Here is a 56405-nt window from a genome sequence, read left to right on the forward strand (position 1 = left end):
GGCCCGGCTGCGCCCGGCCCGGCGGCGCCCGGACCGGCGGCCTTCGGACCGGCGGTGCTCGGGTCGGACGGGTCGGAACGGGTGTGGCCGGCGCGGCTGTGGGCGTGTTTGTAGGCGGTCAGCAGCTCGACGGCCTGGAGCGGGTTGGCGAGCAGCAGCATCGCCTTGACCCGCAGCTCGTCCGCGTTCTCGGTCTCGCCGAGCGCCCGCAGCGCCTGGCACAGGTAGTCCAAGGTGGCGTCGATCCTCGTGATCACCGCCGCGGTGGACCTCACGTACAGCGTCTTCTGGCCGTGCTCGTTGGACCGGCCGACCTTCGCGAACTGCTCCGCCGCGGCCGCCGCCTCCCGCGCCGCCGCCGCCTCCGGGTCCGCCTCCACGACCCGGGCCTCCAGCACCGTCTCGAACCTCGACCAGGACAACCGGCCGTCGGCGTACTCCGCCACCCCGGCATCGACGAACAACGCCTGCTCGAGTGTCAGGTCCCGGGTCGCCACCGCGACCTTCCGCGCCACCCACGTCGCCACCTCACACGCCATCACGCGGGCCCACAGCCGGGGCAGCCGGTGCCGCACATCGAGGACGTCGGCCAGCAGCGCCCGCGCGGCGTAGGTGGAGATCTCCAGCTCCCCGGCCACCTCCGAGGCGGCGAACTCCCGCACCAGCGGCGTCCCCACCCCACCCAGGGACACGACCCGCTCCATCCCGGTGAACACCCCACCCGCCCCACCCGCCCGGCCCGCCTGGGCCGCGGACCTCTGCCGGGAGTCGGCGTGGCACAGGTCCGCGAAGTGCGCCACGAGCAAGAACACGTCCCGCTCCGCCTCCACCCGGACCCGACGCAACCGAGCCAGCGACGCCAGCGTCCCCGCCGCGTCCTGGTCCTCGATCACCGCCTCCATCACCCCAACCTACGACCGACCACCGACACTTTCCGGCCACCGGGAAGGTCGAAGATCGTCCGACCTCCGCTGTCCGAAGAGCCCGATTCGACCCCCGACGGGCAGATGGGGAGAACCGCGCGGCGCGAGACCTCGAGGCGCCACACGGAGCGGTCGACGGCATGACGGACGGGACGAGGGGTACCTGCGGTGCGACCCGTACCTGCACCAGGAGTGTCCATGCACCTGCCCGCACCCCGTGGCCCGTTGAGCGCCCACCTCGTCGACGTACTCGCCGGCGAGGTCGTGCTCGACGCCACGTCCGTGGCTGCCGCACGCGCGGCAGCCGGCACGTCCGCGCCGCTGACCGACGACGACCTGCACCTGTCGCTGTGGATGCTCTACGAGCTGCACTACCGCGGGTTCGACGGGGTCGACGACGGCTGGGAGTGGGAGCCGCAGCTGCTCGCCGTCCGCCGCGAGCTCGAGACGGTCTACGAGAGAGCGCTCCGCACCGCGTGCCGCAAGGCCGTGGACGCCGGTGTCGCCGCGGCGGGTCCCGACGCCGACCTCCCGGAGCAGCTGTTCGGACTGGTCTCCTCGTTCGACGGGCCCTCGCTCGCCAAGCACCTGCACCGCGAGGCCACGGCCGAGCAGTTCAAGGAGGTGCTGGTCCACCGCAGCATCTACCAGCTCAAGGAGGCCGACCCGCACACCTGGACGATCCCGCGGCTGCCCGACGGTCCCAAAGTCGCCCTGGTGGAGCTGCAGTACGACGAGTACGGCGCCGGCCGCGCGCACCGGCAGCACGCTCACCTCTTCGCCGAGGGCATGGCCACCTGCGGTCTCGACCGGACCTACGGCGCCTACGTGGACGCCGTACCCGGCCTGACCCTCGCCCTGAGCAACGCGATGAGCCTCTTCGGCCTGCACCGCCGCCTGCGTGGCGCGTCCGTCGGCCACCTCGCGGCACTGGAGGCGACCAGCTCGCTGCCGTGCAAGAAGTACGTCGGGGGCATCCGCCGGCTCGACCTGCCCGAGGAGATCGCGGAGTACTTCGACGAGCACGTCGAGGCCGACGCGGTGCACGAGCAGGTCGCGGTCCGGGACATCTGCGGGGCCCTCGTCGAGCAGCAGCCGGAGCTCCGCACGGAGGTCTTGTTCGGCGCCGCGGCGTGCCTGCTCACCGACTCCCTGCTGGCCGAGCACGTGCTCACGAGCTGGCAGCTCGGCCTCGGGTCCCTGCGGCAGCCCCAGCAGACCGAGGCCGTCGCGTGAGTGCGACCGCCCGCAGCATCGCGGTCGGTGAGGGCGAGGTGACGCTCGAGTCCGCGACCGCGGAGGTCACGACGCGCGTGTGTCCGAACGGGCCGGTGCTGGTGCGGGGCGCGGACGCCGTACGCGACGAGGACGGCACGCTGCACCCGGCGACCCGGCCGGTGGTCGCGGTGTGCGCCTGCGCGAAGTCGCAGCGGATGCCCTGGTGCGACGGCACCCACAAGGTGGTTCGGCGCGGCTGACCCGCCGAACGAGTGACGCCTCGACACCTCACGAGTGACGCCTCAACGCCGAACGAGTGACGCCTCAACGAGGGAGCAGGAGGGCGAGGAACAGGACGCCGCCGTAGACCAGCTCGGCGGTACCGGTCCGCTGCAGCACCGGGACGAGCCCACGCCCCGTCGTACCGCTCAGGACGAGCCTCAGCGCGGGCACGGCCGGCACCAGGAACACCACGGCCAGCAGCGTCAGCCACGTGGTCTCCAGGGCCACGCCGACGAGCGCGACGACGGCGAGCCCGACCAGGAACGCGTAGAGGTACCGGGTCCGCTCCTCGTCGAGCACCACGGCCAGCGTCCGCTTCCCGACCTCCCGGTCCGTGGGGATGTCGCGCAGGTTGTTCGCGACCAGGATCGCGCAGGCCAGCGCCCCGATCCCGACCGCGGCGTAGAGCGACGCCAGCGGGAACGACCCGGTCTGGACGTACGTCGTCCCGGTCACCGCGACCAGGCCGAAGAAGACGAACACCATGACCTCCCCCAGCCCCAGGTACCCGTAGGGCTTCTCGCCGCCGGTGTAGAACCAGGCCGCGACGATGCACACCGCGCCCACCAGCACGATCCACCAGGCAGTGGTGACCGCCAGCACCAGGCCGACCACGGCCGCTACCCCGAAGGCGAGGAACGCCGCCCTCCTCACGTGCGCGGCCGTCGCCACGCCGGAGCCGACCAGCCGCAGCGGCCCGACCCGGTCCGCGTCGGTGCCGCGGATCCCGTCGGAGTAGTCGTTGGCGTAGTTGACCCCCACCTGGAGCGCCAGGGCGACCACGAGCGCGAGGGACGCCTTCCACCACACCGCCGAGTCGAGGAACGCCGCCACGCCGGTCCCGGCGAGGACGGGGGCCACGGCCGCGGGGAGGGTGCGCGGGCGCGCGCCTTCGAGCCACTGTGCAGGGGTTGCCATAGCGGTGGATTGTGTCAGGCATAGCGTTGTCTCTCGTGAGCAGCCTTCGACCCGTGCGCGGCACCCCCCGTGAGGTGTACGCACTGCTCTCCGAGTGGCAGGCCGCGCCCCAGGAACCCGAGCCCCTGGTCATCGAGACCTCGGGCTCGACCGGCACGCCCAAGCACGTCGTCCTCTCCCGCCGCGCGATGCGGGCCTCCGCGACCGCGACCGCCCTGCGGCTCGGCGGGCCCGGCCAGTGGCTGCTGAACCTGCCCGCGACGTACGTCGCCGGGGTCCAGGTGCTCTTCCGCTCGCTGCTGTCCGGCATCGACCCGGTGGTGCTCGAGGAGCACGCCGACTTCGCGGCCGCCACCGACGCGATGACCGGCTGGCGGCGCTACGTCTCGCTGGTCCCGACCCAGCTGACCCGGATGCTCGCCTCGCCGCGCGACGTCGAGGCGCTGCGCACGTTCGACACCGTCCTGGTCGGCGGCGCCGCGGTGGAGCCCGCCCTGCGACGGGCCGCGGCCGCCGAGGACGTGCACGTCGTCGCGACGTACGGGATGAGCGAGACCTGCGGCGGCTGCGTCTATGACGGGGTCCCGCTCGACGGGGTCGCGGTCAAGGTGGGCGGCGACGGGCGCGTCCGGATCGGCGGCCCGGTGCTCTTCGACCGGTACAACGGGCAGCCGGGGCTGACCGCGGAGGTGATGGAGGACGGCTGCTTCCTCACCTCCGACCTCGGCCGCCTCGACGATGACGGCCGGCTGCAGGTCCTGGGTCGCGCCGACGACGTGGTGGTCTCCGGCGGCGTCAAGGTCCCCGGGCCGGCGGTCGCGCGCCGCCTCCGGGAGCACCCGCGGATCCAGGCCGCCGAGGTGGTCGGCGTGCCCGACGCCGAGTGGGGCCGGCGGGTGGTCGCGGTCGTGGTCTCCCCGTCCGGCACCCCCGCCCGCAACGTCCCGCCACTGGACGACCTGCGCAACTGGGTCTCCCAGGTCTACCCGCGTGAGTGGGCGCCCCGCCAGCTGGTCCGGGTCGCGGAGATCCCGCTGCTGCCCAACGGCAAGGTCGACCGGCTGGCGCTCGAGCGGGTCGCCGCCGAGGGGACCGGCCGCCCGTGACCGCACCCGCGGCCCGGGAGACGCACGTCTTCTCGATCCCGATGACCACCCGCTTCCGCGGGATCACCACCCGCGAGGGCATGCTCCTGCGCGGTCCAGCCGGCTGGGGAGAGCTCAGCCCGTTCCTGGAGTACGACGCCCGGGTCGCCGCGCCCTGGCTGCGCTGTGCGCTCGAGGCCGCGGACCAGGGCTGGCCGGAGCCGCTGCGCGGCACGGTGCCCGTCAACGTCACGGTCCCCGCCGTCGGCCCCGAGCAGGCCGCCGCGATCGTCCGCGCGGGCAACGGCTGCACCACGGCGAAGGTCAAGGTCGCCGAGCCGGGGCAGACCCGCGCCGAGGAGGAGGCCAGGCTCGAGGCGGTCCGCGACGCCCTCGGGCCCGCCGGCCGGATCCGGGTCGACGCCAACGGCGGCTGGTCGGTCGACGAGGCGGTCGAGGCGGTCCGCGCACTCGACCGCGCCGCCGGCGGCCTGGAGTACGTCGAGCAGCCCTGCGCCTCCGTGGAGGACCTGGCCCGGGTCCGCCGCCGGGTGGACGTGCCGGTCGCGGCCGACGAGTCGATCCGCCGCGCCGAGGACCCCTACCGGGTGCGCGACCTGGAGGCCGCCGACGTCGCGGTGCTCAAGGTGCAGCCGCTCGGCGGGGTCCGCGCGTGCCTGCGGATCGCCGAGGACATCGGCCTGCCGGTCGTGGTCTCCTCCGCGCTGGAGAGCTCGGTCGGGATCGCCGCCGGGGTCGCGCTCGCGGCGGCGCTGCCCGAGCTGCCCTACGCCTGCGGCCTCGCCACGGTCCAGCTGCTCACCGGCGACGTGGTCGCCCACCCCCTCCTCCCGCGCGACGGGGCGCTGCCCGTCGTACGCCCCGAGGTCGACCTCGCCGCCCTCGACCGGGTGCGCGCGAGCCGGGACCGTGCCGACGACTGGCGCGCGCGGCTGGCCGACATCGAGGCGCTCGGGCAGGATCAGTCCTCGTGACCACGCACCCGGCCGCTCCCGCCAACCCGTCGACCGCCCTGGCCGCCGTGCTCGTCGACGAGCTCGTGCGCTGCGGGGTCCGCGACGTCGTGCTCGCGCCCGGCTCCCGGTCCGCCGCGCTGGCGTTCGCGCTGCACGCGGCGGCCGACGCCGGCCGGGTCCGGCTGCACGTGCGGATCGACGAGCGCTCGGCCGGCTTCCTCGCCCTCGGCATGGCCCGGACCTCGCGCAGGCCGGTGCCGGTGGTGACCACCTCGGGCACCGCCGTGGCGAACCTGCACCCCGCCGTCCTCGAGGCCGCGCACGCCGGGCTGCCGCTGGTCGTGCTCAGCGCCGACCGGCCCGCGGGCCTGCGCGGCACCAACGCCAACCAGACCACCGACCAGGTGAAGATCTTCGGCGGCGCGGTCCGCGCCTTCGCCGACGTCCCGCCGGCCTTCGCCGGCACGAGGGGCGTGAACGGGGTGAGCGAGGGACACCAGGTCGCCTCCTGGCGCTCCCTGGTCGCCCGGCACCTGGTCACCGCGACCGGCCGCGGCGTGCAGCCCGCGGGGCCGGTGCACCTCAACGTGCAGTTCACCGACCCGCTGACCCCCGACGTGGACGGCGGCTGGACCGACCCCTGCCACGGCCGTCCGCACGGCCAGCCCTGGACCGAGGCCCCGGACCCGGCGCGTCCGCAGCCCGAGCCCGTCTCCGCGGGACGCCGGACCGTGGTGGTCGCCGGCGACGACGCCGGGCCGCCTGCGCGGGTGCTCGCCGAGCGTGCCGGCTGGCCGCTGCTCGCGGAGCCCACGAGCGGCTCGCGCACCGGCGGGAACGCGATCCGCACCTACCGCCTGCTGCTCGCCGACGAGGAGCTCGCCGGCCGGATCGAGCAGGTCGTGGTCTACGGACACCCCACCCTGTCCCGGCCGGTGACCCGGCTGCTGTCGCGCGGCGACGTCGAGGTGGTCGCGGTCCCCGGTCCGGCCGGCTGGACCGACCCCGGGCACCGGGTGTCCCGCGTCGTCGGCGCCGCCTGGCCCGACGACCAGCCCGAGGAGGACCTGGCCTGGACCGCGGAGCCGCGGGAGCCCCGCACCGCCCGCCCCGCCTCCGCCTGGCTCGCCGAGTGGCGGCGCCGGGACGCCGAGCTGAGCGACCGCCTCGACGCCCTCCTCGCGGCCGAGCAGGGGTTGACCCCGCACCACGTCGCGGGCGCGCTGAGCGCCGCCCTCCCGCCCCACGGACTGCTGTTCGTCGGGGCCTCCAACCCGGTGCGCGACCTCGACCTGATGGTCGCGGAGTACCCCGTCGGCGAGCACCGGATGGTCGTCGCCAACCGGGGCCTGGCCGGCATCGACGGCACGGTGTCCTCGGCGATCGGCGCGGCCCTCGCCCGGCCGCGCACCAGCCGGGCCTTCGCCCTGCTCGGCGACGTGACCTTCCTGCACGACACCAACGGGCTCGTGGCCGGGCCCGGCGAGGAGCGTCCCGACCTGATGCTCGTGGTGGTCAACGACGACGGCGGGAGCATCTTCGCCTCGCTGGAGCAGGGCGCGCCGTCGCACGCCGACTCCTTCGAGAAGCTCTTCGGCACGCCCCACGGCGTGGATCTCGCCGCCCTCTGCGCCGCCACCGGCACGCCGCACCGTCGTGTGGCCACCCGCGCGGAGCTCGCGGCGGCGCTCGACTCCCCGGCCGGCGGTGTCGAGGTGGTGGAGGCCGTCGTACGACGCGACAACCGGCGCGACCTCGACGCCGCGATCCGGGAGCTCGTCCACCCCGTCTAGCTCACGGTCGTCCCCGCGGTGGGGGTTGCCCGCGGGGGTTGAATGGGCGGGTGCATGTCGCGCTCGCCCTCGTCCCCCTGCTGATCGTCGTCGTCGCGGTCAGCGGCCTCTGCCGCCGCTATGAGCTGCCCGCGCCGCTGGTCCTGATCGCGGTGGGCATCGTCGGGTCGCTGCTGCCGTTCCTGGGCGAGGTACGGCTGACCGAGGAGATCGTGCTGGTCGGGCTGCTGCCGCCGCTGCTGTACGCCGCCGCGCTGCAGACGTCGCTCGTGGACTTCAACGCCAACCGCACCCCGATCCTGTTGCTCTCGGTGGGCCTGGTCGCCTTCACCACGGTCGGGGTCGCGCTGGTGGTCCACCCTCTGCTGCCCGGCCTGTCCTGGCCGGCCGCGTTCGCGATCGGGGCGGTGGTCGCGCCGCCCGACGCGGTGGCCGCGACCGCGATCGCGCGCCGGATCGGGCTGCCGCGGCGGATCGTCACGGTCCTCGAGGGCGAGTCGCTGCTCAACGACGCCACCGCGCTGGTCGCCCTGCGCACCGCGATCGTGGGGTCCACCGGCGTGGTGGTCCTCGGCCTCGACTTCGCCCTCGCCGCGGGCGGCGGCGTCGCCGTGGGGCTCGCCGCCTACGCGCTCGTCGCCTTCGTCCGCCGACAGGTCACCGACCCGGTGCTCGACACCAGCGTCTCGCTGCTCACGCCGTTCGCGGCGTACGTGGTCGCGGAGGAGATCCACGCCTCGGGCGTGCTGGCCGTGGTGGTCGCCGGCCTGCTGCTCGGGCACAACGCGCCGGTGCTGCAGACCGCCTCGTCGCGGATCTCCGAGCGGCTCAACTGGCGCACGATCTCGTTCCTGCTCGAGAACACCGTGTTCCTGCTGATCGGCCTGCAGGCCCGGTGGATCTTCGCCGAGGTGGGCAACAGCACGCTCTCCCTCGGCCGGATCGTGGGCGTGTGCGCGGCCGCGATCGCCGCCACCGTCCTGCTGCGGCCGATCTGGATCTTCGCGTTCCGGCTGGTCCTCCTCGCCCCGACCCGGGGCGAGACGAGCCGGCCGGTGCCGTCGTGGAAGACCGCGGCCATCACCTCGTGGGCGGGGATGCGCGGGGTGGTGACGCTGGCGGCCGCGTTCGTCATCCCCGAGGACGTCGAGCACCGCGAGGTGCTGCTGCTGATCGCGTTCACCGTCACGGCGGCGACCCTGTTCGGCCAGGGGCTCACCCTGCCCTGGCTGGCCCGCCGGCTCCAGGTGCCCGCGCCCGACCCCCGGCAGGACGCCCTGGCGCGCGCCACCCTGTTCCAGGACGCCTCGGCGGCCGGCCTCGCCGTGCTCGACGAGCACGCGGGGGAGGAGGACCCCTACGACACGGTCGCGGCGCTGCGCCGCCGTACCGAGCAGCGCGACTTCGCCGCCTGGGAGCGCCTCGGCCGGACCGCCCCGGACACGGAGGCGCCGAGCGAGGTCTACGCGCGGCTGCGGCTGGAGATGCTCCAGGCCGAACGGCGCCGGGTCCTCGAGGTGCGCGACACGGGCCGGGTGCCGCACGAGGTGGTCGAGGACGTGCTGCACGCCCTCGACGTCGAGGAGTCGATGCTCGACCTGGCCGACCGGCAGGACCGCGTCCGCGAGGACCTCGTCGGCAACGCCGCCACGGGCGTGGTGGCGCCCAGCCCGACCACCGGCTGCGCGCACCTCCACGAGGCCCCGGTCGACGCCGCCGTGCCCGAGGACGCGGTCTGCACCGACTGCGTCGCGGAGGGCACCACCTGGGTGCACCTGCGGATGTGCCTGGCCTGCGGACGGGTCGGTTGCTGCGACTCCTCGCCGCGGCGGCACTCGACGATGCACCACCAGCAGACCGGTCACCCCGTGGTCCGCTCCGCGGAGCCGGGGGAGACCTGGCGCTGGTGCTTCGTCGACCAGCTCGTCGGCTGAGCCGGCCGAGGCACCTGCGTGGGCGCCGGGACCGGCGTACGTCCTCTAGACGCCGGAGATCGCGTCGCGGACCGGCACGAACTTCGCCTGTGCCTCGGCCAGCTCGGCCTCCGGCTCCGACGACGCGACGATGCCGCAGCCGGCGAAGAGCCGCACGGTGCGCCCCATGACCTCCGCGGAGCGCAGCGCGATGCCCCACTCGCCGTCGCCGGAGGCGTCCATCCAGCCCACCGGCCCGGCGTAGCGACCGCGGTCCATCCCCTCGATCTCGGAGATCACCGCCTTCGCCACCTCGGTGGGCGTCCCTCCCACCGCGGCGGAGGGGTGCAGGGCCTCCGCGAGCTCCAGGCAGGTGGTGTCGTCGTCGATCACCCCGGCCACGTCGGTGGCCAGGTGCATCACGTTGGGCAGGTGCAGCACGAACGGCGCCTCGGGCACGTTCATCGACGTGCAGTGCGGGGCGAGCGCGTCGGCCACGGAGCGGACGGCGTACTCGTGCTCCTCGAGGTCCTTCGAGGACCGGGCCAGCGTGGCGGCCAGGGCCAGGTCGCGCGAGTCGTCGCCGGTACGGCGGATCGTCCCGGCGAGCACGCGCGAGGTGACCAGCCCGCGCTCGCGGCGGACCAGCATCTCCGGGGTGGCCCCGAACAGCCCGTCCACGTGGAAGGTCCAGCACATCGGGTAGCTCTCGGAGAGCCGCTGCAGCGGCCAGCGCACGTCGATCTCGTCGTCGGCGGTGGCCAGCAGGTCGCGGGCGAGGACCACCTTCTCCAGCTCCCCGGCGGTGATCCGGCGGACCGCCTCGGCGACGACGCGCTCCCACTCGGTGCCGCTGATCGCGCCGTCGACGAACGTGACCCCGGCCGGCGGCGCGGGGGCGTCGGCGGGCCGCACGGCGGCGGGGGAGGCGATCGTGGCGCGGCTGACCGTGGTCACCCAGGTGGTGCCGCCGCGGCGCCCGACGACCACCTCGGGCACGACCAGCACGCTCTCGCCCGGCTCGTCGGCGAAGGCGAAGGAGCCGAACGCGACCAGGCCGGTGCCCGGCTGCGCCACCTCGTCGCGGACGACGGCGGAGCGCGCGTGCTCCTTCCACCACTCCGAGGCGTCGCGGAAGCGCGTGGGTCCCTTGGTGCGGATCGAGGCCGCCGCACCCCAGCCGACAAGGCCCTCGCCACGCCGTACCCACGCCAGCGACTCCTCGCGCGGGACCAGCGCCAGCAGCGGGGAGTCGTCGTCCAGGGCGACGGTGCGCACGACGAGGGGAGTCGCGTCGGCCGAGCCGGACGGTCCCGACAGAACGGAGGTCACAGTGGCCAAGCGTACGGCGGCGGGCCGGAGCGCCATGACTAAGGTGTCTGCGTGACCCGAGCAGACCTGGACAAGAAGCCCGCCGACGTCGCCGCGATGTTCGACGACGTCGCGCGCCGCTACGACCTCACCAACGACATCTTGTCCCTGGGCCAGGACCGTCGCTGGCGCCGCGACGTGATCGACGCGGTCGACCCGCAGCCGGGGGAGCGGGTCCTCGACCTCGCCGCCGGGACCGGCACGTCCAGCCAGCCGTTCGCGGACCGCGGTGCGCGGGTCGTCCCCTGCGACTTCTCCCTCGGCATGCTCCGGGTCGGCAAGCAGGCGCGACCCGCCCTGCCGTTCACCGCCGGCGACGGGACCCGGCTCCCGTTCGCCGACGGCACCTTCGACGCGGTCACGATCTCGTTCGGGCTGCGCAACATCGTGGACACCGACGCCGGCCTGCGCGAGCTGCGCCGGGTGACCCGCCCCGGCGGCCGGCTCGTGGTGTGCGAGTTCAGCCACCCGACCTGGGCGCCGTTCCGGACCGTCTACATCGAGTACCTGATGAAGGCGCTGCCCTCGATCGCCCGGGCGGTCTCGTCCAGCCCCGACGCGTACGTGTACCTCGCGGAGTCGATCCGCGCCTGGCCCGACCAGGCCGCGCTGGCCGACCGGATCACCGCGGCGGGGTGGACCCGGACGAAGTGGCGCAACCTGTCGGGCGGCATCGTCGCGCTGCACCACGCCACCGCGTGATTTAGCGCACCGCGGCGTTGCCGAAATGAGCGAGGCACGTCATGGTTTCGGCCGGTTGCGACACGGGTAGGGGCGCGTTCGCGCGATGTGACGCAGACCTCTAGACTGTGCCGCAGTGGCAGTTAGTGAAGCTTTTCACTAAGTCACGAAGGGTCGGGAACCGGCCCGCCACACACGGAGGACGAGGTGCTGCACCCCATGAGCCGGACGACCGCGGACGAGCGCCAGGCGGACGTGATCGTCGTCGGTGCCGGTCCGGCGGGCGCGGCCACGGCCTACCACCTCGCCACCGCCGGGGTGGACGTGCTGCTGCTCGAGAAGAGCGCCTTCCCCCGCGACAAGATCTGCGGCGACGGGCTCACCCCGCGCGCGGTCAAGCAGCTGGTCAACCTGGGCCTGGACCTCGACGCTCCCGGCTGGCAGAGGAACAAGGGGCTGCGCATCGTCGGCGCCGGGCACCGTCTCGAGCTGCCCTGGCCCGAGCTGTCCTCCTACCCGCCGTACGGCATGGTCCGCACCCGCATGGACCTCGACGAGGTGCTCGCCCGGCACGCCGAGAAGGCCGGAGCCCGGCTGATGGAGCGCACCGCGGTCAGCGGGCCCGTCGTCGACGAGCGCACCGGTCGCGTCACCGGCGTCAGCGCCCGCCCGGTCGACGACCGTGGCCGCCGTACCGGCGACGAGGTCACCTACTCCGCCCCCGTCGTGATCGCCTGCGACGGCGTCTCCGCCCGCATCGCGGTCTCCCTCGGCCTCGAGCGCCGCGAGAACCGGCCGATGGGCGTGGCCGTGCGCGCCTACTACACCACCCCCCGCCACGACGACCCGTGGATGGAGTCCTGGCTCGAGCTGTGGGACGGCACGCCGGGGGAGAGCAACCTGCTCCCCGGCTACGGCTGGATCTTCGGCGTCGGCGACGGCACCGCGAACGTCGGGCTCGGAATCCTCAACACCTCCAAGGCCTTCCAGCACGTCGACTACAAGGACGTGCTGCGCCGCTGGCTGGCCAACACGCCCGCGGAGTGGGGCTTCCGCGACGAGAACATGGTCGGCAGGATCGGCTCGGCCGCGCTGCCCATGGGCTTCAACCGCAAGCCGCACTACACCCGCGGGGTCCTCCTCGTCGGCGACTCCGGCGGGATGGTGAACCCGTTCAACGGCGAGGGCATCGACTACGCCCTGGAGTCCGGCGAGATGGCCGCGCGCACGGTGCTCCAGGCGCTCGCCCGCCCGGAGGGTCCGCAGCGCGAGCGGGTCCTCGAGGGGTACGCCGCGGCGCTGGAGGCGGAGTACGGCGGGTACTTCACGCTCGGCCGCGTCTTCGCCAAGATGATCGGCAACCCCACCTTCATGAAGCAGGCCACGAAGTACGGCCTGCCCCGCGAGGCGCTGATGAAGTTCATGCTCAAGCTGATGGCCAACCTCACCGACCCGCGGGACGGCGACATGGCGGACCGCGTCATCAACGCCCTGAGCAAGGCCGCACCGGCCGCCTAAGCACGCAAGCCACGAGACAGACAGGAGGGTTCGTAGCGATGGAGCTGTACATGCCCGTCGTGGCGCTCGGCATTATCGCGACCGGGTTCGCGGTGTTCTCGATCGTCATGAGCGCCGTCGTGGGGCCCAAGCGGTACAACCGGGCCAAGCTCGACTCGTACGAGTGCGGCATCGAGCCCACCCCGCAGCCTGTCGGCGGTGGCCGCTTCCCGGTGAAGTACTACATCACCGCGATGCTCTTCATCGTCTTCGACATCGAGATCATCTTCCTCTACCCCTGGGCCGTGGCGTTCGACAACATGGCCGTCTTCGGGCTGGTCGAGATGATCCTGTTCATCCTTACCGTCTTCGTCGCCTACGCCTACGTGTGGCGTCGTGGCGGCCTCGAGTGGGACTGAGAGTGACCCATGGGTCTTGAAGAGAAGCTCCCCAGCGGAGTCCTGCTGACCACGGTCGAGGGCGTGGCCGGCTACTTCCGCAAGGCGTCGTTCTGGCCGGCGACCTTCGGCCTCGCCTGCTGCGCCATCGAGATGATGACCAGCGGCGGCCCGCGGTACGACCTGGGCCGGTTCGGCATGGAGGTCTTCCGGGCCTCGCCCCGCCAGGCCGACCTGATGATCGTGGCCGGCCGGGTGAGCCAGAAGATGGCCCCGGTCCTGCGCCAGATCTACGACCAGATGCCCGACCCCAAGTGGGTGCTCGCAATGGGCGTGTGCGCCTCGTCGGGCGGCATGTTCAACAACTACGCGATCGTCCAGGGCGTCGACCACGTCGTGCCGGTCGACATGTACCTCCCCGGGTGCCCGCCGCGTCCGGAGATGCTGATCGACGCGATCCTCAAGCTGCACGACCAGGTCCAGCACTCCAAGCTCGGCGCGAACCGCCGGGACGAGATCTCGGACGCCGAGACCGGCGCGCTCAACGCGCTGCCGACCTCCGACATGAAGGGGCTGCTCCGGTGACGCCCAAGGAACCCGGCGAGTTCGACGAGGTCACCCCCGGCACCGACCCGGACGCCACCGACCTGATGCCCGAGAACACGCTGCCGGTCGAGCCCGGCGCGCTCGGCCCCGAGGTGGTCGACGTACGCACCGGCATGTTCGGCGTGCACGGCTCCGGGGACACCTCCGGGTACGGCGGCATCGTCCGGCCGGTCGCGATGCCCGGCGGCACCCCCCGGCCGTACGGCGGCTGGTTCGACGAGCTCGCGACGAGCTTCGAGTCCGCGCTCGCCACCGCCGGCTTCACCGACGCGATCGAGAAGGTGGTCGTGCACCGTGGCGAGATCACCTTCTTCATCCGCCGCCACGACCTGCTGAGGGTCGCGGAGACGCTGCGCAACGACCCGGCCCTGCGCTTCGAGTTCTGTTCTGGCGTCTCCGGCGTGCACTACCCGAACGACAAGGACCGCGAGCTGCACGCGGTCTACCACCTGCTGTCGATGACCCACAACCGCCGGATACGGCTCGAGGTCACCTGCCCCGACAGCGATCCCCACATCCCGTCGGTGGTCGCGATCTACCCGACCAACGACTGGCACGAGCGCGAGACCTACGACTTCTTCGGCATCGTCTTCGACGGGCACCCGTCGCTGACCCGCATCGAGATGCCCGACGACTGGCCGGGTCACCCGCAGCGCAAGGACTACCCCCTCGGTGGCATCCCCGTGGAGTACAAGGGCGCCACCATCCCACCGCCGGACCAGCGGAGGTCGTACAGCTGATGAGCCAGACCACCCAGGGGACCCAGGACCCCTACGCACCGCACGAGGCAGGCGCCTCCGACACGACGACCGGCAAGGTCTTCACCGTCACCGGCCAGGACTGGGACGACGTCGTCTCCGGCCTCGCCGAGGAGGGCGAGGAGCGGGTCGTCGTCAACATGGGACCGCAGCACCCGTCCACGCACGGCGTGCTCCGGCTGATCCTCGAGCTCGAGGGCGAGACGGTCACCGAGGCCCGCTGCGGCATCGGCTACCTGCACACCGGCATCGAGAAGAACATGGAGTTCCGCTCCTGGACGCAGGGCGTCACGTTCTGCACCCGGATGGACTACCTGTCGCCGTTCTACAACGAGATGACCTACGTGCTCGGCGTGGAGCGGCTCCTCGACATCGAGGACGACATCCCGGAGAAGGCCCAGGTCATGCGGGTGCTCCTGATGGAGCTCAACCGGATCTCCTCCCACCTCGTCGCGATCGCCACCGGCGGCATGGAGATCGGCGCGCTGACCGTGATGACGATCGGCTTCCGCGAGCGGGAGCTGGTGCTCGACCTGTTCGAGCTGATCACCGGCCTGCGGATGAACCACGCGTTCATCCGGCCCGGCGGCGTCGCCCAGGACCTGCCCCCGGGCGCGCTCGACGAGATCCGCGACTTCATCGCGCTGATGAAGAAGCGGCTCCCCGAGTACGCCGACCTGTGCAACGCGAACCCGATCTTCAAGGCCCGCCTCGACGGCGTCGGCCACCTCGACCTCGCCGGCTGCCTCGCGCTCGGCATCACCGGGCCGGTGCTCCGCTCGACCGGCTACCCGTGGGACCTGCGCAAGACGCAGCCCTACAGCGGCTACGAGGACTACGACTTCGAGGTCGTCACCCGCGACAGCATGGACGCCTACGGCCGGTTCCGGATCCGTCTGGACGAGATGTGGGAGTCGCTCAAGATCGTCGAGCAGGCCGCCGACCGGCTCGCCGGGCTCGAGGGCGCGCCGGTGATGGTCGCCGACAAGAAGATCGCCTGGCCCAGCCAGCTCGCGATCGGCAGCGACGGCATGGGCAACAGCCTCAACCACATCCGGCACATCATGGGCGAGTCCATGGAGGCCCTGATCCACCACTTCAAGCTGGTGACCGAGGGCTTCCGGGTGCCGGCCGGCCAGGCCTACGTGCCGATCGAGTCGCCGCGCGGCGAGCTCGGCGCGCACGTCGTCTCCGACGGCGGCACCCGGCCGTTCCGGGCGCACTTCCGCGACCCCTCGTTCACCAACCTGCAGGCGACCTCGGTGATGAGCGAGGGCGGCATGGTCGCCGACGTCATCGTCGCGATCGCCTCGATCGACCCCGTGATGGGTGGAGTGGACCGATGACCCTGAACCACGACCCCGCGCTCGACGCCGGCTCCGGCCGCCTGCCCGAGGAGACGCTGCGCGAGCTGCGCGCGATCGGCGCCCGCTACCCGCAGGCGCGGTCGGCGCTGCTGCCGATGCTGCACCTCGTGCAGAGCGTCGAGGGACGCGTGACCTCGCGTGGCATCGAGGCCTGCGCGGACATCCTCGGCATCTCCGCCGCCGAGGTCTCCGGCGTGGCGACCTTCTACACGATGTACAAGCGCCGCCCGGTCGGCGACTACCACGTCGGCGTCTGCACCAACACGCTGTGCGCGGTGATGGGCGGCGACGAGATCTTCGAGCGGCTCAAGGGCCACCTCGACGTCGGCAACGACGAGACCACCGACGACGGCAAGGTCACCCTCGAGCACCTCGAGTGCAACGCGGCCTGCGACTACGCCCCGGTGATGATGGTCAACTGGGAGTTCATGGACAACATGACCCCGCAGTCGGCCACGCAACTCGTCGACGACCTGCGCGCGGGCACGGAGGTCCGCTCCACGCGCGGGGCCCGCATCTGCACGTGGCGGGAGGCCGAGCGCGTGCTCGCCGGCTTCCCCGACGACCGCGCCGACGAGGGCCCGGCCGCGGGACCGGCCTCGCTGGTCGGCCTCGGCATCGCCCGCGAGCGCGGCTGGAAGGCCCCCGAGGGCCGCACCGCCGCGGGCACCACCAGCGGCACGCCCGGCGCGACCGCCGCCGCGGAGCAGGCCGACACCAGCCGTGCGGAGTCGGAGACCAAGGTCGAGCAGTCCCCGACGGACACCGTGGGCGGCAAGGGCGACGAGACCTCGACCGGTGAGGGGAAGAAGCGCTGATGACGGACATGCTGACCCCGGTGCTCTCCGACAACTGGGACACCGAGCGGCCGTGGACCCTGGAGTCCTACGAGCAGACCGGCGGGTACGCCGCGCTCGACACCGCCCTGGGCATGGGCCAGGACGCGGTCATCGACCTGGTCAAGGAGTCCGGCCTGCGCGGCCGGGGCGGCGCGGGCTTCCCGACCGGCATGAAGTGGGGCTTCATCCCGCAGGGCGACGGCAAGCCGCACTACCTGGTGGTCAACGCCGACGAGTCCGAGCCGGGCACCTGCAAGGACATCCCGCTGATGATGGCCTCGCCGCACACCCTGGTCGAGGGCGTGATCATCTCCTCCTACGCGATCCGCGCCAACCACGCGTTCATCTACGTCCGCGGCGAGGTGCTGCACGTGGTCCGCCGCCTGCAGCGTGCGGTCCAGGAGGCCTACCTGGCCGGGCACCTCGGCCAGAACATCCACGGCAGCGGCTACGACCTCGAGCTGACCGTGCACGCCGGCGCCGGCGCCTACATCTGCGGCGAGGAGACCGCGCTCCTCGACTCGCTCGAGGGCCGCCGCGGACAACCCCGCCTGCGCCCGCCGTTCCCCGCCGTGGCCGGCCTGTACGCCGCGCCGACGGTGATCAACAACGTCGAGTCCATCGCGTCCGTGCCGTGCATCGTGCGCAACGGCGCCGAGTGGTTCGGGTCGATGGGCACCGAGAAGAGCAAGGGCATGACGCTCTACTCCCTCTCCGGCCACGTGAAGCGTCCCGGGCAGTACGAAGCGCCGCTCGGGATCACCCTGCGGCAGCTGCTCGACCTCGCCGGCGGCGTCCGGGAGGGGCACGAGCTGAAGTTCTGGACCCCGGGCGGGTCGTCCACCCCGATCCTCACCGCCGAGCACCTCGACGTGCCGCTCGACTACGAGGGGGTCGGCGCGGCCGGCTCGATGCTGGGCACCAAGGCGCTCCAGATCTTCGACGAGACCACCTGCGTGGTCCGCGCGGTGCTCCGCTGGACGGAGTTCTACAAGCACGAGTCGTGCGGCAAGTGCACCCCGTGCCGCGAGGGCACCTGGTGGCTGGTGCAGACCCTGGCCCGCCTCGAGCAGGGCAAGGGCAGCGAGCAGGACCTCGAGAACCTGCTCGACACCTGCGACAACATCCTGGGCCGCTCGTTCTGCGCGCTCGGCGACGGCGCCACGAGCCCGATCACCTCGTCGATCCAGCACTTCCGGGACGAGTACGTCCGTCACCTCACCGAGGGCGGCTGCCCGTTCGACCACGCCGCGTCCACCCTCTTCGCCCCCGCGGGAGCCACTGCATGAGCGTCTCCACCAACCGGCCGGACGCCGGTGCCGTCGAGAAGGCCGACCTGGTCACGGTGACCATCGACGACGTCGAGGTCAGCGTCCCCAAGGACACCCTGGTGATCCGCGCCGCCGAGCAGATCGGCGTGCAGATCCCGCGCTTCTGCGACCACCCGCTGCTGGCCCCGGTCGGCGCCTGCCGCCAGTGCCTGGTCGAGGTGCCCGACGCCGGCAACGGCAGGCCGATCCCGAAGCCGCAGGCCTCGTGCACCCTGGCCGTCGCCGACGGCATGGTGGTGCGCACCCAGGCCAGCTCGCCGGTCGCCGACAAGGCACAGCAGGGCGTGATGGAGCTGCTGCTGATCAACCACCCGCTCGACTGCCCGGTCTGCGACAAGGGCGGCGAGTGCCCGCTGCAGAACCAGGCGATGTCCAACGGCCGCGGCGAGAGCCGCTTCGTGGAGACCAAGCGCACCTTCCCCAAGCCGATCAACATCTCCGCGCAGGTGCTGCTCGACCGCGAGCGGTGCGTGCTGTGCGCCCGCTGCACCCGCTTCTCCGAGCAGATCGCCGGCGACCCGTTCATCGCGCTGGTCGAGCGGGGTGCCCTGCAGCAGGTGGGCATCTACGAGAAGGAGCCGTTCGAGTCCTACTTCTCGGGCAACACGATCCAGATCTGCCCCGTCGGCGCGCTGACCTCGGCGTCGTACCGCTTCCGGGCCCGCCCCTTTGACCTGGTCTCCTCGCCGTCGGTGTGCGAGCACTGCGCCTCGGGCTGCGCGCTGCGCACCGACCACCGGCGCGGCAAGGTCACCCGCCGCCTCGCCGGCTTCGACCCCGAGGTCAACGAGGAGTGGAACTGCGACAAGGGCCGCTTCGGCTTCATGTACGCCCGGCAGGCGGACCGGCTCACCCACCCGCTGGTGCGTGACGAGGACACCGGCGAGCTCCGCCCGGCGTCGTGGCCCGAGGCGTTCGCCGTCGCCGCCCGCGGTCTCGCGGCCGCCGGCTCCGTCGGCGTGCTGACCGGTGGCCGGCTCACCGCCGAGGACGCCTACGCCTACGCGAAGTTCGCCCGGGTCGCGCTCGGCACCAACGACATCGACTTCCGGGCCCGACCGCACTCCGCGGAGGAGGCCGACTTCCTCGCCTCCACCGTGGCCGCGCGGCCCGGCGTCACCTACGCCGACCTCGAGCGCGCCCGGACCGTCGTCCTGGTCGGCTTCGAGCCCGAGGACGAGTCGCCGATCGTGTTCCTGCGGCTGCGCAAGGCCGCCCGCAAGGGGCTCAAGGTCTTCTCGGTCGCGCCGTTCACCTCCCGCGGCCTGCAGAAGATGCACGGCACGCTGGTCCGCACCGCCCCGGGCGCCGAGGCCGAGGCCGTCGAGGCGCTCGCCCACGACGGCGAGGTCGCCCTCGACGCCGGCGGCGTGATCCTGGTCGGCGAGCGGATGGCCGGCGTACCCGGTGCGCTGTCCGCGGTCGCCGCTCTCGCCCGTACGACCGGCGCCCGGCTCGCGTGGGTGCCCCGCCGGGCGGGTGACCGCGGCGCGGTCGAGGCAGGCTGCCTGCCGAACCTGCTCCCCGGCGCACGCCCCGTCGCCGACGCGGCCGCCCGGGTCGACCTCGGCACGGTCTGGGGGACCACGGTGCCTACCGAGCCCGGCCGGGACGGCGACGCGATCGTGGCCGCGGCCGTGGCCGGTGAGCTGCACGGCCTCGTCGTCGGCGGCGTCGAGCTCGCCGACCTGGCCGACCCGGCCGCCGGTCTCGCCGCGGTGCGGGCCGCCCGGTTCGTGGTCAGCCTCGAGGTCCGGGCCAGCGAGGTCTCCCCGCACGCCGACGTGGTGCTGCCCGTCGCCCCGGTGACCGAGAAGTCCGGCACCTTCGTCGACTGGGAGGGCCGGGTCCGCACGTTCGACCACGTCTTCCGCGAGCCCGGCTCGCTGCCCGACGTCCGCGTCCTGGCCGGGATCGCCGAGGAGATGGGTGCCGACCTCGGTTTCCGGACCATCGAGCAGGCCCGCGCCGAGATGACCGAGCTCGGCCCCTGGGACGGCGACCGCGTCGCGGTCCCCACCGTGTCCCCCTCGGGCTCCGACGCTGCCGCGGCGCGGCGGCCTGACGAGCACGTGCTCGCGACGTGGAAGCTCCTGATCGACGACGGGCGGATGCTCGACGGCGACGAGTACCTCAAGGCGACCGGCCGCCGTCCGGTGGCGCTGGTGTCCGCGGGCACGCTCGCGGGCCTCGGGGTCACCACCGGCCAGCTCGTCACCCTCTCCTCGGAGCGGGGCTCGGTGGAGCTGCCCGTCGGCGTCGCCGACCTGCCCGACGGGGTGGTGTGGGCGCCGGAGAGCTCGGGCGGGATCCGCCTCTCCCGCGATCTCGGTGCCGGGGCCGGCGCCGTCGTCCGTCTCGAAGGAGGCCGCGCATGACCAGCTCGCTCGTGAGCCAGGGGGACCTGGTGCTCGCCGCCGAGGACCTCTCGATGTTCGGCCAGGACCCGTGGTGGCTGGTCGTCATCAAGGCGGTGCTGATCTTCCTGGTGCTCGTGCTGCTGACGCTGTTCAACATCTGGTTCGAGCGGCGCGTGGTGGCCCGGATGCAGCACCGCATCGGCCCGAACGTGCACGGCCCCTTCGGCCTGCTGCAGAGCCTCGCCGACGGCGTGAAGCTCGCGCTGAAGGAGGACATCATCCCCAAGGCTGCCGACAAGGCGGTCTTCCTGCTCGCCCCGGTGCTCTCGGTGGTGCCCGCGTTCCTGGCGTTCGCGGTGATCCCGTTCGGTCCCGTCGTCGACGTGCCGTTCACCGACGACATGACCACCCCGCTGCAGCTGACGGACATGCCGGTGGCGGTGCTGTTCGTGCTCGCGGTCGCCTCGATCGGCATCTACGGCATCGTGCTCGGCGGCTGGTCGAGCGGGTCGACGTACTCCCTGCTCGGCGGCCTGCGCAGCTCGGCGCAGATGATCTCCTACGAGGTCGCGATGGGCCTCGCCCTGGTCGCCGTCTTCCTGTACGCCGGCTCGATGTCGACCAGCGCCATCGTGGACGCGCAGGAGCGGATCTGGTTCGGGCTGATCCTGATCCCGTCGTTCGTGATCTACGTGATCGCGATGGTGGGGGAGACCAACCGCGCCCCCTTCGACCTCCCCGAGGCCGAGGGTGAGCTGGTCGGCGGCTTCCACACCGAGTACTCCTCGCTGAAGTTCGCGCTGTTCTTCCTCGCCGAGTACGTCAACATGACCACCGTCTCGGCGCTGGCCACCACCTTGTTCCTCGGCGGCTGGCGCGCCCCGTGGCCGCTGTCGGCGGTCAACGACGGCATGTTCAACGAGGGCTACTGGCCGGTGCTGTGGTTCCTCTCCAAGATCCTGCTGTTCATCTTCTTCTTCATCTGGCTGCGCGGCACCCTGCCGCGGCTGCGCTACGACCAGTTCATGGCGTTCGGCTGGAAGCGGCTGATCCCGGTCTCGCTGGCCTGGATCGTGGCGGTGGCGACGATCCGCTCGCTGAGCCTCGACGGCGGCTTCGACCGGACCTACCTGCTCGGCGCGCTCGGCGTGGTCGCGGTCCTCTTCCTCGTGCTCTTCTTCCTCGGCGGCGAGGAAGAGGAGGAGCAGGCGGAGGCCGAGGAGCGGCCGTTCGACGCCTTCGCGGGCGGCTACCCGGTCCCGCCGATGCCGCACCAGGTCGCGCAGGCCCGGAGCCAGAGCCCCACTGTCGCCTCGAGCACCGCTTCGGAGGGATCCGCGTAATGCCCACACTCAAGGAACAGTTCTGGGACCCGGTGGCGGGTTTCGGGGTCACCTTCCGCACCATGTTCAAGAAGGTCGTCACCGAGCAGTACCCGTTCGACAAGAAGCCGACGGCGCCCCGGTTCCACGGCCGGCACCAGCTCAACCGCTGGCCCGACGGGCTCGAGAAGTGCATCGGCTGCGAGCTGTGCGCCTGGGCCTGCCCGGCGGACGCGATCTACGTCGAGGGCGCCTCGAACACCGAGGACGAGCGGTACTCCCCGGGGGAGCGCTACGGCCGCGTCTACCAGATCAACTACCTGCGCTGCATCCTGTGCGGGCTGTGCATCGAGGCGTGCCCGACCCGCGCGCTGACGATGACCAACGAGTACGAGCTTGCCGACAACAACCGCGCGGACCTGATCTACGAGAAGCAGGACCTGCTCGCGCCGCTGCTGCCCGGCATGGAGCAGCCGCCGCACCCGATGCTGCTCGGCGACGACGACGGCGACTACTACCGCGGCAACCTGCGGCCCCGTACCGCCGAGACGCACGAGAGCGAGGAGCACCGGTGATCGGATTCTGGCTGCTGGCGCCGGTCATGGTGGCCGCTGCCCTCGGCATCCTGTTCACCCGCAAGGCCGTGCACGCCGCGCTGCTGCTCGCCGTGGTGATGATCGGCCTCGCGGTGATGTACGCGCTCCAGGACGCCCCGTTCCTGTTCGCGGTGCAGATCATCGTCTACACCGGCGCGATCTTGATGCTGTTCCTGTTCGTGCTGATGCTGGTCGGCGTCGACGCCTCCGACTCGGTGGTGGAGACGATCAAGGGTCAGCGGCTGATGGCCACGGTCGTCGGCCTGCTCTTCGGCGCCGTCCTGGTGGTCGGGGTCGCGCAGGTCACCGTCGGCGCGGTCACCGGCCTCGACGAGGCCAATGCCGAGGGCAACGTCCCCGCGCTGGCGCAGCTGCTGTTCTCCACCTACGTCTTCGCCTTCGAGGCGACCAGCGCGCTGCTGATCACCGCCGCGATCGGCGCGATGGTGCTCGCGCACCGGGAGCGGCTCACCCCGAAGGTCGGCCAGGCCGAGCGTGCCGCTCAGCGGATGCGCGACTACGTCGACCACGGCAAGCACCTCGGCCCGCTGCCCTCGCCGGGTGTCTACGCCCGGCACAACGCGGTGGACACCCCCGCGCTGCTGCCCGACGGCTCGGCCGCCGAGACCTCGGTCTCCCGCACCCTCACGGCCCGCGGCACCGTCCGCTCCGCCCCTGCCCTCGCCGACGACGTCACCGTGCTCTCCCGCCAGATCGGCCACGACGGCCGCCGCGACGGGGAGAGCGGTACGACGGGCAACGGCCGCGACCGCGAGCCGGGGGACCAGGCATGACCCACGCAGACACCCGTCCGTCGCGCCCACACCTCCGGGGAGGAACCGCATGAGCGAGACGCCGTTCATCGTCTTGTCCGCGATCCTGTTCACGATCGGCTGCGTGGGTGTGCTCACCCGCCGCAACGCGATCGTGGTGTTCATGTGCGTCGAGCTCATGCTCAACGCGTCCAACCTGGCGCTGATCACGTTCGCCCGGGTGCACGGCAACCTCGACGGCCAGGTCGCGGCGTTCTTCGTCATGGTCGTGGCCGCGGCCGAGGTGGTCGTCGGGCTCGCCATCATCATGACCATCTTCCGCACCCGTCGCTCGGCCTCGGTCGACGACGCGAGCCTGCTGAAGTACTGAAAGGCACCGTGTCGTGACGTTTCTGGCATCTGCACTGTCGACGAGCGCGTCCGTCGAGCCCCACGTGCCCGTGGTGGACCCGGCGGCGGCCGACGGGGTGTTCTCGCTGCTGTGGCTGGTCATCGCGCTGCCCGCGCTGGGGGCGGCGGTGCTGCTCCTCGGCGGGCGCCGTACCGACGCCTGGGGGCACCTCCTCGGTGTCGCCACCGTGGCCGGCTCGTTCGTGCTCAGCCTGGTGGCCTTCGTCGGCCTGCTGGGCCGGGGCGCCGATGACCGCGCCTTCACCCAGCACCTCTACACCTGGATCGAGGCCGGCGGGTTCCGGGTCGAGGCGTCGCTGCTCTACGACCCGCTCTCCGCGCTGTTCCTGCTGCTGATCACCGGGGTCGGCGCGCTGATCCACCTCTACTCGGTCGGCTACATGGCGCACGACCCACGCCGTCGCCGGTTCTTCGCCTACCTGAACCTGTTCGTCGCCGCGATGCTGGTGCTGGTGCTCGCCGACGACTACGTGGTCCTCTTCCTCGGCTGGGAGGGCGTCGGCCTCGCGTCGTACCTGCTGATCGGCTTCTGGCAGCACAAGCCGTCCGCGGCCGTGGCCGCCAAGAAGGCCTTCGTCGTGAACCGGGTCGGTGACCTGGGCATGGCGCTCGGCATCATGCTGATGTTCGCCACCTTCGGCAGCACCGCGTTCGCCGAGGTCTCCCGGGTCGCCACGGAGGCGACCGACGGCGTGCTCACCGCGCTCGGCCTCCTGCTGCTGCTGGCCGCCTGCGGCAAGTCGGCGCAGGTGCCGCTGCAGTCCTGGCTGCTCGACGCGATGGAGGGCCCGACCCCGGTGTCGGCGCTGATCCACGCGGCGACGATGGTCACCGCCGGTGTCTACCTGGTCGTCCGGTCGAACTTCATCTACGAGAACGCCCCCGTGGCACAGACCGCGGTGGTCGTCGTCGGCGCGGTCACGCTCCTGTGGGGTGCGGTCATCGGTTGCGCCAAGGACGACATCAAGAAGGCGCTCGCCGGGTCGACGATGAGCCAGATCGGCTACATGATGCTCGCCGCGGGCCTCGGTGTCGCCGGCTACGCGTTCGCGATCTTCCACCTGCTGACCCACGGCTTCTTCAAGGCCAACATGTTCCTCGGCGCCGGCTCGGTGATGCACGGCATGGACGACGACGTCGACATGCGGCACTACGGCGCGCTGCAGAAGGCGATGCCGGTCACCTTCCTGACCTTCGCGATGGGCTACCTCGCGATCATCGGGTTCCCCGGGTTCTCGGGCTTCTGGTCCAAGGACAAGATCATCGAGGCCGGGTTCGAGGACAACCTGGTCGCCGGCCTGGCCGCCCTGCTCGGCGCCGGGATCACCGCGTTCTACATGACCCGGCTGATGCTGATGACGTTCTTCGGCGAGAAGCGCTGGGAGAAGGGCGTGCACCCGCACGAGTCGCCCAAGGTCATGACGGTCCCGCTGATCGTGCTCGCCGCCCTGTCGGTGCTCGGCGGCGTCATGCTGCTCGGGGACTGGATCGTCGGGTTCCTCGCGCCGGTGGTCGGGGAGGCCGAGCACCACACGCCCGCCGTGCCGCCGATCGTGATGACCCTCGTCGTGGTCGCCGTCGTCGCCGTCGGTGTCGCCACCGCCTGGCTCCTGGTGGGGCGCCGCGAGGTGCCGCGTACGGCGCCGCAGCGGGTGTCGGTGTTCACCCGGGCGGCGCGAGCCGACCTGTACGGCGACGCGATCAACGAGGCCCTGTTCATGCGCCCCGGCGACCGCTTCGTGGGTGACCTGGTGACCTTCGACAACGCCGGCGTCGACGGCGCGGTCAACGGGACCGCCGCCGCGTTCGGCGGGATGTCGGGCCGGATGCGCCGCTGGCAGAACGGCTTCGTCCGCTCGTACGCGCTGTCGGTGCTCGTCGGCGCGCTCGTGGTCCTGGTCGCGATGCTGGCGGTGAACCTGGCATGACCCCCATCCCCCGTAACTGCTCGCTCCGCTCGCACCCGCGCGGGGAACCCGGGATCGCGAGCCCCACGTTGGTACTCGACTCGAGGCTGGTGTCGTCGCTGTGAGCTTTCCCTGGTTGACCGTTCTCATGGCGGTGCCGCTCGTCGGCTCCGTGGTGGTGGCGCTCCTCCCCGCCCGGCTCGGAGGCGCCCTCACCAAGCAGGTCGCCTTCGGTGTCTCCCTGCTCACCCTCGGGATCGCCGCGGCCGTCGGCGCCGGCTACGACGTGGGCGGTGGCTTCCAGTACACCGAGGAGCACGAGTGGATCGCCGCCTTCGGCGCCCACTACGCGCTCGGCGTCGACGGCATCGGGCTCACGCTGGTGCTGCTCACCGCGATCCTGACCCCGGTGGTGATCCTGGCGTCGTGGGACGACGGCGACGCCGGCCGCTGGGGCGTGAACGCGTTCTTCGCCTGGATGCTGGCGCTCGAGGGCCTGGCCATCGGTGTCTTCGCCGCGACCGACGTGTTCTTGTTCTACGTGCTGTTCGAAGCCACGCTGATCCCGATCTACTTCCTGATCGGCGGCTTCGGGGGAGCCCGGCGCTCCTACGCCGCGGTCAAGTTCCTGCTCTACTCCCTGCTCGGCGGCCTGCTGATGCTGGCCTCGGTGATCGGCCTGTACGTGGTCTCCGCGGACAGCGAGACCGGGCCGACGTACCTGCTCTCCGAGCTGAGCCGGATGGAGATGGACCAGAACGTCGGCCGCTGGCTGTTCCTGGGCTTCTTCATCGCGTTCGCGATCAAGGCGCCGATGTTCCCGGTGCACACCTGGCTGCCAGACGCCGCGTCCGAGGGGACGCCCGGCACCTCGGTGCTGCTGGTCAGCATCCTGGACAAGATCGGCACCTTCGGGATGATCCGGTTCTGCCTGGGCCTGTTCCCCGAGGCCTCGCAGTGGGCGACCCCGGTCGTCGTCGCGCTCGCGGTGGTCTCCGTGCTGTACGGCGCCCTGGTGGCCGTCGGCCAGGACAGCATCCCGCGCCTGATCGCGTACACCTCGGTGTCGCACTTCGGCTTCATCGTGCTCGGCATCTTCGTGATGAACACGCAGGGCCAGACCGGCTCGACGCTGTACATGTTCAACCACGGCCTCTCGACCGCGGCGCTGTTCCTGGTCACCGGATTCCTGATCCGGCGCCGCCGGTCGCAGCTGATCAGCGACATGGGCGGCGTGGAGAAGGTCGCCCCGGTCCTGGCCGGGGTGTTCCTCGTGGCCGGACTGGCGTCGTTGTCGCTGCCCGGCCTGTCGCCGTTCATCTCCGAGTTCCTGGTGCTCGTCGGCACCTTCGTCTACTCGTGGTGGGTGGCCGTCATCGCGACGCTCGGCATCGTCCTGGCCGCGCTCTACATCCTCGTGATGTACCAACGCACGATGACCGGCGTGCCGGTCCCGGCCGTGGTCGGGATGAAGGACCTCACCCGCCGCGAGATCTCGGCGCTCGCGCCGCTGCTCGTGCTCATCGTGGCGCTCGGCTTCTTCCCGCAGCCGCTGACCGCGATCATCAACCCAGCCGTCGAGGACACCCTGCAGCAGGTAGGCGTGTCCGACCCCGCCCCGGACGTCCCGGTCACCGCCGGCCCGGGTGAGGAAGAGGAGAGCCACTGATGTCATCGGCCGCCGTGCTCGCTGCTGAGTTCCAGGCTCCGAGCTTCGAGTACAGCCTGCTCTCGCCGCTCCTGGTGATCTTCGGGGTGGCGATCACGGGCGTGCTCGTCGAGGCCTTCGCCCCGCGCGGGTCGCGCTACCTGCTGCAGGCCGTGCTCGCGGTCCTCGGTGTCGTCGGCGCCCTCGTGGCGACCGTCATCGTGGGCCTCAACCTCGTGTCGCGCGGCGGCGGGACCGCGCACGGCTCGATCGCCGCCGAGGGCGCCATCGCCGTCGACGGACCGTCGATCTTCATCTGGGGCACGGTGCTCGTGCTCTCGCTGGTCAGCGTGCTGCTCTTCGCCGAGCGCCGGCTCGAGGGCGGCGTGCTCTCCTTCGCCGGCCAGGCCGCGGCGCTGCCGGGCACCGAGGCCGAGCGCGAGGCCTCCACCCGGGGCCTCGAGCACACCGAGGTGTTCCCGCTGATGATGTTCGCGGTGGGCGGCATGATGCTGTTCCCCGCCTCGAACGACCTGCTCACGATGTTCGTCGCGCTCGAGGTGCTCTCGCTGCCGCTGTACCTGCTGTGCGGGCTCGCCCGGCGCCGGCGGCTGCTGAGCCAGGAGGCCGCGCTCAAGTACTTCATGCTCGGTGCCTTCAGCTCCGGCTTCTTCATCTACGGCATCGCGCTGGTCTACGGCTACGCGGGCTCGATGAACTTCGCCGCGATCAGCGCCGCGGTCTCCGGCCGCGCCGGCGGCGAGGGCCTGCTGCTCGGCGGCATCGCGCTGCTCGCGGTCGGGATGATGTTCAAGGTCGGCGCGGCGCCGTTCCACGCCTGGACCCCCGACGTCTACCAGGGCGCCCCCACCGCGGTCACCGCGTTCATGGCGGCCTGCACCAAGGTGGCCGCGTTCGGTGCGCTGCTGCGGCTGTTCTACGTCGCCTTCGGCGGCGCCCGCTGGGACTGGACGCCGATGGTGTGGGTGATCGCGATCCTCACCATGGTGGTCGGTTCGGTGCTCGCGCTGTCCCAGACCGACGTGAAGCGGATGCTGGCCTACTCCTCGATCGCCCACGCGGGCTTCCTGCTCACCGGCTTCGTCGGCGCGCAGCAGGTGGCCGACGTGGGCATCGGCGAGATCACCTCGCTGCAGGCGGTGCTGTTCTACCTGGTCACCTACGGCTTCACCACGGTCGCCGCGTTCGCCGTGGTGACCGTGGTCCGCGACGCCGGTGGCGAGGCCACCCACCTGTCCCGCTGGTCCGGGCTGGGCAAGGAGTCCCCGGTGGTCGCCGGTGTCTTCGCCGTCCTCCTGCTCGGCATGGCGGGCATCCCGCTGACCAGCGGATTCACCGGAAAGTGGGCGGTGTTCACCACCGCGCTGGCCGGCGGCGCGTGGCCGCTGGTGGTCACCGCGGTGCTGTTCAGCGTGGTCGCGGCCTTCTTCTACGTGCGGGTGATCGTGCTCATGTACTTCTCCGACCCGGTCGGCGAGGGACCCACCGTGGCGACCCCCAGCATCCTGACGACTATCGTGATCGCCGTGGGCTTCGCGGCGACGCTGGCCCTGGGCGTCGTACCCGGCCCGGTCCTGGACCTGGCCGCCGCCGCCGGAGAGTTCATCCGCTGACCCTTCCGCCTCGGCGGGAGCGACGAGAAGGAGCACCACCGCGGTGACGTCATCACCCGCGTCGTCCCTGGCGCTGCCCATCCTGGACTCCGAGCTGGAGTCCCGGCTGCGCGCGCGCATGCAGGAGGTCGAGGACGCCCTCGAGGACGCCATCCAGAGCGAGGCCGCGTTCGTCACCGAGGCGGCGCGGCACCTGATGCACGCCGGCGGCAAGCGGTTCCGGCCGCTGCTGGTGCTGCTCGCGGCGGAGACCGGTGACCCGGCCGGCGACGGGGTGGTCACCTCGGCCTGCGTAGTCGAGCTGACCCACCTGGCGTCGCTGTACCACGACGACGTGATGGACGAGGCCGCGCTGCGCCGCGGCGCGGAGTCCGCCAACGCCCGCTGGGACAACCTGGTGGCGATCCTCACCGGCGACTTCCTGTTCTCCAAGTCCTCCGAGCTCACCGCCCGCCTCGGCGCGGACGCGGTGCGGATCCAGGCCGAGACGTTCACCCGCCTCGTCGAGGGGCAGATCCTGGAGACGCTGGGCCCCGGCGAGGACGAGGAGCCGCTCGCGCACTACCTGCGGGTGGTGGCCGGGAAGACCGGCTCGCTGATCGCGACCTCCGCCCGCTACGGCGCGCGCTTCAGCGGGGCCCCGCTCGAGGTCGAGGAGGCGCTGACGGCGTACGGCGAGCGCGTGGGCACCGCCTTCCAGCTCTCCGACGACATCCTCGACATCGCCAGCGAGTCCGACGAGTCCGGCAAGACCCCCGGCACCGACCTGCGCGAGGGCGTGCCCACCCTGCCGGTGCTGATCGCCCGGCAGTCGAGCGACCCGGCCGACGCGCGGCTGCTCGAGCTGCTCGCGGCGGACCTCACCGATGACGCCCTGCACGCCGAGGCGCTCGACCTGCTCCGCAAGCACCCGGCGATGGACGAGGCGCGGGCCTACGTCATCGAGCGGGCCAACGAGGCGCGCGAGCTGCTCAAGGTGCTCCCCGAGGGGCCGGTCCGTGACGCGCTCGACGCGTTCGCGGCGATCATCGCCACCCGCACCTCCTAGGACCCGGTCCACCCGGAGACACAGGCGAAGCCACGTCCCGGCCGTTGCGGCGGCCGGGACGTGGCTTTTTCTCGTGGGTGGTGCGGGGTCAGCTCTCGTAGGCGACGATCACGCTCGGCCGCGGGAACGAGTCCGTGTGCGGCCAGGTGCTCGACGGCTGGTCGAAGCTCGCGCCGTCGGTCTCACCGGGGTGCTGTACCGCCGCGAAGACGCTGAGCTGGTCCTCGCTGACCAGCGGGCCGCAGGTCTCCGCGCCGACCGGGACGGTGAGGAACTGCTCGACCTTGCCCCGCTCGGCGCCGGCCACCGGGACCCGGAACAGGCCGTCGTTGGAGCCCAGCGAGTTGCCGTCGGTGGAGATCCACAGGTTGCCGAGCGCGTCGAAGGCGACGTTGTCGGGGCAGCTGACCGGGCTGACCTGCTCCTTGGGGTAGCCGGCGAAGTAGGTCTCCGGGGCCTCCGGGTCGCCGCACACCAGCATCAGGCCCCAGGTGAACGCGGTGGAGGTGTGGTCGCCGGCGTCCGGGGTGACCTCGAGGACGTAGCCGTTGCGGTTGCCGCTCGCCGAGGTCAGCGGCGCGCCGAGCTCGGAGCGGACCATGCTGGAGGTCAGCGGGTTCGCCTCGTCCGCGGGGTACTTCTTGCCCCGGTCGGAGTTGTTGGTCAGTGCGCAGTAGACGCGGCCGTTGACCGGGTTCGGCTCGATGTCCTCGGGACGGTCCATCTTGGTCGGGCCGACCTTGTCGGCGGCGAGCCGGGTGTCGACGAGTACGTCGACCACGCTCATCCCGTCCACGAACGACTCGGTGTCGCTGGCCAGCGCGATCCACTCGCCGAGGCCGTCGTACTCCGGGGCGGCGTCCGCGGCCTCGTCGGTGAAGCGGGCGACGTACAGGGTGCCCCTGCTGAGCAGCGTCAGGTTGTGCTTGCGGGCGGCCTGGGTGTCGCGGGGGTCGTACTTCTCGGCGGAGACGAACTTGTAGATGTAGTCGCCCCGCTCGTCGTCGCCCATGTAGACGACCGCGCGGCCGTCGCGGGCGATGGTGGCGTTGGCGCCCTCGTGCTTGAACCGGCCGAGCATCGAGTGCTTGCGCGGGGTCGACCTCGGCTCGAGCGGGTCGACCTCGACGATGTAGCCGAAGCGGAACGGCTCGTGCGGCTCGGCGGTGAGGTCGAAGCGCTCGTCGACGTCGCTCCAGCCGCGGCCGTCACCGGCGAGGCCGTAGCGGGCGTAGGAGGCGGCGTACCGGCTGTCGAGCGTGCCCGACTTGTCGAAGTAGCCGTTGAAGTTCTCCTCGCCGGACAGGATCGTGCCCCAGGGCGTGGTGCCGCCGGCGCAGTTGGCGAAGGTGCCGAGGACGTTCTTGCCGGACGGATCGGCGCTGGTGCGGAGCCGCTCCGTGCCGGCGGCGGGGCCGTCGACGAGGAACGGCGTGTTCGCGGTGATCCGGCGGTTGAGCCGGGCGCCGCGGTGGTTCGACCGCTTCCAGGAGCCCGGCTTCCGGCCACGCTCGATCTGCACGACGGACATGCCGTGCGAGGCGATCGCGATCCTCTTGACCGTCGCGTCGTCGTAGACGCCGGCGGGGAACATCAGCTCCTCGTCGGTGTACTCGTTGTTGGCGACGAGCACGGCGCTGCCGGCGGTGAGCGGGACGACGCCGACGTAGTCGCAGTTGTAGCCGAACTGGCGCTCCGCGGACGCCGGGGTCTGCGCGAACGCGTCGAACGCGGGGGCGTCGGCGGTGACCGGGTCGCCCCAGCGGACCAGGACTTCGTAGGTGTAGCCGCGGGGGACCGTGACGTTGTCGCGGACGTTCGGGGCGACCGGCGTGAAGTCGGCCGAGCCGATGCCGGCCGCGGCGGCGCCGGCGCGCCGGGCCGCCGGGGCGGGGGTCGCGGCCGCGGCGGCCGACGGGTTGAGCAGCCCGCCGAGGACCAGCGCGCCGGCGCCGACACCGCCGGCCTTCAGGACCGAGCGGCGGGCCAGGGCGCCCTCGACGAGCGAGGAGAAGTGGGGGTTGTCCGACGTGTTCGGGACGGGCTTGTCGCAGGCGTTGCCGCACCGGTAGTGGCAGGTCATGCTGCTGCGCGAGCCGTGCGGTCCCGAGTTCAGCAGCGGCAGGAGCCGCAGGCCGTTTCTGGGGGTCAAGGTGGTGCTCCTTGGGTCTCGTAGTCGTCCGTGACGCTAGGAAGACAAGGCGATCCCGAGGGATAGCCGGGGTGGACGCCGGGTGAACAAATGCCACGAACCGCGCATCGTTCACCGGGCGTCGCGGCGCTCTACGCCGGGCTGGTCGACCGCGCGGTGGCGGGACTCTCGCAGGGTGCCCGCGCGGGACTAGAGGGCGCTGGCCTCGGCTGTGAGCCGGAGCTGGCGGCGCCGGTAGGTCAGCGCCTCGAAGGTGAAGATGGCCAGCGCCAGCCACACCAGCGTGAAGCCGACCCAGCGCATCGCGGGCATCGGCTCGCCGAACAGGAAGACGCCGAGCGCGAACTGGATCGTCGGGGCGACGTACTGCAGCAGCCCGATCGTGGTCATCGAGACCCGCGTCGCAGCGGCCCCGAAGCAGATCAGCGGGATCGCGGTGACCACGCCGGTGCCCACGATGAGCAGCACGTGGCCGGCACCCTCGGTGGTGAACGTCGAGGTGCCCTGGGCGCCGAGCCAGAGCAGGTACCCCGCGGCGACCGGGGCGAGCACCAGCGTCTCGACGGTGAGGCTCTCCACCGCGCCCGTGTTGGCCTTCTTCTTCGCCAGGCCGTAGCTGCCGAACGAGAACGCGAGGACCAGCGCGACCCAGGGCGGCCGGCCGTACTCCACGGTGAGGCCGACCACGGCGACGGTGGCGATCCCCATCGCCACCCACTGCATCGTGCGCAGCCGCTCGCCGAGCACCACCACGCCCATCAGCACGGTCACCAGCGGGTTGATGAAGTAGCCCAGGGACGTCTCGACGACGTGGCCGTTGTTCACGCCCCAGATGTAGGTCCCCCAGTTGACCGCGATCACGACCGCGGCGAGCGCGAGGATCCCCCGGGTGCGGGGCGAGGTGAGCACCTTGCGGAGCTGGCGGCGCCGGCCCAGGGCGAGGATCAGGCCGGCCATCACGGCCATCGACCAGAAGATCCGGTGCGCCAGGATCTCGATCGCGCCGGCCGGCTCGAGCAGCGGCCAGTAGAGCGGGAACAGGCCCCACATGGCGTAGGCGGCGAAGCCCAGGAGGAAGCCGCGTCGAGTCTCTGCCACGCCGGAAGCCTAACCGAGGCGTAAGGGGCAAAAGAAATGTTTGCCACTGACCGAGACGCGGGCTGCCTCAGACGGGTGGGGTGCTTGCGGACCTTCGGCCCGGGCATGCCGGCCCCCACCCGCCTACCGTCGGAAGAGGGCGGGTGCGCCCCGCCGTCGAGGAGGTCCCATGGTGGTTCGACGACTACTCGGGCCGTTCGCAGGCCGGGGACCCCTGCCCGCCCTGCTGGTGCTCGCGGCCCTGGTCCTGGCCCTGCTCCCGGGGCGGGCGGCCGTGGCGGACGAGGAGCCCCAGGAGCCGGTGGTGCCGTTCCTGGCCACCGAGGTGACGAGGTCGGCGGCGCGGACGGTCACGTACGGCGACCGGGTCGCCGTCGAGGGGCAGGTCGTGTTCACCGACCCGCTGGGTGAGACGAGGTACGCCGTGGACGACGCCGAGGTCACCCTCGAGCGCCGGTACCTGCGGGAGGACACCTGGACCTCGGTCGGCACCGGCGTCACGGACGGGGACCTGCCCGTCTACCGGTTCGAGGAGAGGGCGGTCCGGAGCGCCGCCTACCGGGTCACCTACGCCGGGGACGCGACATTCCTGCCGTCCTCGGCGCAGGCCACGGTCCGGGTCCGCCGCGCGGCCACCTCCACGGTGACCGAGCCGCGGGACGAGGTCTTCCGGCTCCGGGGCAGGGTGTTGCCGACGTACGCCGGCCTGGTGTACCTGACGCGCCGGAGCTGCGCGGACTGCGGGTGGACCACGGTCGGCTCCGAGCGCGCCACCGAGGACGGCAGGTACCGGTTCGCGCTCACCCTGCCCGAGACGGGCACGCGCTGGTTCCGGGTGCGGGTACCGGCGAGCCAGGCGTACCTGGTCGGCTACTCGCAGACCTGGCGGCTCGTCCGGGCCCGGTGAGGGTCACACGACCGTCCAGGTGTCCCCGCTGTTGAGCAGCCCGGCGAGCGCCTGCCGCGTGTCGGTCTCCCCGGCGGCCGCGGTCTGGATCTGCTCGCGCGCCAGGTCGTCGTACGTCGGATGGTCGACCTGCCGGAAGATCCCGATCGGCGCCTGGTTCAGGTAGCCCGCGTCCGTGAGCCGCGAGAGCGCGAACGCCGTCGTGGGGTCCTCGGCGTGCGCGTCGTGCACCAGCAGGTTCTCGGCCGGCTCACCGTCGGGGTTGTCCGGCCCGGCGACGTCGACGACCCGCAGCGTGCCGGTCGCCGGGTCGCGGACGACGCCCTTGGAACCCTCGGTGCCGAACCGGACCGGCTCACCGTGGACGAGCGGGATGATCGCGTCGGCCTTCGTGTCGTTGTCCTTGATCGCGTCGAACGCGCCGTCGTTGAAGATCGGGCAGTTCTGGTAGATCTCGACCAGCGCCGTACCCCGGTGGGCCGCAGCGGCCGACAGCACCGAGGTGAGGTGCCTGCGGTCGGAGTCGATGGTGCGCGCGACGAACGTGCCCTCCGCGCCGAGCGCGAGCGAGACCGGGTTGAACGGGTTGTCCAGCGAGCCCATCGGGGTCGACTTGGTGACCTTGCCCAGCTCGGAGGTGGGGGAGTACTGGCCCTTGGTGAGGCCGTAGATCCGGTTGTTGAACAGCAGGATCGTCATGTTCACGTTGCGGCGCAGGGCGTGGATCAGGTGGTTCCCGCCGATGGACAGCGCGTCGCCGTCCCCGGTGACCACCCACACCGACAGGTCGCTGCGCGAGGTGGCCAGACCCGTCGCGATCGCCGGCGCGCGGCCGTGGATCGAGTGCATGCCGTAGGTGTCGAGGTAGTACGGGAACCGCGACGAGCAGCCGATGCCCGAGACGAAGACGATGTTCTCGCGCTTGAGGCCGAGGTCGGGCAGGAAGCCCTGCACGGCGGCCAGCACGGCGTAGTCGCCGCAGCCGGGGCACCAGCGGACCTCCTGGTCCGACGTGAACTCCTTGCGGTTCTGCGGCGCGTCCGCGGCGGGGACGTCACGCAGGCCCGGGAACGGGAGAGACTCCGTGGTCATCGGGCTGCCTCCTTCTCGGCGGTGTCGGCGTCCCCGAGGGGGTCGCCGGTCGAGGTGGTGGCCTCGACGAGGTCGGTGATCGCGTCGGCGAGCTCGGCGGCGCGCAGCGGCAGGCCGCGCACGTGGTTGTAGCCCACGACGTCGACGAGGTACCGGGCGCGCAGCAGCATCGACAGCTGGCCGAGGTTCATCTCGGGGACCATGACGGCGTCGTACCGCTTCAGCACGTCGCCGAGGTCCTTCGGGAACGGGTTGAGGTGACGCAGGTGGGCCTGGGCGACGTGCAGCCCGGTCTTGCGGACCTGGCGCACCGCGGCGCCGATCGGGCCGTACGTCGACCCCCAGCCCAGGACCAGCACGTCGGCCTCGCCGGAGGGGTCGTCGACCTCGAGCGGCGGGATCGTGTCCGCGATCCGCTCCACCTTGGCCTGGCGGGTGCGGACCATCAGGTCGTGGTTCGCCGGGTCGTAGGAGATGTTCCCGTGCCCGTCGCCCTTCTCGAGGCCGCCGATGCGGTGCTCGAGGCCGGGTGTGCCCGGGACGGCCCACGGACGGGCCAGCGTGTCCTCGTCGCGCAGGTAGGGCCAGAACTCCTCCTGGCCCTTGGCGCCGGTGTGGTTCGGCTCGGTGGCGAACTGCGGGTCGATCATCGGCAGGTCGTCGGTCTCGGGGATCCGCCACGGCTCGGAGCCGTTGGCCAGGTAGCCGTCGGAGAGCAGCATCACCGGGGTGCGGTAGGTGACCGCGATCCGGGTCGCCTCGACCGCGGCGTCGAAGCAGTCCGCGGGGGACCGGGGCGCCACGATCGGGATCGGGGCCTCGCCGTTGCGGCCGAACATGGCCTGGAGCAGGTCGGCCTGCTCGGTCTTGGTGGGCAGGCCCGTGGAGGGGCCGCCGCGCTGGACGTCGACGACGAGCAGCGGCAGCTCCATCATCACCCCGAGGCCGATCGTCTCGGACTTCAGCGCGATGCCGGGGCCGGACGTGGTGGTCACGCCGAGCGCGCCGCCGAACGCCGCACCGAGGGCCGCGCCGACGCCGGCGATCTCGTCCTCGGCCTGGAACGTGGTCACGCCGAACCGCTTGTGCTTGCTCAGCTCGTGGAGGATGTCGGAGGCCGGGGTGATCGGGTAGGAACCGAGGAACAGCGGCAGGCCCGACTGGGTGGACCCGGCGACCAGCCCGTAGGCCAGCGCGAGGTTGCCGGTGATGTTGCGGTACGTGCCCGACTCCATCGGCGCCGGCTTGATCTCGTACTGGACGACGAACGCCTCGGTGGTCTCGCCGAAGTTCCAGCCCGCCTTGAACGCGGTGACGTTGGCGTCGCGGATGTCGGGCGCCTTCGCGAACCGCCGCTCGAGGAACGTGATCGTCGGCTCCGTGGGGCGGCCGTACATCCACGACAGGAGGCCGAGCGCGAACATGTTCTTCGCGCGGCCGGCGTCCTTGCGGGACAGCCCGAACTCCTTGACCGCCTCGACGGTCATGTCGGTCAGGTCGAACGCGTGCACGGCGTACTCGTCGAGCGCGTCGGTCTCCAGCGGGTTCTCGGCGTAGCCGGCCCGGTTCAGGTTCCGGGTGGTGAAGTCGTGGCTGTCCACGATCACCGACGCACCCGGCTTGATGTCGCCCAGGTTCGCCTTGAGCGCCGCGGGGTTCATCGCCACCAGCACGTCGGGGGAGTCGCCCGGGGTGAGGATGTCGTGGTCGGCGAAGTGCACCTGGAACGACGAGACACCCGGGAGGGTCCCGGCTGGGGCGCGGATCTCGGCGGGGAAGTTCGGCAGCGTCGAGAGATCGTTGCCGAACGTCGCGGTCTCCTGCGTGAACCGGTCCCCCGTCAGCTGCATGCCGTCACCGGAGTCGCCCGCGAAGCGGATGATCACGCGGTCGAGCTGCTTGACCTGCTTGGTCACGCTGTCGCCTTCTTTCCGCGGACCGGCCCTCCGTCTCGCGGGGGCCGCAGCCCGTTACTTAGGTTGCCCTTCCTCCGTCACTCTACGACCGCACCCCAGCCCGGACACGCGAAGTCCAGATCACGGGCGGATACGCCCATTGTGTCGCGGATCACTCCTGTAGCGCTGCGGTTTTCTTTGCCAACTCGTCGGCGCGCCTTCCGGCGAGACCGACCACTTAAGTCTCCAAAGTCGAGTAGTTTAGGTAACTCAAGTGACCAACGCTCGCGAGCGTGGACGAAGGAAGAGACACCATGAACTTCAAGAGCAAGGCCGGGGTCGCCGCATCGGTAGCGGGGTTGCTGACGCTGGCGGCCTGCGGGGGTGGCGCGGGTGCGAGCAGCGGTGAGGCGGGGTCGAGCTCGCTGGGCCTCGTCGGGTTCTCCGTGCTCGAGGCGGCCAACAAGCCGATCATCGAGGGCTTCGAGGCGACCGAGGAGGGGAAGGGGGTCGGGTTCGAGACCTCGTACGGCGCCTCCGGCGACCAGAGCCGCGCCGTCGAGGCCGGCCTCGACGCCGACTACGTGCACTTCTCGCTGGAGGGCGACGTCACCCGCCTGGTCGACGCCGGACTGGTCGCCGACGACTGGAACACCGGCCCCACCGACGGCATCGTGACGCAGTCGGTGGTGGCGCTCGTGGTCCGCGAAGGGAACCCCAAGGACATCCAGGGCTGGGACGACATCGTCAAGCCAGGCGTCGAGATCATCACGCCCAACCCGGGATCGTCGGGTTCCGCCCGCTGGAACATCCTCGGCGCCTGGGGCCACGTCATCGCCTCCGGTGGCAGCGAGGACGACGCCAAGGCGTTCCTCACCAAGTTCTTCGAGAACACCGTCGCCCTGCCGGGCAGCGGCCGGGACGCCACCACCGCCTTCAGCAGCGGCAACGGCGACGTCCTGATCTCCTACGAGAACGAGGCGATCCTGGCCCGCGCCGCGGGCGAGGAGTTCGACTACGTCATCCCGGACGACACCCTGCTCATCGAGAACCCCGGGGCGGTCCTCGAGGACGCGGACCCGAAGGCGCAGGCGTGGCTGGACTACCTCCTCGGCAAGGAGGCGCAGACCGAGTACGCGAAGAGCGGTTTCCGGCCCCTGGTGGACGTCGACGTCGAGGTGGAGGGTGCGAACGACCCGGGCAACCCGTTCCCCGAGCCGCCCCGGCTGCTCACCATCGAGGAGGACTTCGGAGGCTGGAGCGAGACCGCCGACAGGTTCTTCGACGAGGAGACGGGCATCGTTCCCGCCATCCAGAAGGCGACCGGCAAGGAATGAGTACGGTCGTCACCAGGGTCCCGGGGCGGGTGGCTCGCAGGCGCCGCTCGCCCCGGACGGGTGCGCTCGGTGTCACCTCCGGCCTCGGGCTCGGGGTCGCGATGCTCTGGTTCAGCCTGCTGGTCCTGATCCCGCTCACCGCCGTGGTCGCCACGACGGTCGGTGGCGGCTGGGACAGCTTCGTCGCGGCGCTGACGAACGAGCAGACTGCCGCCGCGGTCCGGCTCACCGTCGAACAGTCGCTCCTGGTGACCGCGGTGAACGTGGTCATGGGTACGGCGATCGCCTGGGTGCTCGTGCGCGACCGCTTCTGGGGAAGGGCGGCGCTCGATGTGGTCATCGACATCCCGTTCGCCCTGCCGACGATCGTTGCTGGCCTGGTCCTGCTCGCGCTCTACGGCCCGGGAAGCCCGCTCGGTGTGGACGTCGCGAACACCGGCAGCGCCGTCTTCCTCGCCCTGGCGTTCGTCACGCTGCCCTTCGTCGTTCGCACGGTGCAGCCTGTTCTCGAGGAGCTCGAGCACGACGCCGAGGAGGCCGCCGCCTCGCTCGGTGCCACCGGGCTGACGACCTTCCGGCGCATCATCCTGCCGAGCCTCGCGCCGGCCATCGCGGCGGGAGCCGCGCTGTCCTTCGCGCGTGGGATCAGCGAGTACGGCTCGCTGGTCCTGCTCAGCGGCAACCTGCCGCTGAAGACCGAGGTCGCCTCGGTCCGCGTGCTCACCTACGTCGAGAACGGAGATCCCGCGGCGGCGGCCGCCGTCGCGACGATCATGCTGGCCGTCGCGGTCACCGTCATCGTGCTGCTCGACGTCCTCCAGCGAAGGGTGGCGCGTCGTGGTTAGGACTCCGGCACCACTCCGCTGGCTGCTCCGCGTGGTCACCATCGGCTACCTGTTCATGCTCATCGCCTGGCCGGTCTCGCTCGTGGTCCGCACCACCTTCGAGGGCGGCCTGGCCAACCTCCAGACGGCGCTGAGCGACCCGGAGGTCGTCCACGCCCTGCAGATGACCGGGATCGTGGCCGGAGTCGCGGTGGTGGCCAACCTGCTGTTCGGGGTCGGCATCTCGCTGCTGCTGGTGCGCTACGAGTTCCCCGGCAAACGAGTCCTGTCGACGCTGATCGACGTACCCCTCTCCGTCTCGCCCGTGGTCGTCGGCCTGGCGCTGCTGCTGGTCTACAACAGCCGCGACGGCTGGCTCGGCCGGCCGCTCGACGCCGCCGGACTCCAGGTCATCTTCGCCACGCCCGGGATGGTGATGGCGACGGTGTTCGTAGCGCTGCCGCTGGTGATCCGCGAGGTCGTCCCGGTCCTCGAGGAGGTCGGCGACGAGCAGGAGCAGGCGGCGCGCAGCCTCGGCGCGAACGGCGTCCAGACCTTCTGGCGGGTCACGCTGCCGAGCATCAAGTGGGCGGTGGTCTACGGCGTCGTGCTCAGCCTCGCCCGCTCCCTGGGCGAGTTCGGCGCCGTGAAGATCGTCTCCGGGAACGTCGTCGAGAAGACCCAGACCACCACGCTGGTGGTCGAGCAGACCTACCAGAACTTCGAGCAGGGCACCGCCTACGCGGCCGCGTTCCTCCTCGCGTTCGCCTCCGTGCTGTGCATCGTCATCGTCTCCATCCTGCGACCCAAGGACCCGGCATGAGTATCGAAGTAGCGGGGGTCAGCAAGCGTTTCGGCGACTTCGTGGCTCTCGACGACGTCTCCGTCACCATCCCCTCCGGGCAGCTCACCGCGCTGCTCGGGCCGAGCGGCGGTGGCAAGTCCACGCTGCTGCGGATCATCGCTGGCCTGGAGTCCTCCGACACCGGCACGATCCACATCGAGGGCACGGAGGCCACGCACCTGCCGGCACAGAAGCGCAACGTGGGCTTCGTCTTCCAGCACTACGCCGCCTTCAAGCACATGAGCGTGGCCAAGAACGTGGCTTTCGGTCTCGAGATCCGCAGGAGGCCGAAGAACGAGGTCAGGGCGAGGGTGGACGAGCTCCTCCGGCTCGTGCACCTGCAGCAGTTCGCGCACCGGCTGCCCGCACAGCTCTCCGGGGGCCAGCGGCAGCGGATGGCCCTCGCCCGGGCGCTCGCGGTCGAGCCGACCGTGCTCCTTCTCGACGAGCCGTTCGGTGCACTCGACGCGAAGGTCCGCAAGGAGCTGCGGGACTGGCTGCGCCGGCTCCACGACGAGGTACACGTCACCACCGTCTTCGTGACCCATGACCAGGAGGAGGCCCTCGAGGTCGCCGACGAGATCGTCGTGATCAACGAGGGGCGCATCGAGCAGGTCGGCACCCCGGACCAGCTGTACGACGAGCCGGCGAACGACTTCGTGATGAGCTTCCTCGGCCCGGTCACCCGGCTCGACGGTGAGCTGGTCCGGCCTCACGACCTCGACGTGCTCGACCACGACCGGGTCCTCGGCGCGACCCCGGGGACGGTGACCCGGGTGGTCCGGGTCGGGTTCGAGGTGCGGCTGGCCGTGCGCACAGCGGTCGAGCCGGACGTGAGCGTCGTGCTCACGCGCGCGGAGGCCCGCGGGCTCGGTGTGGACGTCGGGTCGCCGGTGTGGCTCGTGCCGACCCGGGGGGCCACCACGGTCCCGGTGATGCCGAGGGCGACCGCGGGCTGACGGAGCGGGCGCGGGCTGACGGAGCGGGCGCGGGGGTCCCGCTCCGTCAGGACCAGTAGACGACGACCTTGTCGCCGATCTGCACCTGCTCGAACAGTGAGGCGATCGCGTCGTAGTCGCGGACGTTCACGCAGCCGTGCGAGCCGCCGTTGTAGCCGTTGGCCGCGAAGTCGGGCGAGTAGTGCACGGCCTGGCCGCCGCTGAAGAACATCGCGAACGGCATCGAGGTGTCGTAGAGCGAGGAGACGTGGTCGCGCGACTTGTAGCTGATCGCGAACTGCCCCTCGCGGGTCTCCATGCCCTCCTGGCCGAAACGCACGTCGAGCGTGGTGAGCACCTTGCCGTCGACCACCCAGCGCAGGCTGTTGCTGGACTTGTCCACGCACAGTGCCCGGCCGGTCAGGCACCGCGGGTCGAGGGTCGAGCCCTCGGCCGGGTCCGGGGGACGGTTCGCGAGCTCGTCGGCGGTCGGCTCGGCGGTCATGCCGCGCAGCAGGTCGAGCGTGCGCTGGTCCACCTTGCCGGTGACCGGGATGGCCCGCTTGGCCTGGAAGCCGCGCACCGCCTCCACGGTCTGGTCGCCGTAGGTGTCGCCGACGTCGCCGAAGAACCAGGCGATCTGGCGCAGCCGGGCCTGGATCTCCCGCACCTCGGGGGAGACGTCGCCGGCCTCGAAGAGCGCCGGGCCCGCGCGGTTGAACATCTCGTCGCCGGTCGGCTGGCGGGTCATCGCGGCCAGCCGGTTCCAGGTGCGGTCGAAGACCGCCCCGGTCACCTCGAACCCGCGCTTGTCCTGGAAGCCGCGGACCGCCGCGACGGTCTGCTGGTCGACGACGCCGGTCATCGGCGGGGTGTACCAGGCGAGCTGCGAGAGCCGGGCCTGGAGCTCGCGCACCCGGACACCGCGGTCGCCCTGCTCCAGCAGCGGCTCGGGCTCCGGCTTCGGGGTCAGCACCTTCACGTCCTCCACCGGCTGGGTGGGGGTGGCCGGCCGGGTGGACTCCGGCCGCGCCGGTCGGGTGGGCTCCGTCGTGGACGCGGTCAGTGCCGCCGTCCCGGTCGCCTGGCTGAGCGTGATCACGCCGAACGCCGCTACCGCGGACACGGCCAGCACCACCAGCGAGGTGATGAGGGCCCGTGCGATCTTTCGTCCCCGTCGCATGTCGTACGTCCTCCCGAGTGGACCTGCCCCTGTGGCGTCCTCTCTTGCACAAACAGACGCCGTACGTCGGCGGATGGTTGCTTTCGTCAAGGGCTAGGTCGGACCCCAGCACCGTACCTACGCAAAGTGCGCATGTGAACGAGCCATGCCGCACGACGTGCGCGGGCGGTGCAGGGTCGGTGCGGGTCGGCACCCGGGGCCCTAGACTCGCCCCGTGGCGGACTACTACACGGCTTACCTGCCGCTGCTGGCGATTCTCGCCCTCGGCGTGGGCCTCGTGGTGGCCATGTTCACCAGCAACCGGCTGCTGCGGCCGACCCACCGGACCGCGGAGAAGATGCTCACCTACGAGTGCGGCGTCGACCCCGTCGGCGAGGGCTGGGCGCAGAGCCACGTGCGCTACTACGTCTACGCCTACCTCTACGTGATCTTCGCCGTGGACGCGGTCTTCCTCTTCCCGTGGGCCACGGTGTTCGGCGGCCTCGGCTGGATCTCCGTCGGGGAGATGGGCGTCTTCATCGGCTTCATCGCGGTCGGCCTCGTCTACGCGTGGCGGAAGGGGGTGCTGACGTGGACCTGACCTCCTCCACGCCCGGGGCGGTGGCGCCGACCGTCACCGACCTGGGCATGCCCCACCACGGGCCCGCGCCGAGCCTGGGCGGGCTGCAGAAGCTCGCGCCGAAGCCGGCGCGGTACCTGCTGAACTGGGGGCGGAAGTACTCCCTGTGGGTGTTCAACTTCGGGCTCGCCTGCTGCGCGATCGAGTTCATCGCCACGTCGATGGCCCGCCACGACTTCATCCGGCTCGGCGTGATCCCGTTCGCGCCCGGCCCGCGCCAGGCCGACCTGATGGTGGTCTCCGGGACGGTCACCGACAAGATGGCGCCGGCGATCAAACGGCTCTACGAGCAGATGCCCGAACCCAAGTACGTGATCTCGTTCGGCTCCTGCGCGAACTCCGGTGGTCCCTACTGGGACTCCTACTGCGTGACCAAGGGCGTGGACCAGGTCATCCCGGTCGACGTGTACGTGCCCGGTTGCCCGCCGCGCCCCGAGGCGCTGCTGCAGGGCATCCTCAAGCTCCAGGAGAAGATCGACGGCGAGTCGCTGCCCGACCGGTACCGCCGCGACGACGCCGCGTCGGTGACGCGCGGGCTCGTCGCACCGCCGCCCGGGGCGGTCACGTGAGCCGCTCCACCGAGCTCTGGCCGGGACGCGTCCGGGCCGCCTTCGCGGAGACCTTCGGGGACGCGGCCACGGTCGACGACGGGTTCGGCCCGGTCACGGTCGACGTACCCCTCGAGCACTGGGTGGCCGCCGTCGAGGTCGCCCGCGACGGCCTCGACTGCACCTTCTTCGACTGGTTGTCCGCGGTCGACGAGCTCACCGACGGGTTCCGGGTGGTGTGCCACCTGGCCGACCACCGCCCCGGCGCGGTCGACCACCTCGTGCTGCGCACCCTGGTCGCGCGCGACGCCGCGTCGGTGCCCTCGGTGGCGCACCTGTTCGCCGGAGCCCGCTGGCACGAGCGCGAGACGCACGAGATGTTCGGCCTCGACTTCACCGTCGAGGGCGACCCGCTCCCGCTGGAGAAGCTGCTCCTCCCCGAGAACTTCGAGGGCCACCCGCTGCGCAAGGACTTCGTCCTCGCCTCCCGCGTCGCCAAGCCCTGGCCCGGCGCGAAGGAGCCGGGGGAGAGCGACGCGGGGCACGCGGCCGCCGCCGGGCGCCGCCGTACCCGCCCCGCCGGCGTCCCCGAGCCCGAGCAGTGGGGGCCCCGGGAGCCCGGCAGCCCCGCCCCCGACCCCCTCGCCGCGGCCACCCCCAGCGGCCCCGCCGCACGACCCCGCCGCACGCCGCGCGCCGCCTCGCGACCGGACGACGGAGGGGGCGCGGCCGTGGACGGGCCCGGCAGCCCCGGCCAGGGGGGTGGAGAGGATGGCTGAGCTGGTCGAGGTGCTGCTGCGCGTGGCCGTCGTGCTGCTCGCCTTCCTCGTCGTCCCGCTGCTCGTCGGCCAGGTCGAGCACAAGGCCATGGCACACATGCAGTCGCGGGTCGGCCCGATGTACGCCGGCGGCTTCCACGGCTGGGCGCAGCTCGTCGCCGACGGGGTGAAGTTCGTGCAGAAGGAGGACGTGGTCCCCGCGGCCGCGGACCGGACCGTGTTCAAGATGGCCCCGGCCGTCGCGCTGCTGCCGTACCTGGTCGCGATGGTCGCGATCCCGATCGGCCCCGGGCTGGTCGGCCAGGACCTCGACATCGGCCTGTTCTTCGTGGTCGCCGTGATGGGCGTGGGCGTGGTCGGCACCCTGATGGGCGGCTGGTCGAGCGCCAACAAGTTCAGCCTGCTCGGCGGGATCCGGGTCGCCGCGCAGCTGATGGCCTACGAGCTGCCGTTCGTGCTCGCCGCCGCGTCGGTGGCGATGGCCGCCGGCACCCTGTCGCTGACCGGCATCGTCGAGGCGTGGAACCCGTGGTGGCTGCTCTGGCAGGCCCCCGCGGCGCTCGTCTTCTTCGTGGCCGGTCTCGCCGAGCTGCAGCGCCCGCCGTTCGACATCCCGGTCGCCGACGCCGAGCTCGTCTTCGGCCCGTACACCGAGTACGGCGGGCTGCGGTTCGCGCTGTTCATCCTCGCGGAGTACGCCGGGATCGTGGTGCTCTCCGCGCTCACCGCGGTGCTGTTCCTCGGCGGGTGGCACGGGCCGTGGGAGGACCAGGTCGGCTGGCTGTGGACGCTGGCCAAGACCGGCCTCGTGGCGTTCGTGGTGGTGTGGGTGCGGGTGGCCTACCCGCGCCTGCGGGAGGACCAGCTGCAGCGGCTGGCCTGGCAAGGACTGGTCCCGCTGGTGCTCTTCCAGCTGGCGGTCACGGCGATCGGAGTGGTGGTGATGAGCTCGTGAGCTTCCCCGGCAAGGGCCTCCTGAAGGGCCTGGCGGTGACCATGCGCACGATGACGAAGCGGTCGGTCACCGCGCACTACCCGGACGCGCTCCCGGAGCTGCCGCCGCGCAGCCGCGGGGTGATCGCGCTGATCGAGGAGAACTGCACGGTCTGCATGCTGTGCGCCCGCGAGTGCCCGGCGTGGTGCATCTACATCGACTCCCACAAGGACACGATCCCGGCGACGACCGAGGGCGGCCGGGACAAGAGCCGCAACGTCCTGGACCGGTTCGCGATCGACTTCTCGATCTGCATGTACTGCTCGATCTGCGTGGAGGTCTGCCCCTTCGACGCGCTGCACTGGAGCCCGGAGTTCGAGTACGCCGAGCTCGACATCCGCGAGCTGACCCACGAGAAGGAGCGGCTGCGGGAGTGGATGTGGACGGTGCCCGCACCGGCCGCGCTCGACGAGGGCGCCGAGCCCGCGAAGGAGATCACCACCGCGCAGAAGGCCGCGGAGCGGCAGGGACGGCCGACGCCGTGACGGTGGTCGAGGTGCTGTTCCTGCTGCTCGGCCTGGTCGCGGCCGGGTCGGCGCTGCTGGTCGTGACCACCCGGACGATGGTGCACGCCGCGCTGTGGCTCGTGGTCACGCTCGGCGCGGTCGCGGGGATCTTCCTGCTGCTCGCCGCGGAGTTCGTGGCGTGGGTGCAGATCCTGATCTACGTGGGCGCGGTCGTCGTGCTCCTGCTGTTCGCGCTGATGCTGACCAAGGCGCCGACCGGGCCGCAGCCCGACCTCGACGCCCGGCGGGCGCTGCCCGCGGTCGCGGTGGCGGGGCTGGTCCTCGCGGTGCTCGGCACCACCGTCGTGGCCGGCTTCCACGGGGTCGAGCTCGACCTCGACGGCGCGGTCGTCGGGTCCGCGCAGACCACCGGCGCGACGATCTTCCAGCAGTGGGTGCTGCCGTTCGAGGTGCTGAGCGTGCTGCTGCTCGCCGCCCTCGTCGGGGCGATCGTGCTCTCGCGCGGGACCGGCCGCCGGGGCGGTGAGTGATGCCGCTGTGGTGGCCGTTGCTGCTGTCGAGCCTGCTCTTCGCGATCGGCGTGTACGGCGTCCTGGTGCGCCGTAACGCGGTGCTCGTGCTGATGGGCGTGGAGCTGATGCTCAACGCGGTGAACCTCAACCTGGTGGCCTTCGACGCCTACTTCCGCGACGTGCTGCACGGCGGCCAGACGTTCGCGCTGTTCGTGATCGTGATCGCCGCCGCCGAGATCGGCCTCGGCCTCGCCATCGTGCTGCTGGTCTTCCGCACCCACGGGCAGATCGACGTGGACACCATGCGCGAGCTCGCCGACCGCGAGGAGCCGGCGGTGGCCGAGCGATGATCTGGGTGGTGCTGCTGGTGGTCCTGGTCCCGTTCACGTCGGCCGGGCTGTCCCTGCTCGTCGGCCACGGCGGGGAGGTGGCGGAGCGGGGGATCGCGGTCGGTGCCGGCGCACTCGGCCTGGCGCTGGCCGGCGTGGTCGCCTTCCCGCACCTCGGCGACGCCACCCCGCTCGCGCACGTCTTCGCCGCCACGACCGCGGCCGGACCGCCGATCGAGCTCGCGTTCTACGTCGACCCGCTCAGCGCGGTGCTGCTGCTCCTCGCGCACACGGTGGCGTTCCTCGTCCAGGTGTACTCGCTGGGCTACATGCACGGCGACCCGCGCTACCCGTCGTACGCCGCGCTGGTCTCGCTGTTCACCGGCGCGATGACGCTGGTCGTGGTCGCCGACGACCTGTGGGTGCTGCTCGTCGGCTGGGAGCTGATGGGCGCCTGCTCCTACTTCCTGATCTCGCACCACTGGGAGCTCCCCGAGGCCCGGGCCGGGGCGGTCAAGGCGTTCCTGATGACGCGTACGGCGGACCTCGGCCTGTTGTTCGCGATCCTCGTGCTCGGCCTGCGCTTCGACAGCTACCGGATCAGCACCGTGATGGCCGCGATCGCCGACGGGGGCTTCGGCCGCGACGACCTGTGGCTCCCGGCGGTGCTGCTCACCGCGGCCGTGGTCGGCAAGTCCGCGCAGTTCCCGCTGCACACGTGGCTGCCCGACGCGATGCCGGGCCCCACGCCGATCTCGGCGCTGATCCACGCCGCGACGATGGTCGCCGCCGGGGTGTTCCTGGTCGCCCGCACCTACCCGCTGTTCCTCAGCGCCCCGGCGGCGCTGAACCTGCTCGCTCTCGTCGCCGCGGTCACCATGCTCCTCGCCGCGTTCTACGCGCTGTTCACCTCCGACCTCAAGCGGGTGCTGGCCTGGTCGACGGTGAGCCAGCTCGCCTACATGTTCGGCGCGCTCGCGGTGGGCGCGTGGTCCGCCGGGGTGCTGCACCTGCTCGCGCACGGCGCGTTCAAGGCGCTGCTGTTCCTCGCCGCGGGGGCGGTGGTGCACGCGGTCGGCTCGACGTCGATGACCGCGATGGGCGGGCTGCGCGACAAGCTGCCGGACACCTTCCTCACGATGAGCATCGGCTTCGGGGCGCTGGCCGGCGTCGTCCCGCTGGTCGGCTTCTTCACCAAGGACGCGGTCATCGGCGCCACCTGGGACGCCGCGCTGCACGGGCGGCTGGTGTGGCCCTGGCTGGCGTGGCTGCTCTTCGCCTCCGCGGTGGTCACCGCGGTGCTCACCGTCGCCTACTCCCTGCGCGCCTGGCTGATGGTCTTCCTCGGCAGCCCCGCCGGCGCCGACCTGGCCGAGGGCGAGGTGCCCGAGATCGCGGAGGCGCCGCCGTCGATGAAGGTCCCGCTGTACCTGCTGGCGTTGCCGACCGCCCTCGGCGGCCTGGTCGTGGTCTACCCCGAGGCGGTCCTCGGATCCGGCGAGTACCACCTGCTGCACCCGGAGCTGGGGCTGGTGATGACGGTCCTCGTCGCGCTGACCGCCGCGGTCGTGGTCCGGGCCTGGCGCCGCAGCGGAGGCCGCGACCCGTGGCGGCCCCGGGTCCTGCCGCAGCCGCAGGTGGACCGGGTCTACGACATCGGGCTGGTCCGCCCCGTGATGCGCCTGGCCCGGCTCGCCCGGGCCGGTGACCGCGACGTGATCGACGCCTACGCCGACGGCGCCGCGGCGGGCGCGTGGGGCCTGGGCCGGGTGCTTCGGCTGGCGCAGAACGGGAACGTCCAGGGCTACCTGATGGTGGTCGTGGTCGGTGCCTGCGCGCTCGCGGTGGTGGCCGGGGTGGTCGCGTGAGGACCGCCGTCGCCCTGAACGGGCTGCTCGCCGTGCCCGCGCTCTTCGCGCTGCTCACCGGCCTCCTCTCCCGGCGCGAGCGGGCGGCCGTCGCCGCCGCGGTGACCGGGTCGCTGGTCACCCTCGCCTGGTCGGTGTGGACGGTGTCGTCGTACGACGGCGGCCTGACGCCGGGCAGCACGGTCGACGTGGACTGGGTCGCGAGCATGGGCATCGGCTGGCGCCTCGGCGTGGACGGGATCTCCGCGCCGCTGGTGCTGATGACGACGCTGATCTTCGCCTGCTGCCTCGTGGCGCTGGTGCGGCACGACCCGCCGGGTGGCGGCCGGGTCGGGCTCGCGGTGCTGCTGCTGGTGATCGAGTCCGGCGTGCTCGGCAGCTTCCTGGCGCTCGACATGGTGCTGTTCTTCGTCTTCTTCGAGGTCGCGCTGATCCCGATGTGGTTCGTGATCCACACCTGGGGCGACGAGCACGACGAGCCGGGCCGGCACCGCGCCGCCGTACGGTTCCTGGTCTTCACCGTGACCGGCTCCGCGCTGATGCTGGTCGGCTTCCTGGTCGCCCGCACGCGCACCGGCACCTTCGACATCGTGGGGACCGCCGCGTCGTACGACGCCTCCGGCCCGCTCGCGCTGACCGCCAGCCTGCTGGTCGCGCTGGGCCTCGCGGTGAAGACCCCGCTGTGGCCGCTGCACATCTGGCTGCCCGACGCCCACTCCAAGGCCCCCACGGTCGGGTCCGTGGTGCTCGCGGCGGTGCTGCTCAAGCTCGGCACCTACGGCTTCGTCCGGTTCTGGATGCCGCTCACCTCGCCGGAGTGGCTGCTGGTGCCCGTGGTCGCGGCGCTGGCCGTGGTCGGCATCGTGTACGCCGCGCTGGCGTGTCTCGCGCAGACCGACCTCAAGCGGCTGATCGCCTACTCCAGCGTGGGCCACATGGGCTTCGTGGTGCTCGGCGCGGCGACGTTCACCGTCGACGGCGTGCAGGCGGCGGTCTACGCCAGCGTCGCGCACGGGCTGATCACCGGCTTGCTGTTCTTCGTCGCCGGCGCGATCAAGGACCGCTACGGCACCACCGACCTCGCCCGGCTCCGGGTGCTCTACGGCCGGGTCCCGCGGCTGGCCGGGGTGTTCGCGTTCGCCGCGATGGCCTCCCTGGGCCTGCCCGGGCTGGCCGGGTTCTGGGGCGAGATGCTCGCGATCCGGTCCGCCGTGGACCCGGCCGCCGCGCTGCCCGGGACGACGTACGCCTGGCTGGCGTTCGTCGCCGCGCTCGGCATCATCCTCACCTCGGCCTACTTCCTCGCGGTGATCCGCGGCATGCTCCAGGGCGGCCCGGTGCGGCCGGTGCACGGCGTCGACGCGACCGTCGAGCTCGTCGCGCCGGCCGTGGCCGACGACGTCTCGGCGGTGCGGACCCCGGACCTGCACGCGCTGGAGTGGGTGGCGTGGTCGCCGCTGCTCGCTCTCACCCTGGTCCTCGGCGTCGCGCCCGGACTCCTGCTCACGCCGGTCGGTGACGCCGTCGCCGCGTTCTTCGGAGGGCTGTGATGGTGGACCTCGGCGGTGGCGTCCAGGCGATCGACTGGCTCGCGGTGGCCCCGGTGCTCGTGGTCGCGTGCGCCGCGGTCGTCGTGCTGCTCGCCGACGCGTTCGCGGGCCCGCCCCGGTCCCGGAGGCAGGCGCTCGTGCCCGCCGCGCTCACCCTGGCCGGCGTGGCCGCGGCCGCCGTCCCCGCGGTGCGGCTGTGGGGGGAGCGACGCTCCACGTTCTGCGTCGGCGGCGTCCTGGAGGGGCCCGCGGCGTGCTCCTTCGTGGTGGACCCGGTGACCCTGGTGTTCTGGGGGGTGGTGCTCTTCGGGACCGCGGTGGTCGCGCTGCTCGGAACCGCCGCCGTGGCCGAGGGCCGCACCCCGCAGGGGGAGTGGAACTTCCTGCTGCTCTGCTCCGCGACGGGCGCGATGGCGATCGCCGCCTCCCGCGACCTGGTCACCCTGGTGGTCGCGCTCGAGGTGGTCTCCCTGCCCGCGTTCGCGATGGTCGGTCTGCGCCGGGACGATCCCCGCGCGGCCGAGGCGTCGATGAAGTTCTTCCTGGTCTCGGTGGTCTCCACCGCGGTGATGCTGATGGGTGTCTCGCTGGTGTACGGCGCCACCGGGTCGATGTTCCTCACCCAGGTCGACCAGGCCCTCGTCACCGGCGCCGGGCCGCGCGAGGTGGCCGTGGCCGGCGCCCTGCTCACCGTGGTGGGCCTGGCGTTCAAGGTGGCCGCGGTGCCCTTCCACATGTGGGTGCCCGACACCTACGTGGGGGCGCCCGTCGCGGTCGCGGCCTACCTCTCGGTGGTGTCCAAGGCGGCCGGCTTCGTCGGGCTGATGCTGGTGCTCGGCCTCGGGCTGCGGGACCTCGCACCGGTCTGGGCCCCGCTCGTGGCGGTGCTCGCGGCGCTGACCATGACCGTCGGCAACGTGCTGGCGCTCGGGCAGCAGCACGCGGTGCGGCTGCTCGCCTGGTCGTCGGTGGCGCAGGCCGGGTACATGCTGGTGCCGTTCGCCGCGGTCGGCGCGGCCGGCGCGGCCGGCTCGGCCGGCGCGGCCGGCTCCGGGGCGGGCGGCCTGGAGCCGCTCGGCGCCTCGGTGGGGTACCTCGCGATCTACGCGTTCGTCAACCTCGGCGCGTTCGCCGTCGCCGCGGTCGTCGGCACCCGGCACCCGCGGCAGCGGCTGACCGACTACCGCGGGCTGGTCCGCGAGGAGCCGCTGGCCGGGTGGGCGCTGGTCTTCGCGCTGGTCGCGCTGGCCGGCCTGCCGCCGGGCGTGGTCGGCCTGCTCGCGAAGGTCGTGGTGTTCTCCTCCGTGTCGAGCGCGGTCACCTGGCTCGCGGTGGTGATGGCCGTGAACGTCGCGATCGGCCTCGTGTACTACGCCCGCTGGCTGGTGGAGCTGTTCCGTCCCGCGGAGGTCCCGGGCCGGTCGACGTACGACGTGCCGAACGGGGTCGGTGTCGCGGTCGGGATGACCTTCGCCGCCGGTGTCGTGCTCTCGGTGTTCCCGGGCCTCCTCCTCGACCCCGTCCTCGCCATCTTCTGAGCCCCGACCTTCGGCGTTGAGAGGTCACTCGTTCGGCGTTGAGGCGTCAGTCCGTCGGCGTCGAGAGGTCACTCGGTCGGAGCATCAGGGCCGCGCACGGTCGACGTAGGTCAGCATCCGGTCGAACATCGAGGTCGCCTCGCGCAGGTCGGCCGAGACCTCCCGCGGTGCCCACTCCGGGGGCGCGGGCAGCTCGTCGGCCCGCTCGGGAGCGAGCTCGCGGGCCAGGGTGAGGGCGATCCGCGCGGCCTCCCGTACGACGGTGGGGTCGAGGCTCCACACGGCCTCGAAGCGGCGGTCGGCGTCGCGGACGGCCTGCTGGCCGGGGACCTCCCACGCCGACAGGAACGCCGGGAAGTCCGGAGCGTCGCAGACCAGGAACCACTCGCGGCGCATGGCCGCCCGGTCGGGCAGGTGGACCCGCAGCGGCGTGCCGGCGCCCGACTCGTGCGGGGCCGTGAGGGCGGCGAAGACGACGGCGGCGTGCGCCGTACGGGACAGCTCGCGCCAGCGGGCCTCGGCCTGCCGGAGGAAGCGCTCGTCCTGGAAGCCGGCGACCAGCAGCGGCTCGCGGGAACGTGCGCAGCACTCGTCCTCCATCGCGTGGGTGAGGGCGAGCAGCGTGGACTTGCGCAGGGTCCGGGTGACCAGGGCGGGGTGGCGGCGGCGGACGCCGGCGAACACCGAGTGGTCGGTGGCCGCGGACTCCCGGGTCGTCGCCGCGATGGCGGCCTCGAGGGTGAGGCCGCGGGCGCGGTGCTCGAGGACCTGGCGCACCTGGCTGACGTGGTGCTCGGTGTAGCGGCGGTGCCCGCCGGGACGCCGTACCGGCTCGGGGAAGCCGTGCCGCGTCTCCCAGGTGCGCAGTGTCGCCGCCGACAGCCCGGTGCGCTCCGCGAGGTCGCTGATCGAGAAAGCCGCCGCGGGGTCTTGCGGAATCTTCTGCACCGTGTCCATGCTAGAAGCATAAATCTAAACAGGCTGTTTAAGAAAGAGCCTGTTTTCCGTGGCGGCGGCCGGTCCGGCCCCCGCACCAGCAGGAGGTAGTGAGATGACCGAGAACCGTGTGCTCCAGCCGGACGTCGTGGACTGGACCGACCTGGGGCGTCAGATGTGGACGTTCCTCACCGGCCGCGACGCCGCGGTCAACTACAGCTTCGTCGACATGACCGTCGAGGTGCCGCGCGACACCGGGGTCGACGCCCCGCGGGCGACCTGGAAGATCGACGGGACGCTGCGGATCACGACCAGTGACAACGAGACCGCCCGGCTGCGCGAGCGGGGGAACTGAGCGATGGCCGGGCGGCTCCTGGTCGACGCCGACATCCGGATCTCCCTGATCCCGGGCAGGTCCGGCGAGCCCGCCGTGGAGGCGCGGCTGCGCGGGTCGGGAACCCGGCTGGAGCTCGCCGTGGACAACCCGCAGGCGCTGGCGGACCTGCGCGGGCGCCGCATGGTGGCGGGTATCGCGGACCAGCTCGCGCACGACGGGCTCACCGTGCGGGTGGTCGCGGACGGCGCCGAGCTGATGGTGCTCGGGGTGCCGCGCACGTCGTGGCTGCAGCGGCGGGTCACCGGCTCCCGGCACGTGAAGGTGCATCGACGCGGAGCCTTCGCTGCCCTGGCGCTGCGTCGCCCCGCCGGAGGCGCGAGCCCGGTGCTGCCCAGCGGTGACCTCGGGCCGCCGCCCACGCCGCTGCCGCTGGCGCCGACGTTCCTGCGCCGGCGTCGCGGACCGGTGACCACCACCCACGACCCCGAGGGCGGGGGCGATCCGCGCCTCGTCGCGCCGCCCGGGCACTGGCCGTGGGACGTGCCGGCCGTCTTCCACCTCCGGCACGGCGTGACCACGATCGGCAGCGACCCGGCCAACGACATCGTGCTCGAGGGGCTCGACCCCTACCACGCGGAGATCCGCCGGAACGCCGACGACGAGTACGTCGTGGTCCACCTCGGCCGGTCCGGTCTCAGCCGCCTCAACGGCGAGCCGGTCCGCGAGCGCATCCTGCGCACCGGGGCCCGGCTCGAGGTCGGCGAGTGGACGATGGTCTACGCCCGTGAGGAGTACGCCGACCACGGACGCCCGTACGGCGGCCGGGTGGGCGGCGAGGTCGGCCACCAGAAGGCTCAGCCCCCGTTGCGCGCGGTCCCGAACGTCGCGAGCTTCGACCGGAGTCCCCGTCCCGACAACGACCGGTGAGGAGCCTGTTGAGAGGTCAGTCGTGCGGTGTCGAGAGGTCAGTCGTGCGGGCACGAGGGGTCAGTAGTTCCGCGGCCGCCGTACGACAGACGCCTCAACGCCTCACGACTGACGCCTGAACGCCGAAGGAGTGACGCCTCAACGACGGGGGCGAGGGGGTCGGGGGTCGAGGGACGGTCAGCGGTAGTTGTTGAACTGCACCGCGAAGTCGTAGTCCTGCTCCTTGACCAGGGCGATCACGGACTGCAGGTCGTCGCGCTTCTTGCTCGAGACGCGCAGCTCGTCGCCCTGCACCTGGACCTTGACGCCCTTGGGGCCCTCGTCGCGGATCAGCTTGCCGATCTTCTTGGCGTGCTCCTGGCTGATCCCCTCCTTGAGCGCGACGGTGATCTTGGTGTCGCGGCCGGACTGGCGCGGGTCGCCGGCGTCGAGGATCTTCAGCGACTGGTTGCGCTTGATCAGCTTGTCCTTGAACACGTCGAGCACGGCGAGCGCGCGGTCCTCGGCGTTCGCGGTGATCTCGACCGCCTGGTCGCCGGACCACTCGATGGTGGCGCCGGTGTTCTTGAAGTCGAAGCGCTGGGTCAGCTCACGCTGGGCCTGGTTCAGGGCGTTGTCGATCTCCTGGTGGTCGAGCTTGCTCACGATGTCGAACGACGAGTCGGCCATGACGGCGGTTCCTCCAGGAGCTCAGGGGCGATTTAGTCCTCGGGTGGTGCTGCTGTATTCTTTCGTGTCGCTGAGCCACAGGCCAACTGGGGTCAGCATGGCAGGTTGCCCGAGCGGCCAATGGGAGCGGACTGTAAATCCGTCGGTGTATACCTACGCAGGTTCGAATCCTGCACCTGCCACACACACGAAGGGTCCTGACCAGCGCAGACGCGGGTCGGGGCCCTTCGTCGTTGTCCGGCCGCGTCCGACCAGAACCGGCTGTTTGCGGCTGTCCGTGGAGAATGCGTTGGGAAGTTCGGAGACACCCCCGCGGACCTGCCTGGAGTGTGGGCCAGAAGGAGGCTGCAAATCGGGCGGTCGTCATCGGCAGCGGCCGGAGCTGGATCGCGTGGCACAGGCGCGGCTTCCTCGCGCTTGTCGCCAACGCGGCTGACAGACGAAGCGTTCCGAGTTTGGCCGTAGAAGTCGCGTCCAGACGCAGCGGAAAGACGCACTACGCGCAGTGACTCAGATCGTGCGTTGACCGGCTGGGCGGTCAGTTGGGAATGCCTGCTCTCGCATCGAGCTGTTGGCGCTTGAAGCCCGCGATGTCAAGGATTGGCGTCGCTCGCGCGATCTGGTCTCGGACCCGCTGCAGCTGCAATGAGGCGCGGTGGGCATCTTCGGACTCCCACACCTCGGTGACCCAGACGCCGTCCGCGTCGGTCTCGTCGATCGCAACCAGATACAGCCGACATCCGGGCATCCGCGCGTCGTGCTCACCCTCTGCCAGCAGGGCCAGCAGTTCGTCGCGCTTCCCCGGCCTGGCGGCCAGGCGACCATGCAGCATGAACATGCCCGGATGCTAACGGCGTTCCATCTGGCAACTGTGACGGCACTCGGTCCCTTGGCTAATTCGCATCAGGTGCGGATGGGGCACGTGCCCTGCCGGGCGCCCGATGAGGATCGACCCGGGGTCAGCTCGTCTTCAGCTCCTCGGCAAGCATGACGATGATGCCGCTGGGGCCGCGGACGTAGGTGAGCTTGTACATGTCCCCATAGGTCGCCACGCCGCGCAGTGGGTGGCAGCCGTGCCTCGCGGCGCTCTCGAGGGCCTCGTCGATGTCGTCGACCGAGAAAGCCACGCGGTGCATGCCGATCTCGTTAGGGCGGGTGGGCTCCGTCTCGATCGCGTCGGGGTGGATGTACTCGAAGAGCTCGAGACGACCGTTGCCGTCTGGCGTCTGGAGCATGGCGATGTGGGCGTGGTTGCCGTCGAGGCCGACGGCTGTGTCGGTCCACTCTCCACTGACAGTGTCACGGCCGAGGACGGTAAGCCCGAGGTCGGTGAAGAAGGCGATCGTCGCTTCGAGGTCGCGGACGGCGATCCCGACGTTCTCGAGCTTGATGGGCATGCGTTGCACGTTACCGAGTGAAGCGCGATTCGCTCGAAGTCAGCTGGCTGCCGGTTTCGGGTCGGCCGTGGCCAGGGACCCATTTCGTAGACTCCAGCCTTCGGTTCTCGGTCTACCTCTGGTGTGAGGGCTCGGAACCTGACCGGTCCTCCGGACGCCGCGTCTGGGTTACCGGGTCGAGCTCCCTGCTGCTGTGCCGTGAAACGGAACCTTGCCCGAGAGCGCGTCGCGCGCGACCAGCGGCTTGCGAGACAGATGCTGGATGAGTCCGCCGGCGGCGGAGTTACGCAGCCGCTCACGCGGCGAAAAGACGCAACTTCTGGTGGAGCGGGCGACTCGCACCCGCGCGACTAACGCGGTCAGGCGGACGCGATCGTGCGAGTCATGACGCAGTTCTTCTGCCCCTTGGGCCGCTCGTAGGTGAAGCCGGCTTCCTCGTACATCTTGCGGGTGCCGTTGTAGAGGAAGGAGGACGACATCTTCTTGCCCTCCGGCTGCTTCGACATGTCGTGCGGGTAGCCCTCGACCACCCCGCCACCGGCCTTGGCGACGAGGTCGAGAGCGCCGCGTAGGGCCAGCGCCGCGACCCCGTGCCGCCGGTAGCGACGGTCCACAAAGATGCACGTGATCCGGTAGTCCGGAGGGCGTCCCAGTCCCGCCTCGTACTCTTGACGGTGGTGGATGTTGGGCAGTTCCTCGGGCGGTCCGTACTGTGCCCAGGCCACCGCCTCGTCGCCATCGAAGACCAGCGCTGCGTGTGCACGCCCCTCCGCAACCATGCGGCACTTGAGGTCGCGGTTGCTCTCGTAGGTGCGGTCCTTATCGCGGGACAGCGTGTGGAACCAGGTGCACCAACACCCGCCGAACACGCCGTTGTGCCGTGCGACCAACTCGGCGAAAGCGGGCCAGGTGTCGGGCGCCAAGGGCCGGATCGTGAGGTCATCCACGTCCATCGAAGTCTCGGCGGGCATGCAGTCAGGTTAGGGCGAATTTCGGACGATCACCTGCC

Annotated in this window: 53 protein-coding genes and 1 tRNA gene (1 of these 54 cut by a window edge); 41 read left to right on the top strand and 13 right to left on the bottom strand. The window is 71.7% G+C overall.

Annotated elements, in window-relative coordinates; translation table 11 throughout:
* Window positions 1-902 carry the beginning of a hypothetical protein gene (locus tag K1X13_RS06995; RefSeq protein WP_221024226.1) on the bottom strand. The gene continues 1213 nt to the left of window position 1, outside the view, so only the first 902 of its 2115 coding nucleotides appear in the window; its start codon is at window positions 900-902; its stop codon lies off the left edge, out of view.
* Window positions 903-1121: 219 nt separating this feature from the next.
* Between K1X13_RS06995 and K1X13_RS07000 the strand changes: the two genes are divergently transcribed.
* Complete coding sequence (locus tag K1X13_RS07000; RefSeq protein ID WP_221024227.1) at window positions 1122-2159, top strand: iron-containing redox enzyme family protein; 1038 nt, start codon at window positions 1122-1124, stop codon at window positions 2157-2159.
* Window positions 2156-2401, top strand: coding sequence for a CDGSH iron-sulfur domain-containing protein (locus tag K1X13_RS19625; RefSeq protein WP_308249435.1), 246 nt, complete (start codon window positions 2156-2158; stop codon window positions 2399-2401). The genes K1X13_RS07000 and K1X13_RS19625 overlap by 4 nt, the downstream gene beginning before the upstream one ends.
* A 64-nt stretch (window positions 2402-2465) precedes the next feature.
* On the opposite strand, the gene K1X13_RS07010 is transcribed toward K1X13_RS19625, so the two are convergent.
* Window positions 2466-3341, bottom strand: coding sequence for a 1,4-dihydroxy-2-naphthoate polyprenyltransferase (locus K1X13_RS07010; protein WP_221024228.1), 876 nt, complete (start codon window positions 3339-3341; stop codon window positions 2466-2468).
* Between the two features lie 53 nt (window positions 3342-3394).
* Between K1X13_RS07010 and K1X13_RS07015 the strand changes: the two genes are divergently transcribed.
* From K1X13_RS07015 to K1X13_RS07030, 4 genes are read left to right on the top strand one after another with little or no spacing between them, the layout of a single operon-like run.
* On the top strand, window positions 3395-4447 hold the full coding sequence (locus K1X13_RS07015; RefSeq protein WP_308249436.1) for an AMP-binding protein: 1053 nt from the start codon (window positions 3395-3397) through the stop codon (window positions 4445-4447).
* Window positions 4448-4488: 41 nt separating this feature from the next.
* The gene (locus tag K1X13_RS07020; protein WP_221024632.1) at window positions 4489-5421 is read left to right on the top strand and encodes an o-succinylbenzoate synthase; all 933 of its coding nucleotides are present in this window, start codon (window positions 4489-4491) and stop codon (window positions 5419-5421) included.
* Window positions 5418-7196: a 2-succinyl-5-enolpyruvyl-6-hydroxy-3-cyclohexene-1-carboxylic-acid synthase gene (gene menD / locus K1X13_RS07025; RefSeq protein ID WP_221024230.1), complete on the top strand. Its 1779-nt coding sequence runs from the start codon at window positions 5418-5420 to the stop codon at window positions 7194-7196. The genes K1X13_RS07020 and menD overlap by 4 nt, the downstream gene beginning before the upstream one ends.
* Before the next feature lie 50 nt (window positions 7197-7246).
* The gene (locus K1X13_RS07030) at window positions 7247-9130 is read left to right on the top strand and encodes a Na+/H+ antiporter (RefSeq protein WP_221024231.1); all 1884 of its coding nucleotides are present in this window, start codon (window positions 7247-7249) and stop codon (window positions 9128-9130) included.
* Window positions 9131-9175: 45 nt separating this feature from the next.
* Here the strand turns inward: K1X13_RS07030 and K1X13_RS07035 are convergent, their stop codons facing one another.
* Window positions 9176-10450 carry an isochorismate synthase gene (locus K1X13_RS07035; protein ID WP_372450685.1) on the bottom strand — a complete coding sequence of 425 codons (1275 nt, stop codon included), beginning with the start codon at window positions 10448-10450 and terminating at the stop codon, window positions 9176-9178.
* A 42-nt stretch (window positions 10451-10492) separates the two neighbouring features.
* On the opposite strand from K1X13_RS07035, the gene K1X13_RS07040 reads away from it, so the two are divergent.
* The 17 genes from K1X13_RS07040 to K1X13_RS07120 all read left to right on the top strand — a co-directional run bounded on the left by K1X13_RS07040 (window position 10493) and on the right by K1X13_RS07120 (window position 29656).
* A complete protein-coding gene (locus K1X13_RS07040) occupies window positions 10493-11182 on the top strand; it encodes a demethylmenaquinone methyltransferase (RefSeq protein WP_221024233.1) in 690 nt (229 codons plus the stop codon).
* Between the two features lie 198 nt (window positions 11183-11380).
* Window positions 11381-12679 carry a geranylgeranyl reductase family protein gene (locus K1X13_RS07045; RefSeq protein ID WP_221024234.1) on the top strand — a complete coding sequence of 433 codons (1299 nt, stop codon included), beginning with the start codon at window positions 11381-11383 and terminating at the stop codon, window positions 12677-12679.
* Between the two features lie 38 nt (window positions 12680-12717).
* Window positions 12718-13077, top strand: coding sequence for an NADH-quinone oxidoreductase subunit A (locus K1X13_RS07050; RefSeq protein ID WP_221024235.1), 360 nt, complete (start codon window positions 12718-12720; stop codon window positions 13075-13077).
* 9 nt (window positions 13078-13086) lie between these two features.
* Window positions 13087-13641: a NuoB/complex I 20 kDa subunit family protein gene (locus K1X13_RS07055; RefSeq protein WP_221024236.1), complete on the top strand. Its 555-nt coding sequence runs from the start codon at window positions 13087-13089 to the stop codon at window positions 13639-13641.
* Window positions 13642-13706: 65 nt separating this feature from the next.
* On the top strand, window positions 13707-14402 hold the full coding sequence (locus K1X13_RS07060) for an NADH-quinone oxidoreductase subunit C (RefSeq protein WP_221024633.1): 696 nt from the start codon (window positions 13707-13709) through the stop codon (window positions 14400-14402).
* Complete coding sequence (locus K1X13_RS07065; protein ID WP_221024237.1) at window positions 14402-15766, top strand: NADH-quinone oxidoreductase subunit D; 1365 nt, start codon at window positions 14402-14404, stop codon at window positions 15764-15766. Before K1X13_RS07060 ends, K1X13_RS07065 begins: the two co-directional genes overlap by 1 nt.
* A complete protein-coding gene (nuoE, locus tag K1X13_RS07070; RefSeq protein WP_221024238.1) occupies window positions 15763-16605 on the top strand; it encodes an NADH-quinone oxidoreductase subunit NuoE in 843 nt (280 codons plus the stop codon). The genes K1X13_RS07065 and nuoE overlap by 4 nt, the downstream gene beginning before the upstream one ends.
* Window positions 16605-17915, top strand: a complete 1311-nt coding sequence (gene nuoF / locus K1X13_RS07075) for an NADH-quinone oxidoreductase subunit NuoF (protein ID WP_221024239.1) — start codon at window positions 16605-16607, stop codon at window positions 17913-17915. The genes nuoE and nuoF overlap by 1 nt, the downstream gene beginning before the upstream one ends.
* Window positions 17912-20335, top strand: a complete 2424-nt coding sequence (locus K1X13_RS07080) for an NADH-quinone oxidoreductase subunit G (RefSeq protein WP_221024240.1) — start codon at window positions 17912-17914, stop codon at window positions 20333-20335. Before nuoF ends, K1X13_RS07080 begins: the two co-directional genes overlap by 4 nt.
* 53 nt (window positions 20336-20388) lie before the next feature.
* Window positions 20389-21660 carry an NADH-quinone oxidoreductase subunit NuoH gene (nuoH, locus tag K1X13_RS07085; RefSeq protein ID WP_221024634.1) on the top strand — a complete coding sequence of 424 codons (1272 nt, stop codon included), beginning with the start codon at window positions 20389-20391 and terminating at the stop codon, window positions 21658-21660.
* On the top strand, window positions 21660-22214 hold the full coding sequence (gene nuoI, locus K1X13_RS07090; protein WP_221024241.1) for an NADH-quinone oxidoreductase subunit NuoI: 555 nt from the start codon (window positions 21660-21662) through the stop codon (window positions 22212-22214). Before nuoH (K1X13_RS07085) ends, nuoI begins: the two co-directional genes overlap by 1 nt.
* On the top strand, window positions 22211-23029 hold the full coding sequence (locus K1X13_RS07095; RefSeq protein ID WP_221024242.1) for an NADH-quinone oxidoreductase subunit J: 819 nt from the start codon (window positions 22211-22213) through the stop codon (window positions 23027-23029). Before nuoI ends, K1X13_RS07095 begins: the two co-directional genes overlap by 4 nt.
* Before the next feature lie 49 nt (window positions 23030-23078).
* The gene (gene nuoK, locus K1X13_RS07100; RefSeq protein WP_221024243.1) at window positions 23079-23378 is read left to right on the top strand and encodes an NADH-quinone oxidoreductase subunit NuoK; all 300 of its coding nucleotides are present in this window, start codon (window positions 23079-23081) and stop codon (window positions 23376-23378) included.
* 70 nt (window positions 23379-23448) lie between these two features.
* Window positions 23449-25347 carry an NADH-quinone oxidoreductase subunit L gene (gene nuoL / locus K1X13_RS07105; protein WP_308249462.1) on the top strand — a complete coding sequence of 633 codons (1899 nt, stop codon included), beginning with the start codon at window positions 23449-23451 and terminating at the stop codon, window positions 25345-25347.
* A 100-nt stretch (window positions 25348-25447) separates the two neighbouring features.
* Window positions 25448-26995: an NADH-quinone oxidoreductase subunit M gene (locus tag K1X13_RS07110; RefSeq protein WP_221024244.1), complete on the top strand. Its 1548-nt coding sequence runs from the start codon at window positions 25448-25450 to the stop codon at window positions 26993-26995.
* Window positions 26995-28608 carry an NADH-quinone oxidoreductase subunit NuoN gene (gene nuoN / locus K1X13_RS07115; protein WP_221024245.1) on the top strand — a complete coding sequence of 538 codons (1614 nt, stop codon included), beginning with the start codon at window positions 26995-26997 and terminating at the stop codon, window positions 28606-28608. The genes K1X13_RS07110 and nuoN overlap by 1 nt, the downstream gene beginning before the upstream one ends.
* A gap of 43 nt (window positions 28609-28651) precedes the next feature.
* Window positions 28652-29656, top strand: a complete 1005-nt coding sequence (locus K1X13_RS07120; protein WP_372450674.1) for a polyprenyl synthetase family protein — start codon at window positions 28652-28654, stop codon at window positions 29654-29656.
* A gap of 88 nt (window positions 29657-29744) precedes the next feature.
* Here K1X13_RS07120 and K1X13_RS07125 read toward each other — a convergent pair whose 3' ends face one another.
* Both K1X13_RS07125 and rarD read right to left on the bottom strand, forming a co-directional pair.
* Complete coding sequence (locus K1X13_RS07125) at window positions 29745-31808, bottom strand: PhoX family protein (protein ID WP_308249439.1); 2064 nt, start codon at window positions 31806-31808, stop codon at window positions 29745-29747.
* A 189-nt stretch (window positions 31809-31997) separates the two neighbouring features.
* Window positions 31998-32906 (bottom strand): EamA family transporter RarD, encoded by a 909-nt coding sequence (rarD, locus tag K1X13_RS07130; protein WP_221024246.1) that lies wholly within the window; start codon window positions 32904-32906, stop codon window positions 31998-32000.
* A 169-nt stretch (window positions 32907-33075) separates the two neighbouring features.
* Between rarD and K1X13_RS07135 the strand changes: the two genes are divergently transcribed.
* On the top strand, window positions 33076-33813 hold the full coding sequence (locus tag K1X13_RS07135; RefSeq protein ID WP_221024247.1) for a hypothetical protein: 738 nt from the start codon (window positions 33076-33078) through the stop codon (window positions 33811-33813).
* Between the two features lie 3 nt (window positions 33814-33816).
* Here the strand turns inward: K1X13_RS07135 and K1X13_RS07140 are convergent, their stop codons facing one another.
* A complete protein-coding gene (locus K1X13_RS07140; protein WP_221024248.1) occupies window positions 33817-34905 on the bottom strand; it encodes a 2-oxoacid:ferredoxin oxidoreductase subunit beta in 1089 nt (362 codons plus the stop codon).
* On the bottom strand, window positions 34902-36755 hold the full coding sequence (locus K1X13_RS07145) for a 2-oxoacid:acceptor oxidoreductase subunit alpha (protein ID WP_225914867.1): 1854 nt from the start codon (window positions 36753-36755) through the stop codon (window positions 34902-34904). Before K1X13_RS07145 ends, K1X13_RS07140 begins: the two co-directional genes overlap by 4 nt.
* A 359-nt stretch (window positions 36756-37114) precedes the next feature.
* On the opposite strand from K1X13_RS07145, the gene K1X13_RS07150 reads away from it, so the two are divergent.
* From K1X13_RS07150 to K1X13_RS07165, 4 genes are read left to right on the top strand one after another with little or no spacing between them, the layout of a single operon-like run.
* Window positions 37115-38137, top strand: a complete 1023-nt coding sequence (locus K1X13_RS07150) for a sulfate ABC transporter substrate-binding protein (protein ID WP_221024250.1) — start codon at window positions 37115-37117, stop codon at window positions 38135-38137.
* Window positions 38134-38982 (top strand): sulfate ABC transporter permease subunit CysT, encoded by an 849-nt coding sequence (gene cysT / locus K1X13_RS07155; RefSeq protein WP_221024251.1) that lies wholly within the window; start codon window positions 38134-38136, stop codon window positions 38980-38982. Before K1X13_RS07150 ends, cysT begins: the two co-directional genes overlap by 4 nt.
* Window positions 38975-39784, top strand: coding sequence for a sulfate ABC transporter permease subunit (locus tag K1X13_RS07160; protein WP_308249440.1), 810 nt, complete (start codon window positions 38975-38977; stop codon window positions 39782-39784). The genes cysT and K1X13_RS07160 overlap by 8 nt, the downstream gene beginning before the upstream one ends.
* A complete protein-coding gene (locus K1X13_RS07165) occupies window positions 39781-40764 on the top strand; it encodes a sulfate/molybdate ABC transporter ATP-binding protein (RefSeq protein WP_221024252.1) in 984 nt (327 codons plus the stop codon). The genes K1X13_RS07160 and K1X13_RS07165 overlap by 4 nt, the downstream gene beginning before the upstream one ends.
* Before the next feature lie 46 nt (window positions 40765-40810).
* On the opposite strand, the gene K1X13_RS07170 is transcribed toward K1X13_RS07165, so the two are convergent.
* Window positions 40811-41926, bottom strand: a complete 1116-nt coding sequence (locus K1X13_RS07170) for a L,D-transpeptidase family protein (RefSeq protein ID WP_221024253.1) — start codon at window positions 41924-41926, stop codon at window positions 40811-40813.
* Window positions 41927-42140: 214 nt separating this feature from the next.
* Here K1X13_RS07170 and K1X13_RS07175 point away from each other — a divergent pair, with 214 nt between their 5' ends.
* The 10 genes from K1X13_RS07175 to K1X13_RS07220 are packed head-to-tail and all read left to right on the top strand — an operon-like array spanning window position 42141 to window position 51130.
* Entirely contained in the window at window positions 42141-42506 is a 366-nt protein-coding gene (locus tag K1X13_RS07175) for an NADH-quinone oxidoreductase subunit A (protein WP_308249441.1), read from the top strand.
* Window positions 42497-43114 carry an NADH-quinone oxidoreductase subunit B gene (locus K1X13_RS07180; RefSeq protein WP_308249442.1) on the top strand — a complete coding sequence of 206 codons (618 nt, stop codon included), beginning with the start codon at window positions 42497-42499 and terminating at the stop codon, window positions 43112-43114. Before K1X13_RS07175 ends, K1X13_RS07180 begins: the two co-directional genes overlap by 10 nt.
* Entirely contained in the window at window positions 43111-43872 is a 762-nt protein-coding gene (locus K1X13_RS07185) for an NADH-quinone oxidoreductase subunit C (RefSeq protein ID WP_221024254.1), read from the top strand. The genes K1X13_RS07180 and K1X13_RS07185 overlap by 4 nt, the downstream gene beginning before the upstream one ends.
* Window positions 43865-44827, top strand: a complete 963-nt coding sequence (nuoH, locus tag K1X13_RS07190; protein ID WP_221024255.1) for an NADH-quinone oxidoreductase subunit NuoH — start codon at window positions 43865-43867, stop codon at window positions 44825-44827. Before K1X13_RS07185 ends, nuoH (K1X13_RS07190) begins: the two co-directional genes overlap by 8 nt.
* The gene (locus K1X13_RS07195) at window positions 44824-45351 is read left to right on the top strand and encodes a NuoI/complex I 23 kDa subunit family protein (RefSeq protein ID WP_221024256.1); all 528 of its coding nucleotides are present in this window, start codon (window positions 44824-44826) and stop codon (window positions 45349-45351) included. The genes nuoH (K1X13_RS07190) and K1X13_RS07195 overlap by 4 nt, the downstream gene beginning before the upstream one ends.
* Window positions 45348-45863, top strand: a complete 516-nt coding sequence (locus tag K1X13_RS07200; RefSeq protein WP_308249443.1) for an NADH-quinone oxidoreductase subunit J family protein — start codon at window positions 45348-45350, stop codon at window positions 45861-45863. The genes K1X13_RS07195 and K1X13_RS07200 overlap by 4 nt, the downstream gene beginning before the upstream one ends.
* Window positions 45863-46195: an NADH-quinone oxidoreductase subunit NuoK gene (nuoK, locus tag K1X13_RS07205; protein ID WP_221024257.1), complete on the top strand. Its 333-nt coding sequence runs from the start codon at window positions 45863-45865 to the stop codon at window positions 46193-46195. Before K1X13_RS07200 ends, nuoK (K1X13_RS07205) begins: the two co-directional genes overlap by 1 nt.
* Window positions 46192-48042 (top strand): NADH-quinone oxidoreductase subunit 5 family protein, encoded by a 1851-nt coding sequence (locus K1X13_RS07210; protein WP_225914541.1) that lies wholly within the window; start codon window positions 46192-46194, stop codon window positions 48040-48042. The genes nuoK (K1X13_RS07205) and K1X13_RS07210 overlap by 4 nt, the downstream gene beginning before the upstream one ends.
* Window positions 48039-49592, top strand: a complete 1554-nt coding sequence (locus tag K1X13_RS07215) for a complex I subunit 4 family protein (protein ID WP_221024258.1) — start codon at window positions 48039-48041, stop codon at window positions 49590-49592. Before K1X13_RS07210 ends, K1X13_RS07215 begins: the two co-directional genes overlap by 4 nt.
* A complete protein-coding gene (locus K1X13_RS07220; protein ID WP_221024259.1) occupies window positions 49592-51130 on the top strand; it encodes an NADH-quinone oxidoreductase subunit N in 1539 nt (512 codons plus the stop codon). The genes K1X13_RS07215 and K1X13_RS07220 overlap by 1 nt, the downstream gene beginning before the upstream one ends.
* A gap of 84 nt (window positions 51131-51214) precedes the next feature.
* On the opposite strand, the gene K1X13_RS07225 is transcribed toward K1X13_RS07220, so the two are convergent.
* Complete coding sequence (locus tag K1X13_RS07225) at window positions 51215-52078, bottom strand: DICT sensory domain-containing protein (protein WP_221024260.1); 864 nt, start codon at window positions 52076-52078, stop codon at window positions 51215-51217.
* Window positions 52079-52181: 103 nt separating this feature from the next.
* On the opposite strand from K1X13_RS07225, the gene K1X13_RS07230 reads away from it, so the two are divergent.
* Both K1X13_RS07230 and K1X13_RS07235 read left to right on the top strand, forming a co-directional pair.
* Window positions 52182-52421 (top strand): hypothetical protein, encoded by a 240-nt coding sequence (locus K1X13_RS07230; protein WP_221024261.1) that lies wholly within the window; start codon window positions 52182-52184, stop codon window positions 52419-52421.
* A 3-nt stretch (window positions 52422-52424) separates the two neighbouring features.
* The gene (locus K1X13_RS07235; protein ID WP_221024262.1) at window positions 52425-53330 is read left to right on the top strand and encodes an FHA domain-containing protein; all 906 of its coding nucleotides are present in this window, start codon (window positions 52425-52427) and stop codon (window positions 53328-53330) included.
* Between the two features lie 177 nt (window positions 53331-53507).
* On the opposite strand, the gene K1X13_RS07240 is transcribed toward K1X13_RS07235, so the two are convergent.
* Window positions 53508-53999: a YajQ family cyclic di-GMP-binding protein gene (locus K1X13_RS07240; protein WP_221024263.1), complete on the bottom strand. Its 492-nt coding sequence runs from the start codon at window positions 53997-53999 to the stop codon at window positions 53508-53510.
* 99 nt (window positions 54000-54098) lie between these two features.
* On the opposite strand from K1X13_RS07240, the gene K1X13_RS07245 reads away from it, so the two are divergent.
* Window positions 54099-54181: transfer RNA gene (locus K1X13_RS07245), tRNA-Tyr, on the top strand.
* A gap of 356 nt (window positions 54182-54537) precedes the next feature.
* Here the strand turns inward: K1X13_RS07245 and K1X13_RS07250 are convergent.
* From K1X13_RS07250 to K1X13_RS07260, 3 genes are all read right to left on the bottom strand, one after another.
* A complete protein-coding gene (locus K1X13_RS07250; protein ID WP_221024264.1) occupies window positions 54538-54837 on the bottom strand; it encodes an antibiotic biosynthesis monooxygenase family protein in 300 nt (99 codons plus the stop codon).
* Window positions 54838-54958: 121 nt separating this feature from the next.
* Window positions 54959-55396, bottom strand: coding sequence for a VOC family protein (locus K1X13_RS07255; RefSeq protein ID WP_221024265.1), 438 nt, complete (start codon window positions 55394-55396; stop codon window positions 54959-54961).
* Window positions 55397-55755: 359 nt separating this feature from the next.
* On the bottom strand, window positions 55756-56367 hold the full coding sequence (locus tag K1X13_RS07260; RefSeq protein ID WP_225914543.1) for a GNAT family N-acetyltransferase: 612 nt from the start codon (window positions 56365-56367) through the stop codon (window positions 55756-55758).
* Window positions 56368-56405 lie beyond the last annotated feature (38 nt).

Source organism: Nocardioides jiangsuensis (assembly GCF_019679455.1).
GTDB lineage: Bacteria > Actinomycetota > Actinomycetes > Propionibacteriales > Nocardioidaceae > Nocardioides_C > Nocardioides_C jiangsuensis.

Excerpts from the sequence above, each read along its gene's own strand:
- K1X13_RS07000 (WP_221024227.1), top strand. The coding sequence starts at position 1,122 with ATGCACCTGCCCGCACCCCGTGGCCCGTTGAGCGCCCACCTCGTCGAC.
- K1X13_RS07010 (WP_221024228.1), bottom strand. The coding sequence starts at position 3,341 with ATGGCAACCCCTGCACAGTGGCTCGAAGGCGCGCGCCCGCGCACCCTC.
- K1X13_RS07020 (WP_221024632.1), top strand. The coding sequence starts at position 4,489 with ATGACCACCCGCTTCCGCGGGATCACCACCCGCGAGGGCATGCTCCTG.
- K1X13_RS07045 (WP_221024234.1), top strand. The coding sequence starts at position 11,381 with ATGAGCCGGACGACCGCGGACGAGCGCCAGGCGGACGTGATCGTCGTC.
- K1X13_RS07050 (WP_221024235.1), top strand. The coding sequence starts at position 12,718 with ATGGAGCTGTACATGCCCGTCGTGGCGCTCGGCATTATCGCGACCGGG.
- K1X13_RS07055 (WP_221024236.1), top strand. The coding sequence starts at position 13,087 with ATGGGTCTTGAAGAGAAGCTCCCCAGCGGAGTCCTGCTGACCACGGTC.
- K1X13_RS07060 (WP_221024633.1), top strand. The coding sequence starts at position 13,707 with ATGCCCGAGAACACGCTGCCGGTCGAGCCCGGCGCGCTCGGCCCCGAG.
- K1X13_RS07065 (WP_221024237.1), top strand. The coding sequence starts at position 14,402 with ATGAGCCAGACCACCCAGGGGACCCAGGACCCCTACGCACCGCACGAG.
- nuoE (WP_221024238.1), top strand. The coding sequence starts at position 15,763 with ATGACCCTGAACCACGACCCCGCGCTCGACGCCGGCTCCGGCCGCCTG.
- nuoF (WP_221024239.1), top strand. The coding sequence starts at position 16,605 with ATGACGGACATGCTGACCCCGGTGCTCTCCGACAACTGGGACACCGAG.
- K1X13_RS07080 (WP_221024240.1), top strand. The coding sequence starts at position 17,912 with ATGAGCGTCTCCACCAACCGGCCGGACGCCGGTGCCGTCGAGAAGGCC.
- nuoH (WP_221024634.1), top strand. The coding sequence starts at position 20,389 with ATGTTCGGCCAGGACCCGTGGTGGCTGGTCGTCATCAAGGCGGTGCTG.
- nuoI (WP_221024241.1), top strand. The coding sequence starts at position 21,660 with ATGCCCACACTCAAGGAACAGTTCTGGGACCCGGTGGCGGGTTTCGGG.
- nuoK (WP_221024243.1), top strand. The coding sequence starts at position 23,079 with ATGAGCGAGACGCCGTTCATCGTCTTGTCCGCGATCCTGTTCACGATC.
- nuoN (WP_221024245.1), top strand. The coding sequence starts at position 26,995 with ATGTCATCGGCCGCCGTGCTCGCTGCTGAGTTCCAGGCTCCGAGCTTC.
- K1X13_RS07135 (WP_221024247.1), top strand. The coding sequence starts at position 33,076 with ATGGTGGTTCGACGACTACTCGGGCCGTTCGCAGGCCGGGGACCCCTG.
- K1X13_RS07140 (WP_221024248.1), bottom strand. The coding sequence starts at position 34,905 with ATGACCACGGAGTCTCTCCCGTTCCCGGGCCTGCGTGACGTCCCCGCC.
- K1X13_RS07145 (WP_225914867.1), bottom strand. The coding sequence starts at position 36,755 with ATGCAGCTGACGGGGGACCGGTTCACGCAGGAGACCGCGACGTTCGGC.
- K1X13_RS07150 (WP_221024250.1), top strand. The coding sequence starts at position 37,115 with ATGAACTTCAAGAGCAAGGCCGGGGTCGCCGCATCGGTAGCGGGGTTG.
- cysT (WP_221024251.1), top strand. The coding sequence starts at position 38,134 with ATGAGTACGGTCGTCACCAGGGTCCCGGGGCGGGTGGCTCGCAGGCGC.
- K1X13_RS07165 (WP_221024252.1), top strand. The coding sequence starts at position 39,781 with ATGAGTATCGAAGTAGCGGGGGTCAGCAAGCGTTTCGGCGACTTCGTG.
- K1X13_RS07170 (WP_221024253.1), bottom strand. The coding sequence starts at position 41,926 with ATGCGACGGGGACGAAAGATCGCACGGGCCCTCATCACCTCGCTGGTG.
- nuoH (WP_221024255.1), top strand. The coding sequence starts at position 43,865 with ATGGCTGAGCTGGTCGAGGTGCTGCTGCGCGTGGCCGTCGTGCTGCTC.
- nuoK (WP_221024257.1), top strand. The coding sequence starts at position 45,863 with ATGCCGCTGTGGTGGCCGTTGCTGCTGTCGAGCCTGCTCTTCGCGATC.
- K1X13_RS07210 (WP_225914541.1), top strand. The coding sequence starts at position 46,192 with ATGATCTGGGTGGTGCTGCTGGTGGTCCTGGTCCCGTTCACGTCGGCC.
- K1X13_RS07220 (WP_221024259.1), top strand. The coding sequence starts at position 49,592 with ATGGTGGACCTCGGCGGTGGCGTCCAGGCGATCGACTGGCTCGCGGTG.
- K1X13_RS07230 (WP_221024261.1), top strand. The coding sequence starts at position 52,182 with ATGACCGAGAACCGTGTGCTCCAGCCGGACGTCGTGGACTGGACCGAC.
- K1X13_RS07235 (WP_221024262.1), top strand. The coding sequence starts at position 52,425 with ATGGCCGGGCGGCTCCTGGTCGACGCCGACATCCGGATCTCCCTGATC.
- K1X13_RS07240 (WP_221024263.1), bottom strand. The coding sequence starts at position 53,999 with ATGGCCGACTCGTCGTTCGACATCGTGAGCAAGCTCGACCACCAGGAG.
- K1X13_RS07250 (WP_221024264.1), bottom strand. The coding sequence starts at position 54,837 with ATGTTCATGCTGCATGGTCGCCTGGCCGCCAGGCCGGGGAAGCGCGAC.
- K1X13_RS07255 (WP_221024265.1), bottom strand. The coding sequence starts at position 55,396 with ATGCCCATCAAGCTCGAGAACGTCGGGATCGCCGTCCGCGACCTCGAA.
- K1X13_RS07260 (WP_225914543.1), bottom strand. The coding sequence starts at position 56,367 with ATGCCCGCCGAGACTTCGATGGACGTGGATGACCTCACGATCCGGCCC.